Raw genomic sequence first — 55,458 nt, forward strand, 5'->3', positions numbered from 1 at the left:
GATCCCGAGTTCCAGGAGCTGGTCTACGGCCTGGCCCTCAAGGTGTTGAACCAGACGCACCAGGCCATCAGCAACCCGAGCGCCGGCAAGGGCAAGGCGGCACGCGCCAAGAAAGACGCCGACGTGTTCGTGATCAGCAAGGACGGCGCCAGCGTCACCCTGCCACTGCGCACGCCGCGCTCCAGACTGAACGTGGACCGTGAAGCGTTCGAGTTCCTGGGGTTCAGCTTTGTGGGGGAAGGGGACGAGGCCGAGCTGCAAAGCGAGTCGTTCACCGACAACAACGGCGCCGAGTTGCCGGTCACCCGCAAAAACGTGGTGAGCGCCCTGCAGCAGAAGACGGCGTTTGATGGGTACAGCATCGCGCAGCAATAACCCTTAACCTCAGTGAGGGAAGGAGCACCGCCCTTCCCTCGTGGGGCTTGCGCTAGACCCGCGCGGCAAACACCTCGCGAAAGCGCGCCATCTCCTGCTTGCTCCCCACCGTCACCCGCACCCATTGCGGCCAGTTCTGCCACACCCGGCCGATCAGCACGCCCTCGGCGGCGAGCTTTTCGATCACCTGCTGCGCGGGCTGCCTGACGTCGATCATGAAGCAGTTGCTCTGCGAGGCGGTGCAGGTGTAGCCACGGCCCTTGAGCCAAGCCACGGTTTCGTCGCGCAACCGCGCATTGAGCGCCTTGCGCTGGGGCAGCACTTTGACGTCTTCCAGGCTGGCAAGGCCGCCAAGCAGCGAGGGACCCGCCGGCACATTGTCGCCGCCAAACACCGCCAGCCGCTCCAGCAGCGCCGGGTGGCCGATGGCCAGGCCCAGGCGTGCGCCGGCCATGCCGTAGATCTTCGAGAAGGTGCGCAGCACCAGCAGGTCGTCGTGATCCTTGACCCAGCTGACCACGCTGGGGGCGTCGGCGAAGTCGATATAGGCTTCGTCCACTACCAGCACGCTGCCTTTGGGTTTATTCGCCAACGCATCGCGGATGGCCTGGGTCGGGGTGAGGGTGCCGGTAGGGTTGTTGGGGTTGCACAGATAAAGCATGCCGGCCTGAGGGTCGGCGGCGAGCATGGCGGGGATATCGTGGGCATGATGGGCGTCGAGGCTCACCTCCCGCACCGGCGCCTTGTGCGCTTCGGCGGCCTGGCGTGGTACTTCATAGGACGGCGTGGCCATCACCAACCCACGGGTATCGCCGGTGAACGCCAGCACCGCATAACGCAACGCCGCCATGGAACCTGAGAACACCGCCACCTGTTCTTCGGCAATGCCCTGCTGCCGTGCGAACAGCGCCGCCAGGGCGTACATGTGGTTGTAGGGGTAGCGCCCGGTAGTGGCGATGCCACGCTGCATGGCTTCGCGGGCGGCCAGGGCCGGACCGTAGGGGCTTTCGTTGTAGTTGAGCCGGACCTTATCGGCCTTGGCCTGCGGCGTCGCGGCGAGCGCCCAGTCCAGGCGCCCCAGCAATGGCAGGGCGGCGCTCAAGGCGAGAAGGGATCGACGACTCACGCTGACCATGGGGACTACTCCTTGTAGGCGGGTGATGGATTCGCACAGTGCGTACAGAGGGGTATGACGAGATAAGCGTGGGCAGATTTAACCCGGCGCGCGATAACCGCGCATCACTGGGGGGCGCCGGTCGAGGGAGCCGTGGGCGCCCTCTCCCGCAACGGAGCCGGATCGGGCCTATTGGAGCTGTAACTTGTGCTTGAGGCTGTGCATGACCTGCGCCTTGTTCTGCAGGTAGTCATTCAAGCCTCGGGCGCGCAGATTGCAGGCATCGCATTGGCCGCAGCCCGTGCCGATCACGCCGTTGTAGCAGGTCAGCGTCTGTTCGCGCACCAGCTCGAGTTGGTGGTGGTAATCGGCCAGGGCCCAGGTTTCGGCTTTGTTCAGCCACATCAGCGGGGTGTCCAGGCGTACGTCGTACTCCATGCCCAGCTTGAGCGCCTGATTCAGGGCTTTGACGAACTCATCGCGGCAGTCGGGGTAGCCCGAAAAGTCGGTTTCGCACACCCCGGTAATGACGGTCTCGGCCTTGACCTGATACGCGTAAATCGCCGCCAAAGTCAGGAACAGAATATTGCGCCCCGGCACAAAAGTGCTCGGCAGGCCATCGCCGGAGCTGTTCACGCTGGGCACCGGAATGTTGTCGCGGGTCAGGCTGCTGATGGCCAACTCGTTGAGCAAGGACACATCCATCACTTTGTGCACCGTGGCGCCCAATTGCGTGGCGAGCTGGCGGGCCACTTCGATTTCGGCGACATGGCGCTGGCCATAATCGAACGTAATGCAGTGCACTTCGTCATACAGCGCCATTGCCTGGATCAGGCAGGTCGTCGAGTCCTGCCCGCCGCTGAACACCATTACGGCTTTTTTACTCATCGCTGTGCTTCCTGGATGCGTGGAATGGGGGATAGTTTAAAGGCCATGCCATAAAAAACCCCGCGCTTCTTGCGAAGGCGGGGCCTTTTACTGCTCGGACCACTCAGTGGGCGTAGGTCAGCAACAGCTCTTTCGGCACTTGGAAATCCAGGGACATCATCACGCTCAGCGCGGTGATGGTGAAGATCGAGAACACGAACAGCTTGCGCGCCCAGACGGTGTCATCCACCGCCTTGTAGCCGGTCCAGGCCATGTACAACCAGTACATGCCCATGGCGGCGGCGACGGCGAGGTAGCTCATGCCGGCGTAGCCACTGAAGGTCAACATCAAGGTCGCCACAAGGAAGGCCAGGATGTAGAGCAGGATGTGTTTCTTGGCCACCTGGATGCCGCGTTTTACCGGCAGGACCGGAATCGACGCAGCCAGGTAGTCATTGAAGCGGAAAATCGCGATGGCGTAGGAATGCGGCATCTGCCACAGGCTGAACATCACCAGCAGCACCAGCGCGGCCATGTCGAAGCTATTGGTTACAGCCACATAACCAATCACCGGCGGCATCGCCCCCGATAGACTGCCCACCAGCGTGCCGTGAACCGACTTGCGCTTGAGGTACAGGCTGTAGAGGCCGACGTAGATGACAAAGCCGATCACGGCAAACAGCGCCGCCAACGGGTTGGCCACCTTGTACAGCAACACCACGCCCGCAACACCCAGGACGGTCGCGAAAATCAGCGCCAGCTTCAGGGAGATAAGGCCCTGGACCAGCACGCGATTCTTGGTGCGTTCCATCTTGATATCGATGTCACGGTCGATGCAGTTGTTGAACACACAACCGGAAGCTACCACCAGGGACGTGCCGATCATTGCAGCCAGGAAGATGGCCAGATCGACATGTCCCTTGGAGGCCAGGAAGAAACCGCCCGCCACAGAAAGCACGTTACCGAAAATGATCCCCGGTTTGGTGATTTGGATAAAGTGCTTAAGCGACATCGGGTCTTACCTCACTTCGCCATCATGTAGGTGTGGATGCTGAACATGATCCACAGCGACAGGCCAACCAGCAGAACGATCACCAGGCCGGCGAACACGAACGCAATCACGTTCTCGCGCTGGGCTTCGGAGCGGTCCAGGTGCAGGAAGTACACCAGGTGCACCAGCACCTGGATAACCGCGAACGCCAGGACAATCATCAACGTGATCGACTTCGGCAGGGTGGGGTACATCACCAGGCCGAACGGGATCAGGGTCAGGATGACCGACAGGATGAAGCCGATCGCGTAAGACTTTACGCTGCCGTGGCTTGCATCGTGGCTGTCATGGGAGTGTGCATTAGCCATTACAGAGTCCCCATCAAGTAGACGACGGTGAATACGCAGATCCAGACCACATCCAGGAAGTGCCAGAACAGGCTCAGGCAGCTCAGGCGAGTCTTGTTGGTGTTGGTCAGGCCGTGCTTATTGACCTGATACATCATCACCGCCATCCACAGCAGACCGGCCGAGACGTGCAGACCGTGGGTGCCGACCAGCGTGAAGAACGCCGACAGGAAACCGCTGCGGTGCGGACCGTAGCCTTCGGAGATCAGCAGGTGGAACTCGTTGATCTCCATGCCGATAAAGCCCAGGCCGAACAGGAAGGTCAGGGCCAACCAGCTCAGTACGCCTTTCTTGTTGCCCTTGTAGAAGGCCAACATGGCGAAGCCGTAGGTGATCGAACTGAACAACAGCAAGGCGGTTTCGCCGAGCACGTAAGGCAGTTCGAAGATGTCGTGGCCCGACGGGCCACCCGCTACGTTGTTTACCAGTACCGCGTACACCGCGAAGATCGACGCAAACAAGATGCAGTCGGTCATCAGGTAGAGCCAGAAACCGAAGACGGTCATTGGCCCCGAGTCGTGGTGATGGTCATCGTGCCCATGGTCATCGACATGGGCGTGTCCAGCATTGGTCACTAAGTTCGACATGGTTTAAGCCTGTTCCAACGAGGTTTCTACACGGTTGGCCGGGATTTTCTTCTCGGCGACCAGGCGAGCGTGCTGCTCGGCTTCGATGCGTTCGATCGTTTCGACCGGCACCATGTAGCCTTGATCATCACGTGCGGCGTGGACGATGAAGTAACCGATGGTACCCACCAGGCTCACGATCGCCAGCCACCAGATGTGCCAGATCATCGCGAAACCGAATACGGTCAACAGCGCACCCATCACCACGCCAGTGGCGGTGTTGCTTGGCATGTGGATCGGTTCGTAGTGCTTAGGCTTCTGGTACGCAGTACCGTCTTCCTTGGCTTCGGTGAACGCATCGATGGTGTTCGCAGTCGGGATCACGGCGAAGTTGTAGAACGGTGGTGGCGACGAGGTCGACCATTCCAGGGTGTGGCCGTTCCATGGGTCGCCGGATTCGCACATGTTCTGCTTGCGATCACGCACGCTGACATACAGCTGGATCAGCTGGCAGGCGATACCCACCGCAATCATCACCGCACCGAACATGGCGACGTACAGGTACGGCACCCACTCAGGGTTGGTGGTGGCGTTCAGACGACGGGTCATGCCCATGAAGCCCAGTGCATAGAGCGGCATGAACGCGACGAAGAAGCCCGAGATCCAGAACCAGAATGCAGCCTTGCCCCAACCTTCGTGCAGCTTGAAGCCGAACGCTTTCGGGAAGTAGAAGCTGAAACCGGCGATGTAACCGAATACCGCACCACCGATGATCACGTTGTGGAAGTGCGCGATCACGAACAGGCTGTTGTGCAGCACGAAGTCAGCACCCGGGATGGCCAGCAGTACGCCGGTCATGCCGCCGATGGCGAAGGTCACCATAAAGCCCAGGGTCCACAGAACCTGGCTGGTCATGCGCAGACGACCGTGGTAGATGGTGAACAGCCAGTTGAATAGCTTCACCCCCGTCGGGATGGAAATCAGCATCGTCGCCAGGCCGAAGAAGGCGTTGACGCTGGCCCCCGAACCCATGGTGAAGAAGTGGTGCAGCCACACCATGAAGCCCAGTACCGAAATTGCGCCCGATGCGTAGACCATCGAGTGGTGACCGAACAGGCGCTTGCCGGTAAAGGTCGAGATCACTTCGGAGAAGATACCGAACGCCGGCAGGATCAGGATGTACACCTCAGGGTGACCCCATGCCCAGAACAGGTTCACGTACATCATTGGATTGCCACCAAGTTCATTGGTGAAAATGTGGAAATCCAGGTAACGGTCAAGCGACAGCAGCGCCATGGTGGCGGCCAGGATCGGGAACGAAGCCACGATCAGGACGTTGGCCCAGGTGCAGGTCCAGGTGAAGATCGGCATGTCCATCAGTTTCATGCCAGGGGCGCGCATTTTCAGGACGGTGGCCAGGAAGTTGACCCCCGTCAGCGTCGTCCCGAGCCCTGATAACTGTAGCGCCCAGATGTAGTAGTCCACCCCCACGCCAGGGCTGTACTGAATGCCCGACAGCGGCGGATACGCAACCCAACCGGTCTTGGCGAATTCGCCGACGCCCAGGGACACGTTGATCAGCACCACGCCGGAAACCAGCAGCCAGAAGCTCAGGGAGTTCAGGAACGGGTAGGCCACGTCACGCGCGCCGATCTGCAGCGGCACTGCCAGGTTCATCAAGCCGGTGAAGAATGGCATCGCCATGAAGATGATCATGATCACACCGTGGGCGGTGAAGATCTGGTCATAGTGTTCAGGTGGCAGGTAGCCAGGCGAACCCTCGGTGGCCATGGCCAACTGGGTACGCATCATAATGGCGTCGGCAAAACCGCGCAGCAGCATGACCATGGCGACGATGATGTACATCACGCCGATTTTCTTGTGGTCGACCGAGGTCAACCACTCGGTCCACAGGTAGGTCCACTTCTTGAAGTAAGTGATACCCGCGAACAGTGCCAGACCACCCAGCGCGATCATGGCGATGGTCACCATTACGATCGGCTCGTGGAACGGGACCGCATCCCAACTTAATTTACCAAACATCGTTTACTCCTCTGCCCCAGCAGTTGAATGCGCGCCCGTCTCAGAACCTTCAACCACGGCCACTTCTTTCTTCTCGTGCTTGACCGGCTTGCCTGGCTTCATACCTTCGTACTTGTCGACGATTTTCTGAAACAGGTTCGGCTCGTACGAGGAGTACAGCGCGACAGGGTTGTTCTGGCTTGGTTTGGCCAGGGCGTCGTATTCAGCTTGATCAAGCTGTTTAGGTGCGGCCTTGACTTCGGCTACCCAGGCGTTGAAGTCTTCCTGGCTCGTCGAGATCGCTTTGAATTTCATGCCGGTAAAGCCAGCGCCGCTGTAGTTGGCGGAGATGCCTTCCATTTCAGCTTTCTGGTTGGCGATCAGGTGCAGCTTGGTCTGCATGCCTGCCATCGCGTAGATCTGGCCGCCCAGGGCTGGGATGAAGAACGAGTTCATCACGGCGTCGGAGGTGATCTTGAAGTTCAGCGGAGTGTGCTCCGGGAAGCGGATCTGGTTAACCGTGGCGATACCCAGGTCCGGGTAGATGAACAGCCACTTCCAGTCCAGCGCGACCACTTCGATATTGATCGGCTTGGCATCCGATTCCAGCGGACGGTAGGGGTCCAGCGCGTGGGTGGACTTGTAGGTCACATAACCCAGGGCAATGATGATGAGGATCGGAACCAGCCACACCGCGATTTCGATCTTGGTGGAGTGCGACCACTTCGGCGCGTAGGTGGCGCTGGTGTTCGACGCGCGGTATTTCCAGGCGAAGGCGAAGGTCATGATGATCACAGGGACCACGACCAGCAGCATCAGCAGGGTGGCGGTGATGATCAGGTTTCGTTCATCCAGACCGACCTGTCCTTTTGGGTCGAGCAAGGTCCACTTGCAGCCTCCCAGCATTAACATCATGCCAAGCAGCGGCAAAAAGCCTAGTAATCGGGGGTACCTGTTTTTACTCATCTCACGACCTCTAAAGCAGCTTGCGCAATGCAGTTGGGTTTTGATCGCCAACACTTCACCCTGCCAAGGGTTGGCATTTCTCTTCGATTGAATAAGAGCCTGCTCGCACGCCATCACTGGACGATTTGCGAACCTGCGGTGAGTTCTTATTCGATTTCGTGGCTAAAGGCCTTGTTACAGACCAATTCCATTTGGTGCGGATAGTTGAAAGGCTGCCGGAACCTGGGGTCGCACAGAGCCATCCATCTGCCCCTCGACCGCTCCAATGCTCAAATATTGAACAGCACCGGACATTCAGTGCGGGCGATTGTAGTTAGCTAGCGATGTATAAACCATGTCTTATAAAGAAATAATTTTTATCGAAAGCAGCAATAATCCTTCACCAAAATTGCAAAGGTCGGGGATCTTATCGCGTTCAATTCGCCACAAAAACCACAAAAATTGCCGTGTTATAGGGCAAACCGCCATAGCCCTTACCCTGTGCAAGGGCTTGGTAAACGGTTGCAAGTCCCCATAAAACAAGGCATTCGGACATCATCCAATGCTGCGCGCCGCGCGTGATTCGTGGCGTCGGCCAAACGATGAAGTGACAGCACATTTTGGCCGTTTGGTGCAAATTTAAGCGAGGCTGTGGCGGGTCAGAAACGTCCTGCGGCGACTTCCGTGTGACAACATGTCGCACACTGTGCGCACCTAAAATTGTCCGGCGTCACGTCGTCTTCACAAAAGGCCAGCTGTAAAAAAAGCCCCGGCCTTCGGTGAAGAAGAACGGGGCGTTTTCAACCATCGGTTCAGGCGTTGCGTCGTCGATTGCGATAGATGCCCAGCGGCACCAGGATCACGGTCAGCACAAATGCCACCAGCGCCCATTGGGCCAGGGACAGACCCAGGATCGGCGGGTAAGGCGTGCTGCAGAAGCCATCGACCTGGAAGCCCAAGGGGAAAACCTTGGCCAGCGGCAGATCGTCGACAATCGGTTGCAGCACATCGACGCCGCAACTGACCTGCGGGAAGAACTGGGTGTACACATGATGCCCGGCGGCGGCCACCCCACCCAAGGCGCTGAGGACCACCAGGCCTTCGAAAAACGTGATGGCGCCCTTGGTGCGCATGGCGGCGCCGATAAAGGCAAAGATCGCGATCAACAGCAAAGCGTAGCGCTGCAGAATGCACAGTGGGCACGGCGCCTCGCCGAGCACCACCTGCATGTACAGCGCCCCGCCGATCAACGCCAGGCAGATGATGCCCAGCAACACCAGAAAGCGCCGCTCCCTGCCTAAACGCAATTCGTCACTCATCCCGGTTTTCCCTTTGTTTGGTTGTGGCTCTGGCCGCAAGTTTACACACAGGGAGTGGTTTAAACAGAGATGGGTTAACGGCGGATTAATCGCGAGAAATGGAAAACCAAATGTGGGAAGGGGGCTGGCCCCGATGAGGGTGTGTCAGCTGGCTGATGCACCGCTATCGGGCGCAGAGGGATCGGCAGAGATATCTTCACATCTTCGCTGTAAACAGAAAGTGACGTTCTTGTAGTGAGCGGGCTTGCCCCGCGCTGGGGCGCGAAGCGGCCCCACTCCAGGCGATGTAATTTCACCTGACACACCGAGGTGCCTGGGTTTGGGGCCGCTTCGCAGCCCAGCGCGGGGCAAGCCCGCTCACCACGGCAGGCCCCTCCCACACTGTTGACCTTTAGGTCCTATTCCAAGGCAGCGGCCGGGCCGAAGAATTCGTAGCGGCTTTGTTTTTCGGGCACACCCAGGGCCTTGAGGTGACGCTTGATCGCGGCCATGAAGCCTTTCGGGCCGAGGAAGTAGGCGTCGATATCACGTTGCTCGGGCAACCACGCCGCCAGTTGGTCCTGACTGAGCAGACCAACGTTGTCCGCTGCCGGGCTCACGCCGTCGTCTTCGGCATAGCAATAGAAGCGCTTGAGCTGCGGGTGCCTGGCCGCCAGGGCATCCACCCACTCGCGAAACGCGTGCAAGCCGCCGTTGCGCGCGCAGTGAATGAAGTGCACCGGGCGCTCGGTGGCCAGGGCCGCTTCGAGCATCGGCAAGGTCGGCGTGATACCGACGCCGCCGCTGATCAGCACCAACGGCTTGGCGCTGGCGGCCAGGGTGAACTCGCCCGCCGGCGGGAACAGGTCGATGGTGGCACCGACCTGCAATTGATCGTGCAGGTAATTGGACACCCGGCCGCCGGCTTCGCGCTTGACACTGATGCGGTACTGGCCGCCATCGCTCAGTGCCGAGAGGGAATAGTTGCGGCGTACCTCTTCGCCGTTCAGCACCAGCGTCATACCGATGTATTGGCCGGGCGCCGCCGCCAGGATCGGGCCGTTATCCACCGGGGCGAAATAAAAGGACGTAATCTCGGCGCTCTCCTCCGCCCGCTTGACCAGCGTGAACGGCCGCGCACCGCGCCAGCCGCCAGGGGCCTGGGCTTTCTCGTCATAGATGGCCGCTTCGGCGCCGATCAGGATATCCGCCAGTTGGCCGTAGGCCGCGCCCCAGGCATTCATCACCTGTGGCGTGGCGATCTCACTGCCCAGCACTTCGGAAATCGCCCGCAACAGGCAGGCGCCTACGATCGGGTAATGCTCCGGCAGGATCTGCAAGGCCACGTGTTTATTGATGATCCTGGCCACCAGATCGCCCAGTTGATCCAACTGGTCGATATGCCGCGCGTACATCAATACCCCATTGGCCAGGGCACGCGGCTGATCGCCGCTGGCCTGGTGGGCCTGGTTGAACAACGGGCGAACTTCCGGGTATTCGGACAGCATCATGCGGTAGAAATGGGTGATCAGCGCTTCACCGCCACTTTCCAGCAGGGGCACGGTGGATTTGACGATGGCACGGTCTTGGGCGCTAAGCATGAGAGCCTCCAGGGCTTCTTTAAAGTTAGCCTTGGACAGTCAGCATTCATGCCAACTTTAAAATCGTTAATTTTCAATGATTTAAAACTCAAGTAGTCAGTATGACTTCTTACAGGATAAAGTCATAAGGACTACAAGGAGTCATTATGACTGCACACTCGCTGCTCACCACCCTCCTGCCCCTGGTGGCCGATCTGTCCCGCGATCTGCCCGAGGGCGAGCGCTACCGGCGCCTGCTGCAAGCCATGCGCGCCCTGCTGCCCTGCGACGCCGCCGCGTTACTGCGCCTGGACGGTGAAGCGCTGGTGCCGCTGGCGGTGGACGGCCTGAGCACCGACACCCTGGGCCGACGTTTCAAGGTCAGCGAACACCCGCGTTTCGCGGCGCTGCTCGCCAGCCCCGGCCCGACCCGCTTCGACAGTGACAGCGAGTTGCCCGACCCTTACGACGGCCTGGTGGAAGGTCTGCACGGGCACCTGCAGGTGCATGACTGCATGGGCTGCCCCTTGTTTGTCGACGACCGCCCCTGGGGCCTGTTGACCCTTGACGCGCTGGACACCGAGCGCTTCGAACGCGTCGAACTGGACGCTCTGCAAGCCTTCGCCAGCCTGGCCGCCGCCACGGTCAACGTGGCCGAACGTATCGAACGCCTGGCCCTGCGCGCCGAAGACGCACACCAGCGCGCCGAAATCTATCGCCAGGCCAGCGGCCAGCAGCACAAGGAAATGATCGGCCAGAGCAAAAGCCACAAGCGTCTGGTGGAAGAAATCAAGCTGGTGGGCGGCAGCGACCTGACGGTGCTGATCACCGGCGAAACCGGGGTGGGCAAGGAATTGGTGGCCCAGGCGATTCACGCCGCCTCGCCGCGCGCCGACAAACCGCTGATCAGCCTCAACTGCGCCGCCCTGCCGGAAACGCTGGTGGAAAGCGAGCTGTTCGGCCACATACGCGGCGCCTTCACCGGCGCGCTGAACGAGCGACGGGGCAAGTTCGAGCTGGCCGACGGCGGCACCTTGTTTCTCGATGAAGTGGGCGAACTGTCGCTGACGGTGCAGGCCAAACTGCTGCGCGTGCTGCAAAGCGGCCAGTTGCAGCGCCTGGGGTCGGACAAGGAACACCAAGTGGATGTGCGCCTGATCGCCGCTACCAACCGCGACCTCGCCGATGAGGTGCGCAACGGCCGCTACCGCGCCGACTTCTACCATCGCCTGAGCGTTTACCCGCTGCAAGTGCCGGCGTTACGCGAGCGCGGCCGCGATGTACTGCTGCTGGCCGGTTTCTTCCTTGAACAGAACCGGTCACGCATGGGCCTGGGCAGCCTGCGCCTGACCAGCGATGCCCAGGCGGCCCTGCTGGCCTATAACTGGCCAGGCAACGTACGGGAGCTGGAACATTTGATCGGACGCAGCGCACTGAAAGCGCTTGGAAACTGTCGCGAGCGTCCGAAAATTCTCAGCCTGAGTGCCACCGACCTCGACCTGCCCACCGTCAGCGCACCACCGATTGAAACCCCGCCCGCACTGGCGCCCCTGACCGGCGACCTGCGCCACGCCACCGAAAACTATCAACGCCACCTCATCAGCGCCTGCCTGGAACGCCACCAGCACAACTGGGCCAGCACCGCCCGCGAACTGGGCCTCAACCGCGCCAACCTCGCCCGCCTGGCCAAGCGCCTTGGAATAAAATAACTCGGTGAAATGAGGGGGCAAGTCCTGATGCCAGTCAGATCCACCCCAGGCAATGACTATCAAAAGTGGGAGGGGGCAAGCCCCCTCCCACATTTTGGTCCCGTCCAGGGCAGAAATTCACTCACTGATTCCTTCACTGACGGGCATTAGGACTTGCCGCCTGCCACCTGGTCAGACTGTTCTCGCCTTCAAGACCGGGCTCACACCCTTAGGCTTACGAAACACCAACACATTCCCCGCCATCACCAAGCCCAACCCCACCAACGCCGGCGCGGTCCACTGATAGCCCTCGGCAAACGCCGACACATTCAGCGCCACCACCGGAAACAGCACCGTGCAATACGCCGCGCGCTCCGGCCCCATACGCCCCACCAACGTCAAATACGCCGTAAACCCAATCACCGACCCCGGAATCACCAGGTAAACCAAGGCACCGATATATCGCGCACTCCAGTCCATCTCGAACGGAACCCCTCGGACTACGCACCAGGTCGCCAGCATCGCCGCGCCATACGCCATGCCCCAGGCGTTAGTCGTCAGCGGCCTGAGACCGGCCTTCTGCTGCAGGCTCGACAACAGATTGCCAGCCGAGAAACACATCGTCCCCAGCAAGGCCAACCCCAAGCCCAGCAGGGTCTGCGGGCTGGCGGTGTGCCCCACCAGCTCCGGCCAGAACAATAACCCCAAACCCGCCAACCCAAGGCCACCGCCCATCAGCACATTGCGCGCCACGCGCTGGCCGAAAAATACCCGGGCGTTCAACGCGTTCCACAGCGTCGCCGTGGAAAACACCACCGCCACCAGCCCGCTGGGGATCCATTGGCTGGCCGTGAGAAAGCACATAAAGTTGACGCAAAACAGACACAGCCCCTGGGCCAGGCAGATCAAGTGCCCGCGCCGGTTCATCACCTGCAGCTTGCGGCTGAGCAGCAGCAACGCAAACAACACCAACGCCGCCAGGCCGAAGCGATAAACGATGGACACGGGAATCGCTACCACGCCCAGTTGCCATTTGAGGGCGATCCAGGTGGTACCCCAGATCAGCACGGTGAGTAAATACAGAAAAAGGTTCATAACAGGCTCCATCGATTGAGCCCCAGTGTCCTCCCCAAACCACGCTGCGCTCTTGCACATTCTTGCGCTTTTGTCGGGCGAGCCGCGCACAGCACCGGCATCGCGGAGTACGATGCAGGGCGTCGGAGAGTACACGCCATGCCGGATCTGCAATCGCTGCAAGTCTTCCAAGCCCTTCACCGTTCGCCCCACGCGCGCCTGGAGGCCTGCGCCGAGCTGGGTGACGGCCTTGCCGCGGCCTTGTGGAGCAACCACCACGATTCCCAGGATTACCAGGCGCCAGGCCATCACACCCTGTCGTGCTATGTGGGCGGCGGCACCGGCACGTTTCGGCGCGACCGACCCGACACCAAGGGCGGCCCCGACAAGCTGTGCATCCTGCCCGCCGAGCATCAGTCCGGGTGGGTGATCAACGGCGAGATCCGCCTGGCCCATGTGTACTTCAGCCCGGAACAATTCGCCCTCGGCTGCGTGACCCTGCTCGACCGCGAACCGCGCACCTTGCAGTTGCAGGAGGGTACGTTCCTGGAGGACCCCAGCCAGGCGCGCCGCTTCCACCAGTTGATCGCTCTCGATTGGCAGGAGCCCGCCGAGCGTCTGCTGACCAGCAGCCTGGCCCATGAGCTGCTCAGCCACACTTTGCTCAACCAAGTGGGCCTGCGCGACGGTCTGCGCTTGAAAGGTGGGCTGGCGCCGCATCAGCGCCGCTTGTTGGTGGACTACATCGACTACCACCTGGAGGCGCCGCTGAGCCTGGGGCAATTGGCCGGGCTGTGTGCACTGTCGGAATACCACTTCGCGCGAATGTTCCGCCAAAGCTTCGGTCTGCCGCCCCATCAATACCTGCTGGCGCGCCGCCTGGCCCGAGCGCAAAGCCTGTTGCGTGGGGGCACCCTGCCCCTCGGCGAGATTGCACTGATGTGCGGTTTCTGCAGCGCCAGCCATTTTACCCGCCGCTTCGGCCAGGCCATGGGCGCCACGCCTGGAGAGTATCGTCAGGCCTTCTGCACCTAAGTCATCAACCCCAGGGTTTTGGCCTTGGCCACGGCCTGGGTGCGCCGCTCGACCCCGAGCTTGCTGTGGATGCGTCGCGCGTGGGTTTTGACGGTGTGCAGGGAGATAAACAGGCGATCGGCGATTTCCAGGTTGGAATTGCCCAGGGCTATCAACTGCAGCACTTCCAACTCGCGCTGGCTGAGTGGGTTTTGCACCGTGCCCGGCGTCGACGCCTGCGGCTCCAACCCCAACTCGCTCAGCAGCCCCGGCGAACGCAGGCGCAGTTCGCGAATGGCTTGCTGCACCTGGCAGCGCGCGGCCAGTTCCAATCCGGTCTGCAGTGAACGACGCGCTAGCCCGGCGTCGCCCAGTTGCCAGGCGACTTCACCCAGCACCAGGTGCAACTCGGTTTCCAGGCACAGCATGCCGCGCTGATGGGTGGCCTCCAGCAGCGCTTGCAGGCGCGCCAGCGGCTGTTCGGCGCAACCCAGTTTCACCTCGGCCAATACCAACAGGTATTCAAGACGCGGGATCAGCTCCAGAGTGGCCGGCGGCGCTTGTTTGGCCTGGGGCCCGCGGAAGTGACGCAACACGCGGCGCAGCGCTTCGACGGTCAACTCGGCACGCCCCTGCTGCAACCAGAAATGCCCGCTGACCAGCAGCAACACTGCGCGGTACACGGTGTCCGGCACCTGGCGTTGCTGCATCAGACGTTCCGCCTCGCGCAGTTGAATGAACGCCTGGGCGTAATCGCCACGGTTGGCCGCCAGCAGCGCCAGGCCCAGAAACCCATAAAGCACGCGCTTGTCCTGACTGTGCAGGCACATCGGCAAGCCTGTCTCGAAACACTCGGCGGCCAGCGCGTCCTGCCCCTGCCGCAGCGCCAGGTGCCCGCGCCGCAGGGCAATGCGCCCGACCAGCGGGCCGGCCTTGAGCCGCTGCTTGAGCAGCATCGCCTGCATATGTTCGAGCAGGCTCTGGGCCCGGTGCGGCGCGCCGCGCTGTTCGAGCAATTGGGCGTGATCCAGTTCCAGCAGCGCTTCCAGCAGCAATGAGCCATGGGCACGCGCCAGGCACAGTGCTTCGCGGTTCAGGGTTTGCGCCACGTTCAGCTCACCACGCAACAGGGCTTGCTGGGTGAGCCCTGACAAGCACATCAGGCGCGAAGTCCAGGCACTGTCGGGCAAGGCTTGTAACGCTTCGAGGAAATGCGCGCGCGAACGCTCGGCGTCCCCTCCCAAGTGCAGCAACCAGCCCCACTGGGCCTGCCAGCGTGCCAACAAGTGCCGCTGCCGGGCCGCCGTCGGTTGCGGAGCGAAGCGTGCGAGTTGGTCGATGCACACGGCGGCCTGCTCGAAGCGCCCGGCAAACAGCAGGGCCGCCGTCACCAGCCCCACCAACTGGGCCGAACCGAGCATCAGGTCATCGCCATGCTCCGCGTGCAGGCGCAACAGCAGCAACGCGTTCTGCTGGCGGAACAGATCTTCGAAGCTGAAGTGCTGCAACAGGCTGACCGCCACCTCATATTCTTCGGCCAACAGCGCCTGTTCGAAGGCGGCTTGCCAGTCCTGCTCGGCGGTGAACCATTGGCAGGCGCGACGGTGCCACGAGCGCTTGGTCGGCCAGGGTTCGTCGCGCATCAGACGCGCCAGGGGCGGAAAAACCTGCAGCCAGTCGGTGTCTTCCCACGGCTGGATAAAGGCGCCAAGGGCCAGCAGATCGCGCAGGTACTGATCACCGTCGCCGGCCCCGAACAGGTGTTCGCACAGCCCTGTATTGAAGCGCGGCAGATGGGCCAGCACGCGCCAGGCGTCGGCCAATTCGGGCGGCAGCACGCTGAACAGTTCGTGTTGCAGGTAGTCGAGCAGGGTTTTGTCGGGGTGCCCGTCGCCCAGCAGCGCGATGCGTACACCGGCGCACCAGCCGGCGCTGAACTGCAGCACGTCCTCGACGGACTGCCCTGGCGCATGGCAGAGCAGCGCCTGGATTTCCCCGGCGCGCAACGCCAGTTCCGCACCGCATTCGAGCAATTCATCGTCGAGCAGCAACCGCGGCCAGTTGCACGCCGGCCGCCGCCGCGCGCCCAGCCACCAGGTCAGCGCCGGGCTGCCGGCGGTGAGCAGGCGGTCGAGCAAGGCATCGGTCTCGGGCGTGGGCCAGCGGCAGAAATCATCAAGGAACAACCACGCCGGAGCTTGCCAGCGGCTCAAGTCCTGCAGCAGTGTGGCTTCATCGGTAAAGGGCATGCCAAGGGTATGCGCCAGGCGCTGGCACAATTGGAAGGGGCTGAGGGCCACGCCATTGAGGGGCAGCCAGTACACCTGATACCCCACGGGCGCCTGCAACGCACATTCGGCGAGCAACGCGCTCTTGCCGCTGCCGCCGGGCGCACACAACAACCTGACCCGCGCCACAGACGCCAGCAACGGCTCGGCCAGGCGTGGGCGCAGCAGATGATGGGCGGACAGCCGAGGCATGAATCCAGGACGGTCCAGGCAGCGAGTCATGGCGGTCATTGCTGCATCCTGCGTTTTTATTGTTATGCAACCTGACGCTTACCCTAGACCTGTGACGGGCGATAGTTGAAGAAGTATTCAGCAGGGTGATTGAAGGCCATGCACAAAACCCAATGTGGGAGGGGGCTAGCCTCCTCCCACCTTTGATCAGGGATCAGCGCACGCCTTCCGCCCGCAACGCCGCCGGCGTGTAGTCCGCCGCCTTGGCCGCAAACCCGAACACGAAGCTGCTCTTCTCCTCGTTTTTCATCCCCAGCGCGATATAACGCCCGGCGATCAAGTCATACAGGGTCTCCACGGTGTACGCCGGCACCTGATGGTCGTAGTAGAACTGTGAATGGCCTTCGGCGACCCGCCACAGTTGGCCACGACCGTCATAGTGATCCACCAGCGCGACTTGCCAGCTGTCCTCGTCGATGTACATGTGGCGCTTGGCATAGATGTGCCGCTCGCTCGGTTTGACCGTGCCGACCACTTCCCACACGCGGTGCAGCTCGTAGCGGGTCAAATCCTGATTAATGTGGCCGGCCTTGATGATGTCGTCGTACTTGAGCGACGGCGAGTCAAGCTTGTAGCTGTTATAGGGGATGTACATCTCTTTCTTGCCCACCAGCTTCCAGTCATAACGGTCGGGCGCACCGGAGAACATGTCGAAGTTGTCGGTGGTGCGCAGGCCGTCCGACGCGGTGCCCGGCCCGTCATAGGACACCTGCGGGGCACGCCGTACGCGGCGCTGACCGGCGTTGTAGATCCATGCCAGGCGCGGCTCCTTCACCTGGTCGAGGGTTTCGTGCACCAGCAGCACGTTGCCCGCCAGGCGCGCCGGCGCGGTGACCGATTGCTTGAAGTAACTCAACACGTTGGCCGCCTTGGCCGGGTCGATATCCGGGATGGCCTGGGGCACCGCCACTTCTTCCTCGAAGCGGATCGGCGTGTAGCTGCCGTTGGTCTGTGGGGTGGCCTGGGTGATGATGCGGCGCAGGTTGCCGCCGTGGTAGCGGGTGATGTGGTTCCACAGCACTTCCACGCCGTTCTTGGGAATCGGGAATGCGTAGTAGCGATTGCCGGTGAAGTTCTCCAGGCCATTGCCGTCGTTGATCGCCTTGACGTTCAGCGCGCTGCGCTTGATCGACTCGTAGATATCCGGCGGCAGGTTGACCGTGCGGTGGCTGGGGTAGACCGGGATCTTGTAGGTCTCGGGGTAGCGCTTGAACATCGCCACCTGGCCGTCGGAGAGTTTGTCCTTGTACTTGTCCACCGTGGCGGCGGTGATCACGAACAGCGGTTTTTCACTGGCGAATGGGTCGGCGAGAAAGCCTTTGCTGTCCACCGCGCCGGCGTTTTTAGGGATGCCGCCGGTCCAGGCGGGGATAGAGCCATCGGCGTTACCGGCCTTCTCGGCACCCACCGGGGTGAGGGTGGTACCAAGCTTGGCGGCCTCTTCCGGGGAAACCGCTGCCCATACGTTGGCGGCCAACAGGCTGAGGGCCAACACTGCAATTGTCTTACGCATACGTTCTTGTCCTTCTTTAAGCCAAATCAGAAGTTCACGCCGAAGCTGAGGGCGAGGAAGTCACGGTCGGTCAGGGTGTTGTAGTCGCCGCCGAAGAAGTCGGTGTAACTGAGGCTGGCGGTGTAGGTGCTGCGGTAGTCGGCATCGACGCCCACGCTGATGGCCTTGGCGCCTTTGTTGAACAGCCCGTTGGGGCCGTAGCCGGCAACGTCATGGGACCAGGACAGGTTGGGCTTGAGGTTCACCCCGGCGATCGCGTTGTTGTAGTCCAGGATTGCCCGCGCGCGATAACCCCAGGACGTGGATGTAACGAAACCGTCGGTATCGCCCTGGAATCCGTAAGCGCCGTACACCGAGTCGCGGCCGTAACGCAGCTTGGATTTATCTTCCAGGCCAGCCACGTGGACGACAGCGGCTTCGCCCACTACGGTCAACCGTTCGGCGCCCAGCACCTGGTCGAAGAACTGGGTCATGGAGCTCTGGATCTGGGTGATTTCCTTGCGACGGTAGCCGGTATTGTCATCCCCGAAGTTGCTGCGTATCGGCGAGGCCGCTTGCCCGGCGACCGGATTGATCAAGGCCAGGGTCAGATCGGTGGTGTTCAGTTGCACCGGCGCATTCGGTCGGTAGCTGATTTCCCCGGTCCAGGCCGTGCCGGTGGGCAAGGTCGTGGAGAAACTGGCACCGAACAGGCGGATGTCTTCCGGGTAGTCGAGGTAGTACTGGCCACGACCGAGCATCACGCTCTGCACCAGGCCTGCGCCTGAGCCGGGGGCCAGGCGATTGGCGGCGCCGGCGATGGCGCCGAGGGTGGCCAGGCTGGTGTTGTTGGTGATAGTGCCCACGGTCGGCGTACGACTGTGGTAGTTCATGAAGTACAGGCCGTACTCGGTGTCGTCGCCCAGCCAGCGCAACGCGGCGCCGAACTGTCCGGAATCCCGCGCATCGCGGTCGCCGGCACGCCGCACGATCACGCCTTCGTTGACCACGCCAAAGCCTTGCCCGAACGCCGCCGCAACAGGTTGCAACGGGCGAATGGCCGGGTTGCCGACGGTGTAATTATTGGTGCAACCGTCCGCCGCCACGTCGCCGCCGAAGAAAGTGCCGCAGTTATCCAGCACGGTCTGGTCCCATTCCAGCTGATAGAAGCCTTCCACCGTGAGTTGATTGGTCAGGCTCTGGGAAGCGAACAGCATATTCACCGGGATCAGGCCTTCCTTGATCTCGGCGCCCGGCCGACGGAATGCCGAGACGTCGATCGGGTTGATGCTGTTGATGGAGTTGCCGATGAAAGTGCTTTCGCCCCAGCTGACCACCTGCTTGCCGGCGCGCACGGTGCCCGGCAGGTCGCCCAGGGAATAGTTGTGGTAGACGAACGCGTCGAGGATCTCTGCGCCGCTGGATTTGGCGCCTTCCTTACGGTTGTGGTCGCTGATTGGCTTGAATTCGCGGTCTTCGTCCTTGAGCTCGAAGTCATACCAGTACTTGCCGCGCACGAACACGCCGGTATCGCCGTACTTCAGTTCGAGGTCGTGCAACCCTTTGAAGATTTTGGAGAAGGTCTCGCCCTTCTTGAAATTGAGGCGTCCGTCATCCCCCGTGGAAGCCTGGCCCGTACCGCCGTTGACGGTGCCGACCAGTTTCTTGTCGGCGTCGCGCATACCCCAGCTCGACCCCACCGACAACGACGAATCGAATTGCCCTTCGATCTCGCCAATGTTGAACGAAACAGCCTGCGCGTGGGCACAGCAACCCAACGCAACCGCAGCGGCCAGCGCCTGTGGCGTGAAGATGGCGCGCATTGTTGTTTTTGTCATGCGTCTTCCCCGGTGAGTGACAGAAGGCCCCACCCTACTGCCGCGCGTCAGGAGCGATAAGCGCACCAAGGAGGGATTCGTGCTGTCGCTCGAAAGGATGACAGGCCGCTCTGGCTGGGGTGCGGGCGGGGGCATGCGCAGGGTGGATGGAGGGTTATCAGGAACATGGATGGCGCCAGGGACTGTTGCCGGATCGGTAACAGTCCTTGTCCTGAAGCGCTATTACTCATCTTGTTACAACCAGCTATTCTTGTCGGGCTTTCAGGGCAATCCGCCCGCTTCCAAGTTTGGAAGACAAGCTGAGCTTCAATGGATTGATGTGTTTTTTCAATCCGTTACCGGTGTTCACTGACGTTGATTTGTTGCTCCTTGATCAAACGTCTTACTTCGGCCGCTGCCTTTGCAGCGGCCTTTTTTATGCCTGAAATAAAACGGGGCGCCATCAGCGCCCCGTAGGATTGACCCGCGTTCAGACAACGATCACAGGCTGTATTTCTGCAAGTTAGCCATCATCTCCTTCAACGCCTCGATAGTGTCCTTGGGGTGGGCGGCGCCTTCGAAGTCGCAGATCTGCGCCCAATGCGCCGCCACGTCGTCCGGCGAAAACCCGGCCTCGGGGTCGAAGCCCACGCCCAGGCTGCGCTCCCAGCGGGTCTTGCCGATCCAGCCGCCGCCGACTTCGAACAGTCCCGAGGTTTCCTGGCAGGCTTCACTGCCCAGGTACACCACCAGCGGGCTGACCAGCTCCGGCTTGAGGCGCTCGAACACTTGCGGCGGAATCAGGCCTTCGGTCATGCGTGTGGCGCCGGTGGGGGCGATGGCGTTGACCAGGATGTTGTTCTTGCGGCCTTCCAGCGCCAGGGTGCGGGTCAGGCCGTAGAGGCCAAGCTTGGCCATGCCGTAGTTGGACTGGCCGAAATTGCCGTAGATGCCCGAGGTGGACGCGGTGAAGATCACCCGGCCATAACTTTGCTCACGCAGATGAGGCCAGGCGGCGCGGGTGACTTTGTAGGCACCTTCGACATGCACCCGGTAAACCATGTCCCAGTCGCTGTCGTCCATTTTATGAAAGGTCTTGTCCCGCAGGATGCCGGCGTTGTTGACCACCACGTCGATACGGCCGAACGCATCGAGAGCGTTGTGCACGATCTTGTCACCGTCGGTGACAGAATCATGGTTGGCCTCGGCGATTCCGCCGGCCGCCCGGATCTCGGCCACTACGCGGTCAGCGGCCGACGCGCTGGCGCCCTCGCCCTGGGTGGAGCCGCCGAGATCGTTGACCAGCACCTTGGCGCCATGCCGGGCGAATAACAGCGCATGGGCACGGCCCAAGCCGCCGCCGGCACCGGTGACGATCACGACCTTATCCTGGAACTGCACTGACTCACTCATACCGAACTCCTAGGGCGACAATGGGGATGGCTGGAGTGTCAGGCACAGCGCCTTTGGTCACAATAACTACGGTCGCGGCTGAATGGTGCGCGATAAGGCACGGGGATAATCGCCGCGCGCCTGCGGCAACAAGCGATGCCGCTCAGGAATAAGCCACCTGCGACGCCGGCCGCCCGATTCGATCGCGAAACGCCAGGTAGTGCTTGAGCACCTGCACCGGCGCTTCGATCTGCGGGTAATGGCCGATATTGGCCAGCAGCACCGTGTCGGCATTCGGCACCAACTGCTGGTAGCGCGCCACCATATGGGCCCCGGAAATCGGGTCGATCTCGCCATCGATCACCCGCAGCGGCACGTCACCGCCCTGCATGGCCTGCACCCAGCGCTCGCGCAGGCGTCGGCGCTGGGGGATGTAGGAAATCAACTTGTGCAGGATGCGCGGGCCGTCGTTGCAACTGATCAGGCTCCAGAAGTCATCCAAGGCGCTTTCGCTGGGGCGGGTAGCGGGCCCGAAAATCTGGCTGAAGCTTTTGGACAAGGCATTGCGCCCGAAGGCCCGCCCGATCATCCAGCCCAGGGGGCTGAGCAACAGTTTTTGCACCAGCGCCGGGCGATGGGTTTCCGGGAACAGGCCGCCGTTGAGAAACACACAGCTGGCCATCTGGAACCGGCCTTCATAGTGCCGCGCCAACAATTCCTGAGCGACGCTGTCGCCATAGTCGTGGGCCAACACATGCACCGGCGGCTGCACACGCAGGTGTTCAAGCAGGGCCTGCTGCAAGTCCGCCTGTTCCAGCAGGCAGTAGCCATGGTCCAGGGGCTTGGCCGAATCGCCGAAACCGAGCATGTCGCAGGCGATCACCAGATAGCGCTGGGTCAGGGCTTGCCACAAGTAATGCCAGTCCCAGCTGGCCGTGGGGAAACCGTGGAGCAGCAACAGCGGTTCACCCTGGCCCGCTACCCAGTAACGGATGGTGTGGCCATGAAAGTCGAAATCCTGGCCACGCTTGCGCCAGGCTCGAAGCGGGATCTCGGCGATTGGCATCAGGTTTCATACCCAGGGTTTTGGTGGTCCAACTTACGCAGCAACGCCGGCCAGGCCAGCGCGCCGCCCATGCCTTGGGCACTTTTGGTAACAGCCGCGCCCATGGCCTTGGCTCCGGCGAGAATCTGCGGCTCGATGCTGATCAACTCGGCACCGCCGGTTTGCGCCAGCACCTGGATTTCACAGGCGCGCTGGAAGATAAACATCATCAGAAAAGTGTCGGCGATGCTGGCACCGCAGGTGAGCAGGCCATGGTTGTGCAGCAGGAGGAACTGGTTGTCGCCCAGGTCGGCCTGCAGGCGGGCCTTTTCCTCGTGGTTCAGCGCGACGCCCTCGTAAGCGTGGCAGGCCAGGCTGGAGAGCACAAAGATCGATTGCTGGCTGATGGGCAGCACGCCCTGCTTCTGCGCGGCCACCGCGACCCCGGCGGCAGTGTGAGTGTGCAGCACGCAGGTCACATCATGGCGCACTTCATGGATGGCGCTGTGGATGGTGTAGCCGGCCGGGTTGATCTCATGGGGGCTGTCCATCAGTTTGTTGCCGGCCTGGTCGACCTTGACCAGGCTCGACGCGGTGATCTCATGGAACATCAGGCCGTAGGGGTTGATCAGGAAATCGTCGGTGCCGGGCACTTTGGCTGAGATATGGGTGAAGATCAGATCGTCCCATCCATGCATCGCCACCAGGCGATAGCACGCGGCGAGGTCGACGCGTGCCTGCCACTCGGCAGTGCTGACCTGGGCCTGGACATTCTGTGGGGATACAACCGGGGCTAGGCTCAAGGTGATGACCTCCTGGACGCACGTTCTTATTGTTCTAAGGGTTGGGCCAGTCTAGTCAGACGCCCTGGCCGGCGGAGTCGCCTTGGCAGCCAGCTTGATGACTGTACGAGTCACGTACTGAGAATAGTAGAAATCCATACAAGCGCCCCCGGAACGATGGGCGCTTGGGTGTCGACCCGATCAACCGCGCAGGGCAGCGACCAACTCGGCCAGCCAGGGTTCGGCGTCGCTTTCGGGCGTCACGCTTTCGCTGGCGTCCAGGCGCAGCATCGGCAGCACTTCGCGCACGCCCAGCTCGACGAACAACTCACGCATCTGCTCGCCACCGGCGCAGAAGGTATCGCCGTAGCTGGCGTCGCCCAGGGCGATGACCGCGCCGGGCAAACCGCGCAAGGCGCCGGGCAGTTGCTCGCGCAGCGCGCAATACAGGGGCTGGAGGTTGTCGGGCAGTTCCCCCATGCCGGTGGTGGACGTGACCGCCACCAGTGCGTCAGGTGCATAAGCCTGCACGTCCGCCAGGGTGGCGCGAGGGTTGTGCCAGGCTTGTAAACCTGCGGCTTCGAGGATGACGACAGCGTGGCGAGCCACTTCTTCTGCGGTGCCGTACACCGAGCCGGAAAGGATGGCGACTTTCATCAATCTGATCCTGTAGTTGAGCGAAAGCGTGGGATATTAACAGCTGACGCAACTATTTCGCGGCGCCTGGTGCAAGATTCAACGGGTGCCATACACTCCTCTTTCCCACCACAAGCCATGGACCGCTCAATGATTAATGCCAAGCTGATGCAACTGGTGATCAACGCTTCCAACGACGGCATCGTCGTCGCCGAACGCGAAGGCAAGGACAAGCCGCTGATCTACGTCAACCCGGCGTTCGAACGGCTGACCGGCTACACGCTGGATGAAATCCTCTATCAGGACTGCCGTTTCCTGCAATCCGGCGACCGCGACCAGCCGGCGCTGATGGCCATTCGCGACGCTCTGGAAAGCGGCGGGGTGTGCCGTGAGATCCTGCGCAATTACCGCAAGGACGGCAGCCATTTCTGGAATGAATTATCGCTGTCGACGGTGTACAACGAGGCTGACCGGCAGACCTACTTTGTCGGCGTGCAAAAAGACGTGACCCTGCAGGTCAAGGCCCAGCAGCGCGTGGCCCAACTGGAGGCCGAACTGGCTGAGGTCAAGGCCGAACTTGCGACGCTTCGCGCGACAAGTGGCTCAAACAAAATTTAGAAACATCGGTCACTAAGGGGGATAATGGCCTTTTAGCACTTCTACTGAGCAAACGGCGATGCCACGCAACGCGCTTCTGACCCAGGATGAACTGGACTTCATTCAGAACATGCAGCACAACCCGCAGTTGAACCTGCGGGACGCTTCGTCGAGCCTGACGGTCAACGGCGGTGCGCAGATCCGCGACTTGCTCACCCGACTCGCCGCTCACGACCATGTCACCATCCAGGCCCAATTCGACAACCAGCAACTGACGTTTCCCCTGCACTTGGTGGAGGACGAGTTCAACGCGGTGCATCTGCGCCTGGGGGTGCCGAGCATTTTCGAAGACGGCCCCATGATCCGCCCGTGGCGCCTGGTGCTGGAGACGCCGGTGGCCTTGGAAAATATCCGAGGCAACCCCGGCGCGCTGTGGGTGCATGAAGTGTCGTTCAAGGGTGTGCTGGTCGAGGGTCGTGGCCGCTTCAAGCCGCCGAAAACCTTCGCGCTGTGGTTCAGCCCTTCGGGCTACGAACGCATCGCCTTGCGTGGCACGTTGCAGCGGGTAACGGCGCGTGGCCTGTTTGCGTATCGCTTGAGCCAGAGCGATGCGGACGAAACCGAGCGACTGCGCCATTTCATCCTGCATCAGCACCGCCTGGCGCATCCGCACGTTCACGCTTGAGGTCAGGTATCGAGCGTGCCGCTCAGATACTGCTGCAAGCGGCGTAGCATCACGGGCCCGTCATTGCCCAGGCAACCGATGGAGGAGCCTGCCAGGTCGTGCTCGGCCAGGTCCGACGCAGCGCCGGCGATGAACAACGGGCAATCCAGGGTCTGTGCGAGACGATTCAAGCGCACCGCCAGGTCTTGGTTATGTGAGTGGTTGGAGAACAGCACCAGCGCCTGGGGACGGGTCTTCTGGCACACCAGCGTCAACTCATCGAACGGCTGGCCCATGCCCAGCACCTTTACGACCAGGTCATCGCGCGCCAACAGGGCGGCCGCCACCAGCAGCTCCAACTTACGGCACTCGCCCGGCAACGCCGCCATCAAGACACGGGGAGCCGCGCCAAGGCTTGCCAACTGCAGGCGCTGCAGCACATGGCTCCTAAGGAATACATCGAAGAACAGCCATTCGCTGGCCTGGCCGAAGCGGCCCTGATGGCGCAACAGTTCGTTCCACAGCGGCATGAAGATGTCCTGGAACGCCACACTGATCGGATAGGTGGCTAGCACCTGGCCGTACAGGCTTTCCAGTTGCCGATCATCGAAGGCACTGACCGCTTGCCTCAGGCGCGCCTGCAATTGTGACCACTCAAAGGCCTGCAGCACATCGCCCTCGGCACGCACTGCATCGGCCTGCTGCTGTTCGCGGGCGAGGATCCTGCCCACTTTGCTGACGGCCACCCCGCGCTCGATCCACTCGAGGATGCGACTGACCGTCTGGATATCGTCGCGGGTGTACAGCCGATGCCCACTTTCGGTGCGCTTGGGCTCGATCAAGCCGTAGCGTCGCTCCCAGGCACGCAGGGTGACCGGGTTGATACCTGTCATTCTGGACACTTCACGGATCGGAAACAGCTCGTTGAAATCTATCGAGTCTGGTTGCGAAACACTATCAACGGGAGCATGGATCACGGGCATTGACGACCATAAAACCAACGGTAATTGAACGCGCATTTAACGCCTTTAAAGCTGTCCTTTTCAAGGTCCGCGATTTTCGGACCAATGCCGCTGGTGTATTCGGTGGATTCGGGAATAATCCTTGCCTGTTTTTTCTACGTCGCTGCCTCACCCCGCAGCCTCGTCCGCGCGCCGCCTACCCGGCCAACCGCGCCCGTTCATTTGGAGATACACAATGTCTACCTCCCCCGTTACCCTGATGGTTGCGCGCCGCGTGGCCAAGGGACGCTATGAAGAACTGATGGCCTGGCTGCGCGAAGGCGAGCAATTGGCCACCGATTTTCCCGGTTACCTGGGCTCCGGCGTACTGGCGCCGCCGCCCAATGACGATGAGTTCCAGATCATTTTCCGCTTTGCCGATGAGCAAACCCTGCACGCCTGGGAGTTTTCCGCCTCGCGCAGTGCCTGGCTGGGCCGCGGCAGCGAGCTGTTTGCCGACCCGTCGGAGCATCGCGTGCGCGGCATCGACGGCTGGTTCGGCGCAGCAGGTGCGCGCCCACCGCGCTGGAAGCAGGCAGTGGCTATCTGGCTGGCGTTTTTTCCGGTGTCGCTGTTGTTCAACTTTGGCCTGGGGCCGCTGCTCAACGAGCTGGCCCTGGTGCCGCGCGTGCTGGTCAGTACCCTGGCACTCACGCCCTTGATGGTTTACCTGTTCATTCCCTTGTCGACCCACCTGCTGGCGAACTGGCTGCACCCCAGCCCACCGCCGGGCAAGCCTACCGAAGCGGCGGCGTAGGTACAGGGGCGCCGCGTCGCTGGTATGATTCGAGCCTGCCAGCGACGCGAGCCTCCCATGTCTGCAACGAACGCCCCGATCCTGATCACCGGTGCCGGCCAGCGTGTCGGCCTGCATTGTGCCCATCGCCTGCTGGACGAGGGCCAGCCAGTGATATTCAGTTACCGCAGCGAACGCCCCGGCGTTCAAGCCCTTCGTGACCGCGGTGCGGTCGGCCTGTTCGCTGATTTCTCCAGCGAGGCCGGGGTGCTGGCGTTTATCGCTCAGGTGAACACCCACACCCAAAGCCTGCGCGCGATCATTCACAACGCCTCGGCCTGGGTCGCCGAGACGCCGGGTGACGAGAGCCGCGCGTTTATCGACATGTTCAACGTGCACATGCTTGCGCCGTACTTGATCAACCTGCATTGTTCACCTTTGCTGCAACGTTCTTCACCGGCCGATATCGTGCATATCAGCGATGATGTGGTGCGCAAGGGCAGCCGCCAGCATATCGCCTATTGCGCCACCAAGGCCGGGCTCGACAGCCTCACGCTGTCGTTCGCCGCGCAGTTCGCGCCGCTGATCAAGGTCAACGGCATTGCGCCGGCGATGGTCATGTTCAACGAAGGTGACGATGCGGCCTACCGTGCCAGGGTGCTCGCCAAGTCGGCGCTGGGCATCGAACCCGGCCCCGACGTGATCTACCAGAGCGTGCGTTACCTGCTGGATAACCCTTATGTCACCGGTACCACCCTGACCGTCAACGGCGGGCGGCATATCAAGTAAGCCGTTTTGAGGATGTTGTATGACCTTTTCCCTGCCCCACCATTACCGCGAGATCCTCAAGGGCCTGGGCGAAGACCCGGAGCGCGAAGGCTTGCTCGACACCCCCAAGCGCGCCGCCAAAGCCATGCAATACCTGTGTCATGGCTACGAGCAGAACCTGGAAGAAATCGTCAACGGCGCGCTCTTCGCCTCCGACAACGACGAAATGGTGATCCTCAAGGACATCGAATTGTATTCACTGTGCGAGCATCACCTGCTGCCCTTTATCGGTAAGGCCCATGTGGCGTATATCCCGACCGGCCGGGTGCTGGGCCTGTCAAAGCTGGCGCGCATCGTCGACATGTTCGCCCGGCGCCTGCAGATCCAGGAAAACCTCACGCGGCAAATCGCCGATGCGATCCAGGAGGTAACCCAGGCCGCCGGCGTGGCCGTGGTGATCGAGGCCAAGCATATGTGCATGATGATGCGCGGCGTGGAAAAACAGAATTCAACCATGAACACCTCGGTGATGCTCGGCGCGTTCCGCGAGTCGAACACCACGCGCACGGAGTTCCTGCAACTGATTGGACGGAGCAAGTAGCAATGCCACAACTTCAACCAGGCATGGCGCGCATCCGGGTCAAGGACCTGTGCCTGCGCACCTATATCGGCATCAATGAGGACGAAATCCTCAACAAGCAGGACGTGCTGATCAACCTGACCATCCTGTATGCGGCCCAGGAAGCGGTGCGCGACAATGACATCGACCATGCCTTGAACTACCGCACCATCACCAAGGCAATCATTGCCCACGTCGAGGGCAACCGCTTTGCCCTGCTCGAGCGCCTGACCCAGGAACTGCTGGACCTGGTGATGAGCAATGAATCGGTGTTGTACGCCGAGGTCGAAGTGGACAAGCCCCATGCGCTGCGCTTTGCCGAATCGGTGTCGATAACGTTAGCTGCAAGCCGCTAGCTACAAGCTGCAGGCTAAAGGCCAACCCCATTCCAACTTGCAGCTTGAAGCTTACCCGCTTGAAGCTGCCTCGAAGAGCCCCGCTATGAACGATCAACAACGCCTCGAACTCGAAGCCGCCGCCTTCCGTCGCTTGGTAGCGCACCTGGACAGCCGCAAGGATGTGCAGAATATCGACCTGATGAACCTCGCCGGCTTCTGCCGCAACTGCCTGTCCAAGTGGTACAAGGCCGAGGCCGATGAGCGCCAGATCGAGCTGAGCCTCGATGACGCCCGTGAAGTGGTGTACGGCATGCCGTACGCCGAGTGGAAAGCTCAATACCAGAAAGAAGCCAGCGCCGAACAACAGGCGGCGTTCGCCAAAGGAAACTCCCATGACTGATCTCAATACCCTGCGCGCCAGCTTGAACAGCGGCGAGCACGTTTTTGCCGATACCCTGGCGTTCGTCGCGGCCGGTTACAATTACCAGCCGCAGGCCTTCACCAATGGCGAGGTAGAAAATGCTGCCGGGCAGAACGAAGGCTCGTGCAAAACCTTGGGTTTGGCCTTGCTGGAAGGCTTGAGCGACCAGCAAGCGCTGCTGGCGTTTGGGGAGCACTACCGCTCGGTGCTGGCGACGCCTGAGGGCAGTGACCATGCCAATATTCGCGCGTTGATTACCCATGGGTTGGCAGGCGTGAAATTTGCCGCACAACCCCTGGCCCGCAAATCCTGAGTCAGTTGCAGGTGAAAATGAGTTAGCTTGCCCCCGATAGCGGTATGTCAGTCACCGATGCATTGACCGAACCACTGCCATTGGGGCAAGTCTCTCCCACCTCTAAATGGCACCCATAAAAAAACCGGCCTCGCAGCCGGTTTTCTTATTTCAACGGTTTAGAACGCAGCATCCTTCAAACCGTCGAGGTAACGCTCGGCATCCAGAGCCGCCATGCAACCGGCGCCGGCCGAGGTGATGGCCTGGCGGTACACGTGGTCGGCCACATCGCCGGCAGCAAAGATGCCTTCGATGTTGGTGGCGGTGGCATTGCCTTCACGACCGCCCTTCACCACCAGGTAACCGTCCTTGGCTTCCAGCACGCCTTCGAACAGCGAGGTGTTCGGGGTGTGGCCGATAGCGATGAACACACCGTCGACTTTCAGCTCATCGAAGCTGCCGTCGTTGTTTTTCAAGCGAGCACCGGTCACGCCCATGTTGTCGCCCAGGACTTCGTCCAGGGTGGCGTTGAGCTTGAGGATGATCTTGCCTTCGGCGACACGGGCGTGCAGCTTGTCGATCAGGATCTTCTCGGCGCGGAACGTCTCACGGCGGTGGACCAGGGTCACAGTGCTGGCGATGTTGGCCAGGTACAGCGCCTCCTCCACGGCAGTGTTGCCGCCACCGACCACGGCGACCGGCTTGTTGCGGTAGAAGAAACCGTCGCAGGTGGCGCAGGCGGACACGCCTTTGCCCATGAACGCTTCTTCCGACGGCAGGCCCAGGTAGCGGGCGCTGGCACCGGTGGCAATGATCAGCGCGTCACAGGTGTACACGCCGCTGTCGCCGGTCAGGCTGTAAGGTTTCTTGGAGAAGTCGACCTTGTTGATGTGATCAAACACGATCTCGGTTTCAAAGCGCTCGGCGTGCTCTTTCATACGTTCCATCAACGCCGGGCCGGTCAGACCGTGGACATCGCCAGGCCAGTTGTCGACTTCGGTGGTGGTGGTCAGCTGACCGCCCGCCTGCATGCCGGTGATCAGCAACGGCTTGAGGTTGGCACGGGCGGCATAGACGGCAGCGCTGTAACCGGCAGGGCCGGAACCGAGAATAATCACTCGCGAATGACGGGTATCAGACATGACTCGCTCCTATCGACCGCCCGGACAACAAGACGGCTGGAATAAAAAAGGACCGCGAAGCACTTGGGGAAGGCTTGAACTCGCGGATCCTGAAAAATAATGGGTGCAGCGTATAGAGGGGGGCAAGATTAAGGAAATACGCAATAACAATCCAGCTCATAGGCGGTCTCTATGCAGTCGACATCCTTGATCGACGCCTTTGTTACCTTTGATGTCGTCACACTGACCGTGCTTTCGCCATGCCGGCAAAGCCGGTAAGGTCGGCGCGTTCGTCATTCTGCTCGGAGTACCTCATGCCCGCCCCTGCTCTTTCCGGCCCGCAATACCTGCGAGAAGGCCTCAAACTGGTGCTGAGCCCCGGCCTGCGGCTGTTTGTGCTGCTGCCGCTGGCGATCAACCTCGTGCTGTTCGTCGGGCTGATTTATTTTGCCGGCCATCAGTTCAGCCTGTGGGTCGACCAGTTGATGCCGACCCTGCCCGGCTGGCTGAGTTTTCTCAATTACCTGCTGTGGCCGCTGTTTGTGGTGCTGGTTGTGCTGATGGTGTTTTTCACCTTCACCCTGCTCGCCAACATCATCGCAGCGCCGTTCAATGGTTTCCTGGCGGAAAAGGTCGAAGTGGTGGTGCGTGGCACCGATGACTTCCCGCCGTTCAGCTGGAGCGAGCTGGTCGCCATGATCCCCCGCACCCTGGCCCGGGAAATGCGCAAGCTGGGCTACTTCCTGCCACGCGCCATCGGCCTGTTTATTCTGTCGTTTATCCCGGTGGTCAACTTGATTGCCGCGCCGCTGTGGCTGTTGTTCGGCGTGTGGATGATGGCGATCCAGTACATCGACTACCCGGCGGACAACCACAAACTGGGCTGGAACGAAATGCTCGCCTGGCTGCGTCAGAAGCGCTGGCAGAGCTTGAGCTTCGGCGGCGTCGTCTACCTGGTGCTGCTGGTGCCGGTGGTCAATTTGCTGATGATGCCGGCGGCGGTGGCCGGCGCCACGTTATTCTGGGTGCGTGAACAAGGCGCCGAAACGATGGTGCGCCAAGCAAAAGTGACCCGGTCATAAATCCATCATACCGATGACACATTGACGACATGGCCCACAGCGAGACTGGGGGTCATGACGACAGCTTCGCTTCACATCACCCTGATTACCGAAACCTTCCCGCCAGAGATCAACGGGGTGGCCAATACCCTTGGCCGCCTGTGTGATGGCTTGCGCGCCCGCGGCCATCTAATCGAACTGGTGCGTCCGCGACAGGGCGTTGATCAGAGCCGTCCCAGCGACGACCAATTGCTGCTGTGCCGCGGCTGGCCTCTGCCCGGCTATCCGGGTTTGCAGTGGGGTCAGTCGTCGATGCACAAGTTGCTGCGACGCTGGACGCGCCAACGCCCTGATGTGCTGTACATCGCCACGGAAGGCCCGCTGGGGCTGTCGGCGCTGCGGGCCGCGCGGCGCCTGGGGATCAGTGTGGTGAGCGGCTTCCACACCAATTTCCAGCAGTACTCGAACCAGTACGGTCTGAGCCTGTTGAGCCGGATGGTCACGCACTACCTGCGCTGGTTTCATAACCGCTCCGACTTGACGTTGGTGCCCAGTGCCAGCCAGCGCCTGGAGCTGGAGCGCCGGCATTTCGAACGCCTGGGCATGTTGTCGCGCGGGGTCGACAGCCAGCTGTTCCACCCGGCCAAGCGCGACAATGCCCTGCGGGAAAGCTGGGGGCTGGCCAATGATGACGTGGCGGTGCTGCACGTCGGTCGGTTGGCCCAGGAAAAAAACCTGGGCCTGCTCAAGCGCTGTTTTGAGTCATTGCGCGCAACTTATCCACAGCGCCGACTGAAATTGATCATCGTCGGCGATGGCCCGCAACGGGCCCAGTTGGAGCGCGATCTTCCCGACGCGATCTTCTGCGGCAGCCAGCGCGGAGAAAGCCTGGCACAGCATTACGCGTGCGGCGACCTGTTCCTGTTTCCCAGCCTGACCGAAACCTTCGGCAATGTGGTGCTGGAGGCCATGGCCTCTGGCTTGGGCGTAGTGGCATACGACCAGGCGGCCGCAACCCAGCACATTCGCCACGGTTACAGCGGCGCATTGGCGATGCCAGGGGATGAAGATGCCTTTTGCGACGCGGCCAACTGGCTGCTTGAAGAAAGCGAACACTTGCGCAGGGCGCGTCTGAATGCACGCCAGCATGCCAGCCGCCAAGGCTGGCCAGCGATCATCGAGCAATTCGAGAACCAGTTACGCGATGTGTGCGGGGAGCATTTGACGGTGCCAACGCTGCCCTACGTTCGTTGAACGCTCCGCAAATGACGTAAGCCCGTTCGCCCTCCTGCCTCTGCTGCGCCTGGGTTCTGGCCTCTGCACGGGGAATCTCGCCTTGAGGCCGCACGAATCGGCGCACCACAACAGGATATTTCTGGAACGGTGTGCGAATCAGCGCCACCTAGATGACACCTGCCATCCGATGGTGTTTCCCAGCGAAACACGCTCGAACCAGGCAGGCCATCGATACTGGACATTGATAGAGAGCGCTATGTCGACACTGATAAATGGGTCATTCACGCTGCATCCTCAGCCCTCCCACACTCAAGGGGAGTTGCAGATACGCCCGTCCCCGAACGGCTCGTCGAACCCTTCCCACGGCGCAAGCCATGGCTGGAACCGCCCGCAACCGCAACGCCCCGCCAATGCTTGGCAAACTGCGCATGACGACAGGCAACGCCCGCCCCACAACGGTGGCTATCGCCCCTACACCGTGCGCCCTGAAAACACCTGGCAACCAGAGCACAACGGCGGGCAACGCCCACCTCATAACGGCGGCTATCGCCCCTACGCCGTGCGCCCTGAAAACACCTGGCAGCCCGAGCACAACGGCGGGCAACGCCCACCTCACAACGGTGGCTATCGCCCCTATGCCGTGCGCCCTGAAAACACCTGGCAACCAGAGCACAACGGCGGGCAACGCCCACCTCACAACGGCGGCTATCGCCCCTACGCCGTGCGCCCTGAAAACACCTGGCAGCCCGAGCACAACGGCGGGCAACGTCCACCCTACGACGGTGGCTATCACTTGCGGCAAGCTGACAGACCTTCACTGCCTGACCACACGCCTTACTATCAAAGGGCGTATTCCAACCAACCCGACGACACTTATTGGGCTTAACCAATAAAGGCTTAACACAAGACCTCAGGCCGCAAGGCCAGTCGGCCTGACGAGAAGCGGGGGGCGGATATTCAATACCCGCCCCCCGTTTAAGACTGCCACTGACGTGATCCTCAAGCGCGGCTCTGTTGAGTTCTACACCAGTGTCGTCAACGCCTCACGACTGAACGGCAGGATGTCGCCTTCGCGCCCTTCACGCACTTTCGACGCCCAGTCCGGATCCACCAACAGTGCGCGACCCACGGCGACCAAGTCGAATTCATCGTTATTCAGACGCTCCAGCAATTTTTCCAGGCTTGCAGGTTGAGCGACCTTATCGGTATTGACCATAAACTGCAGGAACTCGCCATCCAGGCCGACGCTGCCTACGGTGATAGTCGGTTTACCGGTGAGCTGACGGGTCCAGCCGGCCAGGTTGAGATCTGAACCTTCAAACTCCGGCTCCCAGAAACGCCGCGTGGAGCAGTGGAAAATATCCACACCCGCGTCCGACAAAGGCTTGAGAAATTCACCCAATGCTTCAGGGGTGTGCACCAGCCGCGCGGTGTAGTCCTGCTGCTTCCATTGCGAAAACCGGAAGATGATCGGAAAGTCCGGGCCGACGGCTGCGCGGGTGGCCTGGATCAGTTCGATGGCAAAACGCGAGCGGTTGGCCAGGCTACCGCCATATTCGTCGGTGCGCTGGTTGCTGCCGTCCCAGAAGAACTGGTCCACTAAATAGCCGTGGGCACCGTGGATTTCCACGCCGTCCATGCCGATGCGCTGGGCATCTTTGGCCGCTTGGGCGAAGGCACCGATCACCTCCTTGATGTCCTGGACGGTCATGCCGTGGACAACCACATTGCCATCCTTAAGTTTTTCCATCGGCCCGTAGGCCGGCACGCTGGCGTCAGGTTCGGTGCCAAGGCGACGCACGCTGCCCACATGCCATAACTGCGGAACGATCTTGCCGCCCTCGGCGTGCACTGCATCGACCACGGTCTTCCAGCCGGCCAGGGCGGCTTCGCCGTAGAAGTGTGGGACGTTGGGGTAGCCATTGGACGCTTGATGCCCGACCACTGTGCCCTCGGTGATGATCAGGCCCACACCGGCGGCCGCGCGTCGACGGTAGTACTCGACGACCTTGGCATTGGGCACGCCACCGGGCGAGAACGAACGGGTCATTGGCGCCATGACCACGCGGGTCGACAGTTGCAGTGCACCGAGCTGGAAAGGTTTGAACAAGGCTTGGGCAGGCATGGGAGCACTCCACGAAGGTCTGAATTATGACGTGGATAATATGGGCGGCGTTGCGCGCTGAGTAGCACTATTGATCTGGGTGATTAAAGCTTAGAAATGACGGACACCTGCAGGAGCGCATTGGCGCCTGCAGGTCAGGGAATCAGGCCAAGGCTTTTTCGATGGCCTGAACGACGGTGGGATCATCCGGTGCCGTGCGCGGCGAGAAGCGCGCAAGCACGCGACCATCCTTGCCCAACAGGAATTTCTCGAAGTTCCAGGTGATATCGCCCGGAAACTCAGCGCCCTCCCCCGCGAGGATACGGTACAGCTGGTGACGCTCCGGGCCATTGGCTTCAATCTTGCTGGCCAGTGGGAAAGTCACCCCATAGTTCAGGCTGCAGAAGTCCTGGATTTCCCGTTCGGTGCCCGGCTCCTGGCCCGCAAACTGGTTGCAAGGCAGGCCGAGCACGGTGAACCCCTTGGCCTTGTATTGCTGATAAAGGTTTTCCAACGCCGCGTATTGCGGGGTTAAACCGCACTTGGATGCGACGTTGACCACCAGCACAACTTGCCCCTTGAAACGCGCCAGCGGCAGCTCTTGCCCGTCCAGAGCTTTGAGTTTCAGGTCGTGGAAAACACTCATGACGAACTCCAGATATCCCATATTCTTTGCATTGCGGCGTTTCGAGATTACAGACCGCAAGCTTGGAATCATAGACGCCGATGACAAAACTCGCCCGCCGGTTACTGAGCGGTCGGCCACGGCAAAATCGGAATGGCCGTCACCGCGTTCTGCGGGCTGCCTTCGATCAGGCGGTCGCTGTAGACCAGGTACACCAGGGTATTGCGCTTCTTGTCGAGGAAGCGCACCACCTGCATGGTTTTGAACACCAGCGAGGTGCGTTCCTTGAAGACTTCGTCGCCGTCCTTGAGTTCGCCCTTGAAGCGAATCGGCCCTACCTGGCGGCAGGCGATAGAGGCTTCGGCGCGGTCTTCGGCCAGGCCCAGCCCGCCCTTCACGCCGCCGGTCTTGGCGCGCGAGAGGTAGCAGGTCACACCGTCGACCTTGGGGTCATCGAACGCTTCGACCACGATTCGATCGTTGGGGCCGACAAACTTGAACACTGTCGACACTTGGCCGATTTCTTCGGCCGAGGCCAGCAGGGGCATGGCCACCAGCAGGCCGAGCAATCCTTTCAGTACGCGCATTGTGTATTCCTTTGGTTAAACCAGGATCAGGTTATCGCGGTGCACCAGTTCCGGTTCCGCCATGTAACCCAATAGACCGACAATCGCGTCGGACGGCTGCCCGATGATCTTCTGCGCTTCCAGGGCACTGTAATTGGCCAGACCACGGGCGATCTCGCGACCATCCGGCGCCACGCACACCACCATCTCGCCACGGCGGAAACTGCCCTGCACCAACTTGACGCCGACCGGCAGCAGGCTTTTGTTGCCTTGGGACAACGCCGAAACCGCGCCGTCGTCCAGCACCAGGGTGCCACGGGTTTGCAGATGCCCCGCCAGCCACTGCTTGCGTGCCGCCAGCATGCCGCGCTCCGGCGACAGCAGCGTGCCGATGCGTTCGCCGGCCTTGAGACGGTCCAGCACGCGCTCCAGGCGCCCACCGACAATGATCGTGTGCGCGCCGGAACGGGCGGCCAGGCGCGCGGCACGCAGCTTGGTCTGCATGCCACCGCGGCCCAGGGCGCCGCCGACGCTGCCGGCCACGGCATCGAGCGCCGGGTCGTCGGCACGCGCTTCATAAATGAGCTGCGCATCGGGGTTGTTGCGCGGGTCGGCGTCGAACATGCCGTCGCGGTCGGTGAGGATCACCAGCAGGTCGGCTTCCACCAGGTTGGCCACCAGCGCGGCCAGGGTGTCGTTGTCGCCGAAGCGGATTTCGTCGGTGACCACCGTGTCGTTCTCGTTGATCACCGGGATCACCTTAAGCTCCACCAGCGCGCGCAAGGTGCTGCGGGCATTGAGGTAGCGCTTGCGGTCGGACAGGTCGTCGTGGGTCAGCAGGATCTGCGCGGTGTGGCGACCATGCTCGGCAAAGCTCGATTCCCAGGCCTGCACCAGGCCCATCTGACCGATGGCGGCCGCGGCCTGCAGCTCGTGCATCGCGCTGGGTCGCGCGGTCCAGCCGAGGCGGCTCATCCCGGCGGCAACCGCTCCGGACGACACCAGCACCAACTCCACGCCCGCTTCATGCAAGGCCACCATTTGCTCGACCCAGACGCTCATGGCTGCGCGATCCAGACCCTTGCCATCGGCCGTCAGCAACGCACTGCCGATCTTTACGACCCAGCGCTGCGCACCTGTCACTTTGCTCCGCATCATCTTCAACCTTAGAGTGAGGGCCGCGCGACCCAGCGCCGCCCATAACGTTATTCGTGACTGCTTTAAAGACTACAGATACCAAAACGCCGCTCGAGTGAGCGGCGCTTAAGTTTACTGCAACGAATCAGTCGCGCACGTAAATGATTTCCGGACCGTCTTCGTCATCCACGTCTTCTTCGTCCCAATCATCGTCACCGATGTCATGAACCGACTTCACGCCGCTGCGACGCAGGGCACGCTGGTCGTCCAGGGCCTGCAGCTGGGCGCGGGCCTCGTCTTCGATGCGCTGGTCGAGTTCGGCCAGTTCGGCTTTGAACACCGGATCGGCGGCCAGGCGGTCGGCACGGTCTTCCAGGTAGCGCATGATGTCGCGCGTCAGGCGCTCGGTGCCTTCTTTGGCAATGGCCGAGATCACGTAGACGGGACCTTCCCACTCCAGGCGGTCGACGATTTCCTTGACGCGCTCTTCATGCTCTTCTTCGAGAATCTGGTCGCACTTGTTCAGTACCAGCCAACGATCACGCTCGGCCAGCGACGGGCTGAATTTGGTCAGCTCGCTGACGATCACTTCGGCGGCGTCCGGTGCGCTGGTGTCATCCAGCGGCGCCATGTCGACGAGGTGCAGCAGCAAACGGGTGCGGGACAAGTGCTTGAGGAAGCGGATACCCAGGCCCGCACCGTCGGAAGCGCCTTCGATCAAGCCGGGAATGTCGGCGATTACGAAGCTTTTCCAGCGATCGACGCTGACCACGCCCAGGTTGGGTACCAGGGTGGTGAACGGATAGTCGGCAACTTTCGGCTTGGCGGCCGATACCGAACGGATAAAGGTGCTCTTGCCGGCGTTCGGCAGGCCCAGCAGGCCCACATCCGCCAGCACTTTCATTTCCAGCTTGAGGTCGCGCTGCTCGCCCGGCTTGCCCGGCGTGGTCTGGCGCGGCGCACGGTTGGTACTGGACTTGAATCGGGTGTTCCCCAGACCGTGCCAGCCGCCCTGCACGACCATCAGCTTCTGGCCGGCCTTGGTCAGGTCGCCGATCACTTCCTGGGTCGCGGAATCGATGATCGTGGTGCCGACCGGTACGCGCAGGACCAGATCTTCACCTTTCTTACCGGTGCAGTCAGTGCTGCCACCGTTGGAGCCGCGCTCGGCATCGAAGTGCCGTGTGTAGCGGTAGTCGACCAGGGTGTTGAGGTTTTCGTCGGCCATCATGTAGATGGAACCGCCGTCACCGCCGTCGCCACCGTTGGGGCCACCGTTTTCGATGAATTTTTCGCGACGGAAACTCATGCAACCGTTACCGCCGTCGCCTGCTTTTACTCGGATGGAAACTTCATCAACGAACTTCATAACAAAACGCCTCTCGTCGCATGGACGAGCTTAAGAAACCAAGACATAAGACTCTTGCAAAAATGAGCGCAGCGACCTCAAGCAACATCCGCAAAATCCGCTGCTTTTGCCCATCACAAACAGCTTTGCAAGAGACTCATTCCACAAACGAAAAAGCCCCGTCGCAAGACAGGGCTTTTCCAGCGATCGCGCAATTAAGCGGCGACAACGCTCACGTAACGGCGGTTGAACGCGCCTTTTACTTCAAACTTGATCACGCCTTCGATTTTCGCGAAGAGGGTGTGATCTTTACCCATGCCAACACCGTAACCGGCGTGGAATTGGGTGCCGCGCTGACGCACGATGATGTTGCCCGGAATGATTTTCTGGCCGCCATACATCTTCACGCCAAGGCGTTTGGCTTCTGAGTCGCGACCGTTACGGGTACTACCACCAGCTTTTTTGTGTGCCATGAGTCAATTCTCCTAGTGAGGAATTAGGCTGAAATTAAGCCTGAATACCGGTGATTTTGATCTCGGTGTACCACTGGCGGTGGCCCATACGCTTCATGTGGTGCTTACGACGACGGAACTTGATGATGCGGACTTTATCGTGACGACCTTGGGAGATCACTTCAGCCACAACGGTAGCGCCAGCAACAACTGGAGCGCCAATGTTCACGTCATCGCCATTGGCGACCAACAGAACGCGATCAAAGGTAACGGATTCGCCGGTAGCGATTTCCAGTTTTTCGATCTTCAGGTATTCACCTGGGGCGACCTTGTATTGCTTGCCACCAGTAACAATTACTGCGTACGACATGGTATTTCTCCGATAATCCTGCTCACCCAGCGCTTTATAAGAAGAGGTATTGGCTGGCATGGCTGCATGGGATGGACGTCCCTAATGCAATTGCGTAAGGCAGGTGCTGCCCAGGAAGTTCAGGGTGCGCGATTGTACGCAAGGTAAATAGGTGTTGCAAGTGGCCGTCCATCGCGCCTTGACACTCGGGGGCCTGGGTCCTAGCATGCCGCGCAACCCTTCTGGAGCGACTGTCGCTGATGCAACCCCAAGCTTTCTACCGCGCGGTCGCGGACGATTTTAGCGCCGTCGACGGCATCATCAAGCAGCAGCTCACATCTAAAGTGCCGCTGGTCTCCAAAATTGGCGACTACATTACGTCGGCGGGTGGCAAACGCCTGCGTCCTTTATTAGTGTTGCTGTGCGGCAAGGCCCTGGGCCGCGAAGGCGACGATCTGCGCCTGCTGGCTGCCACGATTGAATTCCTGCATACCGCCACCCTGCTGCATGACGACGTGGTCGACATGTCCGGCATGCGCCGTGGCCGCGAAACCGCCAATGCCATGTGGGGCAACGCGCCCAGTGTGCTGGTGGGTGATTTCCTGTATTCGCGCTCGTTCGAAATGATGGTCGAGCTGGGCTCGATGCCGGTCATGAAGATCCTGTCGCAAGCCACGCGCATCATCGCCGAAGGCGAAGTGCTGCAGTTGTCCAAGGTACGTGACGCCAGCACCACCGAAGAAACCTATATGGAAGTGATTCGCGGCAAAACCGCGATGCTCTTCGAAGCCTCCACCCATAGTGCCGCCGCGCTGTGTGGCGCGACCGCCGAACAGGCCGAAGCCCTGCGCACCTTCGGTGATCACCTGGGCGTGGCATTCCAATTGGTGGACGACCTGCTCGACTACCGTGGCGACGCCGAAACCCTGGGCAAGAACGTCGGCGACGACCTGGCCGAAGGCAAGCCGACCCTGCCGCTGATCTACACCATGCGCGAAGGCACGCCGGAACAGGCTGCGCTGGTGCGCAAGGCGATTCAGAAAGGTGGGATCGAAGACCTGGAAAGCATCCGTGCGGCCGTCGAGGCCTCGGGCTCGCTGGACTACACCGCGCAACTGGCCCGTGACTACGTGGCCCGTGCAATCAAATGCCTGGAAGCCCTCCCGGCCAGCGAATACAGGGACGCCCTGGTTGAGCTGAGTGAGTTTGCGGTGGCACGCACTCAATAAATCACATTGATGCGGGAGGAGCGTACCTCCTCCCACATTTAGATTTCATTCAACCTGCAAGACCGTAAATCCCTATACAATGTGCGACTTTAGCCATCCTGACCTTTAAGGAGCGCAAGTGAGCACTTTGCCACCCTGCCCGAAATGCAATTCCGAATACACCTATGAAGACGGCACCCAACTGGTCTGCCCGGAATGCGCCCATGAATGGTCCGCTAACGGTGAGACCGAAGCGGCCGGCGATGAAACCGTGAAGAAAGACTCCGTGGGTAACGTGCTGCAGGACGGCGACACCATCACCGTGATCAAAGACCTCAAGGTCAAGGGCACCTCCCTGGTGGTGAAAGTCGGTACCAAGGTGAAAAACATCCGCCTGTGCGACGGCGACCACGATATCGATTGCAAGATCGACGGTATCGGCCCGATGAAACTCAAATCAGAGTTCGTGCGCAAAGTCTGAATATGCTGCTTCCATCCCGCGCCCGTCGCGGGATGGCGTTTCGCCCTCTGCGTTGATCGAACGCAACACCCCTTCAGAAAAAACCAAAAACCGCCAATAGGCACTTGCTATTCAGCGAATAAGAATTATTCTCATTGAAACCCATCAAGGAGAATTGACCATGACTTATTTGATAGACGCCTGGCTGGATCGCCCACACCCTTACCTGCGAATCCTGCATCGGGAAACCGGCGAAGTCTGTGCAGTGCTTGAAGAAGAAGCATTGAGTGAACTGCAGGACCAGGGCGACCTGGACGTCAATGGCCTGAGTTCGAGCGAACCCGGTGTGCTGAAGGAGGTGGTGCGTAATTTGTTTCTGTTCTGCTATGCCCGAGCGTTGCGCCCGGCCACGGAAATCAATGGCAAGTTTCATCCATGAGCCATGCTGAAGAACCCTGTAGGAGCGGGCTGGCTCGCCCCTACAGGTAATCAGCAGCAGGTCTTACAGAACGTCGAGCAGCTCGACGTCGAACACCAGAACGCTGTGTGGCGGGATGCTGCCAACGCCTTGAGCGCCGTAAGCCAACTCGCTCGGCACGTACAGGCGCCATTTGCTGCCGGCATTCATCAGTTGCAGGGCTTCGGTCCAACCGGCGATCACACCACCTACCGGGAATTCGGCTGGCTGGCCACGCTCGTAGGAGCTGTCGAACACAGTGCCGTCGATCAGGGTGCCGTGGTAGTGGGTACGCACCTGGTCTTCACGGGTCGGCTTGGCGCCGTCGCCCTGAGTCAGCACTTCAAACTGCAGACCGGAAGCCAGGGTGGTGATGCCCTCGCGCTTGGCGTTTTCAGCCAGGAAAGCCAGGCCGGCACCGGCTGCGGCTTCAGCCTTGGCAGCGGCTTCGGCCTGCATGACTTCGCGGATCACCTTGAAGCTGGCGGCCATTTGTTCCTGGTCAACACGGCTTGGCTTGCCCGCAAAAGCGTCGGTCAGGCCGGCCAGGATCGCGTCCAGGCTCACGCCCGGCGGCGGGTTGTCGCGCAGTTGGTCGCCCAACTGACGGCCGATACCGTAGCTGACGCGGGTTTCGTCGGTGGACAGATTAACTTCGGACATGAATAGGCTCCGCTGTAGGACGGTACTGAAAACACTGTCTCCCGCACCGCCCAAAACTAAAAGGGCCCGCAGACTAGCACAGAATATGTGCCCCCGATGAGCCTTCGCGGAGTACCGATATGGCGCCGCAGGTCGCTGTACAAGAGTGTGCGCCGGGGTTTTACGAATAAACGTTTCAGATTCTCGTCCGCCTGCCGATACAGGTCTACTCACCTTGGCTGGCTCAAACAACAACACCGTCCAGCAGACAAATCACTTTTGCGGAGCATTCGATGAACAGCTGGTTCGGTAACATCAGCGTCAACCTCAAACTCGGCCTGGGCTTCGGCCTGGTGCTGGTCCTCACCTCGATCCTGGCCCTCACCGGCTGGACCAGCCTCGGCAGCCTGATCGATCGCAGTAACTGGATGAGCGATATCACCCAGCTCAACGCGTCGCTGACCAAACTGCGCATCGTGCGTTTGCAGTACATGCTGGCCAACGGCGACGAAGCCGTGGCGCAGAACGTACAGACCAGCCTGGATGCGTTCGCCGCACAACAGCAGAAGCTGCTGGACAGTTTCAAGAGCCCGGAAAACGTCAAGCTGCTGACCGACCAGAAGGCCGTGATCACCGCCTATCAGCAGTCCCTGAACAAAATGCGTGAGGCTTACCGTAACGGCAACGCGTCGCGCCAGGTCATGGGCGACAAGGCTGACATCGCCAACGCTCAGATCGAGGCCCTGGACACCAGTGTGCAGCAGATGCCGGACAGCCCGGAACGCTTCACACAGTTCCAGGCATTGACCAATGCCAAGCAGGAATTCCAGTTGGCCCGCTACGAAGTGCGTGGCTACACCAACAACGTCAACCCTGACACCGAAGCCCGCGCCGCGGCACAAATCGAGAAAGCCATCAACGGCTTGAAAGGTTTGAGCGCCGTGTTCGGCAGCAGCCAGCAAAGCGCACTGACCGCGCTTGAAACCGCCCTGAATGCCTATCGCAACGCCGTGCAGAACTATAAGGCTGCCAACGCCAACATCGTCGCCGCCCGGGCCGAGATGACCACCCAGGGAGCCGATATCGTCACCATCAGCGACAAGCTCTACGATATTCAGCTTGACCGCCGCGACGCCGAAAGCGCCCAGGCCCGTAGCCTGCAGTTGATCAGCACCTTGCTGGCACTGCTGGTCGGCATCATCGCCGCGCTGGTGATTACCCGCCAGATCACCCGTCCGATCCAGGACACCCTGGCCGTGGTGGAGCGCATTGCCTCCGGCGATCTGAGCCACAACATTCAGGTCACCCGCCGCGACGAGTTGGGCGTGCTGCAACAAGGCATCCAGCGCATGGGCACCACTTTGCGCGAACTGATCAGCGGGATTCGTGATGGCGTGACTCAAATCGCCAGCGCCGCCGAAGAGTTGTCGGCCGTGACCGAGCAGACCAGCGCCGGCGTGAACAGCCAGAAAATAGAAACCGACCAGGTCGCCACCGCGATGCATGAAATGACCGCCACCGTGCAGGAAGTGGCGCGCAATGCCGAGCAGGCTTCCCAGGCTGCGTCCGACGCCGATGGCCAGGCCCGTGAAGGCGACAAGGTGGTGGCCGAGGCCATCGCTCAGATCGAGCGGCTCGCCGCTGAAGTGGCGCGCTCCACCGACGCCATGACGCATCTGCAGCAAGAGAGCAACAAGATCGGCAGCGTGATGGATGTGATCAAGGCCGTGGCCGAACAGACCAACCTGCTGGCTCTCAACGCAGCGATCGAAGCGGCACGTGCAGGTGAAGCCGGCCGTGGCTTTGCCGTCGTGGCGGACGAAGTGCGCGGCCTGGCCCAGCGCACGCAGAAATCCACCGAAGAAATCGAAGGCCTGGTCGCCGGCTTGCAGAACGGCACCCAGCAAGTGGCCAACGTGATGAACAACAGCCGCAGCCTCACCGACAGCAGCGTGGAACTGACCCGCAAGGCCGGCGTGTCGCTGGAGAACATCACCCGGACGGTGTCCAACATCCAGTCGATGAACCAGCAGATCGCCGCTGCCGCCGAAGAGCAGAGCGCCGTGGCCGAAGAGATCAGCCGCAGCATCGTCAACGTGCGCGATGTGTCGGAACAGACCGCCAGCGCCAGTGAAGAGACCGCCAAATCCAGCGTGGAACTGGCCCGACTGGGCAGCCAGTTGCAGCAGATGGTAAGCCACTTCCGGGTGTAGGAAAGCAAAAAGCCGCCTCGGCATACACCGAGGCGGCTCCGCTTTTCAGACCTTAGCGGTCATCGAAGCTGTCTCGCAGGAACTTCCATACGTGATAAGCACGCAGGCAGTTCACTACGAGGTTCCACATACGTCGTGCAAACTTAGACATACTCGGCCCTCCATGAGTTGGGCCTTACCTCCAGCGCACTTACCGGAACATGTGAGCCTTCGGACGCGGGTCAGCGCTTCGAGTGAGGCGGCCGGGCTTTGGTTCCTCCCGCATGAATCCGGCACGGATTACTAGCCCGTGGCGTTCGGTCCATAATTCCGCGCGCATACCCAGCCACCTACAAAACGACATATTTGGAACGGGGGTGATACTAACCAACATCCTGACCGAAGGTGTGACAGGTGACGATAAATCAGCAGTCAAAACCAACCGATTCATTGCAAAATTTTGCCGCCGTTTTTGTACATAAACAAACCAGGCCGAGCGTGGTCAGGCCTTGCACGAAAGGATAGTCGCCATTAATATCGGCAGGGTGGGTCAGCGCTTTCAGTGAGCTCGCAATCCCAGCCACTAACTGGGATCGCAAAAAAACCGTCTTAACCAAGACGGTTTTTTATTGCCCGCGATTTACCGCTCAGCCCTCGCCCTCCTCCACAAACACCAGCCGATTCCCGAACGGATCCTTGATGCTCATCTCCCGCGAGCCCCACGGAGTTTCCTCAACGTCCGGCTTGGCGTAACGATAATCCTTGGCCAGCAATTGCCGTTGGTACCCGTCCACGCCTTGCGCCTGAATGCGCACGGCGGCGCCCGGCGACGCATCGCCATGGTGCTCGGACAAATGCAGCACGCACTCGCCCAAAGACACCTGCAGGTACACCGGATAATTGGCCTCGAAACGGTGCTGCCAATCCACCTTGAAACCCAGGAAGTCGACGTAGAATTCCAAGGTTTTGGCTTCGTCGAAAATTCGCAGGATGGGGGTGACTTTTCCTAAGTGCATGGCGATCGCTCCGTGTGTGAAGGCGCCCACTATAAAGACCAAAACCCACCGCGCAAATCCCCGCTGCGCGCCAGGAAGCGGCCCGGCCGTTCACCGTTGGCGTGCCCATTGTGGTAGCTCAACACTCCGTTGACCCATACCCCCTCGATGCCTTCCGCCGCCCGCTGCGGTGCCTTGAAGTCCGCGACGTCACGCACCCGCAAGGGGTCGAACAACACCAGATCGGCCCAGTGCCCTTCACGGATTTCACCGCGCTCCGACAAGCCAAACCGCGCCGCCGACAAGCCGGTCATTTTGTGCACCGCCGTGTGCAGCGGGAACAACCCCACATCCCGGCTGAAATGTCCTAGCACCCGTGGGAACGCGCCCCACAGGCGCGGGTGCGGGAACGGGTCTTCCGGCAACCCGTCGGAGCCCACCATCGATAACGGATGCGCAAGGATGCGCCGCACATCCGCCTCGTCCATGCCGTAGTACACCGCCCCCGCCGGTTGCAGGCGACGGGCCGCGTCGAGCAGGGAAACGTCCCACTCGGCCGCAATGTCCTGCAAGTCGCGCCCGCCCATGGAGGGGTACGGCGTCGACCAGGTGATGGTGATGGGGAAGGCATCGGTGACTTGCTTGAGGTCCAGCGTCGAGGAACTGGCCGCATAGGGGTAGCAATCACAACCCACCGGGTGGGTTTTCGCGGCCAGTTCCAAGGACGCCAGCAACTGCGGACTACGCCCCCAGTTACCCGCGCCGGCACATTTGAGGTGGGAAATGATCACCGGCGCCTGGGCATGCCGGCCGATCAGGAACGCTTCGTCCATGGCCTCCAGCACCGGCTCGAATTCGCTGCGCAAATGGGTGGTGTACACCGCGCCGAAAGCGGTCAGCTCTTCGCTCAGTTGCAGCACTTCATCGGTCTCGGCGTTGAACGCACTGGCGTAGGCCAAACCGGTGGACAAACCCAGGGCGCCCGCCTCAAGGCTTTCCTTCAACTGTGCGCGCATGGCCGTTATTTCTGCCTGGGTGGCCGTGCGGTAGAGGTCGTCCAAGTGGTTGCTGCGCAGCGCCGTATGGCCGATCAACGCAGCAACGTTGACCGCCGGGTGGGCGTTTTCCACCGCTTGGCGGTAGTCGGCAAAGCGCGGGTAGGCAAAGGCATCACGCCGCCCCAGCAGGTTCATCGGGTCCGGCGGATCGCCACGCAGGCTGACCGGCGCCGCGCTGATACCGCAGTTGCCGACGATCACCGTGGTCACGCCCTGACTGAGTTTGGGCAGCATCTGCGGCTGGCGGATCACCACTGTGTCGTCGTGGGTGTGCACGTCGATAAAGCCTGGCGCCAGCACCCGGCCACTGGCCTCGATTGTTTGCGCGGCCGAGCCGCTCGACAGCTCGCCGATGGCCTCGATACGCCCCGCGCGCACGCCTACATCGGCGACATATCCCGGGGTGTTGCTGCCATCGATAATCAGCGCCTGGCGGATCAACGTGTCGTACTTCATTTCAATCTCCGAGCGGCAAGGCATCGGGGCCGCCGCGGTAGTCGTCCAGGGCCAGCTTGATGCGGCGTAGGCGTTCCTGATTATCGTCCGGCATGGCCAGCGCCAGCTCGGTGGCGAGCAGGTCGATGGCCAGCAGCATGCCGTAGCGCGCCGCCGTGGGTTTGTAGATAAAACTGGTTTCGGCCGGTTGCAGCGGTAGCACCACGTCGGCCAGGCGCGCCAACGGTGAGTCGGCGAGCGTGAGGGCGATAACGCGTGCGTCGTAGTTGCGCGCCAGTTCCACCACGTCGAGCAACTCGGGCGTCAGGCCGGTCAGCGAGCAGACGATCAGCACGTGCTGCGGGCCCAGCGTGGCGGCGGTGACGCGCATCATCAGTGGGTCATGGCAAGCGGCAATCGGATAGCCCAGGCGCACCAGGCGCACTTGCAACTCATCGCTGCACAGACTGGACGGGCCGCCCATGCCGAACGCATGCACCATGCGCGCCTTGCTCAACAGGCCGACCGCGTCGGCGAAACTTGCCTGATCGAAGCCCGCCAGGTGCTGGCGCAGCGTGGCTTCGATATCCCCCAGGATCTGCCGGTGAAACGCCGACTGCTCGGGTGTGCCCACCGGGTCCAGGAAGCGGCTGCCGACGCCGCTGGCCTGGGCCAGCTGCAGGCGTAGATCACGCAAGTCGCGGCAACCGACACTGCGGGCAAAACGTGACAAGGTCGCAGTGCTGACCTCGGCGCGCTGGGACAGTGCTTCCAGACTGGCCGACGCGGCAAAGCCTACGTCGTCCAGCATCAGCCGGGCGATGCGCCCTTCGCCGGCGCTGAAGGACGCCTGGCGGGCGCGGATCTGGTAGAGGATGTCCATAAGGGCTCCGGGTCAAAGCAGGCAGGACAGACCATAGGTCAGACCGAAGGCAACCACGGAAATCAGGGTTTCCAGCACGGTCCAGGTCTTGAAGGTCTGGATCACCGTCATATTGAAGTATTCCTTGATCAGCCAGAAGCCGCCGTCGTTGACGTGGGAAAAGATCACCGAGCCCGCACCGGTGGCCAGCACCAGCAATTCCGGATGTGGATAGCCCAGGCCCAGGGCCACCGGCGCCACCACACCGGAGGCAGTGGTCATGGCCACCGTGGCCGAGCCGGTAGCGATGCGCATCAGTGCGGCGAACAACCAGCCCATCACCAGCGGCGACAGGTGGAAGGCATGGGCCAGCCCCAGAATCTCGTTGGTCACGCCGGCATCCACCAGGATGCGATTCAAACCGCCACCCGCCCCCACCAGCAGCGTGATGCTGGCAGTCGGCGCCAGGCATTCGTTGGTAAATCTGAGGATCGATTCGCGGTTGAAGCCTTGAGCCAGGCCCAGGGTCCAGAAACTGACCAGCGTCGCCACCAGCAGCGCAATCACCGAGTTGCCGATAAACAACAGGAACTGGTTGAACCCCGTGCCCGGCGTGGACAACACATTGGCCCAGCCGCCGATCATCATCAGCACCACTGGCAACAGAATGGTGGCCATGGTCAGGGCAAAACTCGGGAGACGGCTACGCGGCTCGCGCTCGATAAACTGGCGCTCCAGCGGGTTTTCCGCCGGCAGGTGAATACGCGGCACGATGTATTTGGCGTAGACGGGGCCGGCGATGATTGCCGTCGGAATGCCGATCAGAATCGCATACAGCACGGTCTGCCCCACCGACGCGTTGTACGCCAGCACCGCCATCATCGCCGCCGGGTGCGGCGGCACCAGCGCATGCACCACCGACAAGCCGGCGACCATCGGTAAACCAACCATCAGGATCGACACCCCCACGCGCCGCGCCACGGTAAACGCGATGGGCACCAGCAACACAAAGCCCACCTCGAAAAACAGCGGCAGCCCCACCAGAAAGGCAATGCACACCATGGCCCAGTGCGCATTGCGCTCGCCGAAGCGATGGATCAAGGTGCGCGCCACCTGCTCGGCACCGCCGGACTCGGCCATCATTTTGCCGAGCATGGTGCCCAGCGCCACCACCAGGGCGATGTGTCCCAGGGTCTTGCCGACGCCCGCCTCGTAGGAGCCCATGATGGTGTCGGCCGGCATCCCGGCCATCAGCGCCAGGCCGATAGACACCAGGGTGATGACGATAAACGGGTTGAGTCGGTAACGTGCAATCAGCACGATCAATGCAATGATGGCGATGGCAGCGTATGCCAACAGCCCAAAGCCCGGTGATGCGGCCATGCGGTACTCCTCGGAAAGGGTCACGTCGAATTGGTTGTGAAATTCATAAATCATTTCCCCACGGGATTTTCAAACTGCATGAAAGTAACTTTCGTCCACGGATAAGCGCTGTCGCCGTCGGACATGTTCGGCGCCATCGGATGAAAATCAGGAAGGTGTTCTTACATGAGGATCGGACGCTGGCGGAAACTCAGACCGCGCCGCTGGGTCTTAGAATGCGCACCCACTCACGCTCAGGAAAATCGATGATGACTCGTAGCTCTTTCGCCGCCGCCGCCGTGCTTCTGGCCTTGTGCGGCCACGCAACGGCCGCCGATAACGCCGCGCTGACAAAGTGCATGGACAGCGCCAACACCACGCTCGACATGGTCACCTGCAACACCAAAGAGGCCAAGGTTCAGGACGATCGCCTGAACCGCGCCTACAAAACCGCCCTCGCCGCCCAGGAAGGCCCACGTAAACATCAACTGCAGGACGTGCAGCGCCTGTGGATAAAGTATCGCGACGCCAATTGCGCCTTTGCCGGCTCGGCGACCGGTGGTTCCATCGATCGGGTCAACGGCTCCGGCTGCGTGCTGGACATGACCCAGACCCGCGCCCAGGAACTCGAAGACCTGATGGGGCCATAACTCCTCTCAGGGCGGGAGTCAGTCGTGATGCACCCGCGCGCGTTTGAGCAGTTTTTTGCAGCGCTCAGACAAATGCAGCACCCGCAAATGCTTGCCGGCCTTGTTGTAGCGCTCGCGCAGGGTCATCAGCGCGGCAATCGCCGAATAATCGACGAAGCTGAGATGGCGACAGTCCAGCGTCACCTGGGCCGGGTCGTTGGCCGGATCGAACTGGTTCAGGAACGGCGTGGTTGAGGCGAAGAACAAAGTGCCATGCAGGCGATAGAGCTTGCTGCCGTCGGCTTCCACGTGTTCATCGGCGTACAGCTCGCGGGCCTGCTGCCAGGCAAAATTCAGTGCCGCAATCACGATCCCGCATAGCACCGCGGTGGCCAGGTCGGTGAACACGGTGATGGCTGTCACTGCGATAATCACCAGCACATCATTGAGCGGCACCTTGTTGATCACCCGCAACGACGCCCACGCGAAGGTCTGTTGAGACACCACGAACATCACCCCCACCAGCGCCGCCAGTGGAATCCGCTCGATCAGCGGCGACAAAAACAGAATGAACAACAGGATCATCACCCCGGCAAACACCCCGGAGAAACGCCCGCGTCCGCCGGAGCTGAGGTTGATCACGGTTTGCCCGATCATCGCGCAACCGCCCATGCCACCGAACAGGCCCGAGACCATGTTCGCGGCGCCCAGGGCCACGCTCTCACGGTCGGGGTAGCCACGGGTCTCGGTGATTTCGTCGGTGAGGTTGAGGGTCAGCAGGGTCTCCAGCAGGCCGACCATCGCCATCAGGAACGCGTAGGGCGCAATGATGCCGAGGGTTTCCAAGGTCCATGGAACCTGCGGCAGCGCAAAGCCGGGCAGGCCACCGGCGATGTGAGCCATGTCGCCCAGGGTGCGCGTCGGCAAGCCCAGCAGGTACACCGCCAGACCCACGCCGAGGATCGCCACCAGCGCAGGCGGCACTGCGCGCGTGATGCGCGGCAGCCCATAGACAATCGCCATGGTCACCAGCACCAGGCCGCTCATTACGTAGAGCGGCGTGCCACTGAGCCAGGCCTCGCCGTTCTTGAAATGCTCCAACTGCGCCAGGGCAATGATGATCGCCAGGCCGTTGACGAACCCCAGCATCACCGGGTGCGGCACCATGCGCACCAGCTTGCCCAGGCGCAGCAGGCCGAACGCAACCATGATCAACCCGCCCAGCAGCACGGTGGCGAGCAGATACTCCACCCCGTGCTGCACCACCAGCGCGACGATCACCACCGCCATCGAACCGGCCGCCCCGGACACCATCCCCGGCCGCCCGCCGAACAGCGCGGTGAGGGTACAGATGATAAAGGCGCCGTACAGGCCCATCAGTGGGTTGAGGTGAGCGACCAGGGCGAAGGCGATGCATTCGGGCAGCAACGCAAAGGACGTGGTGAGGCCGGCCAGGGCATCGGCGCGCAGACGGGTGAGGTTCATGAGGTACCAGGGTATTGCGGGGAATAAGGCCAGGAATGGTACGGAATTGAGCGGGGCGGGGCTAGTCTTGAAGGCCGAGTGGGCGCCATCGGGGTGCAAGCCCGCTCTCACATGACCGTCGAATCAGCAGGCATACCGCGCCAGCTTGGCCTGGATAAAGTCCAGGAAGCACTGGATGCGCAGCGCCAACTGCGAGTTGCGATAGAACACCGCGTGGATCGGTTGGCGGTAGCCGCTGTAAAACGTTTCCAGCAGCGGCACCAGGCGCCCGGCGTCGATGTCGTCGAAGGTCATGAAGTTCGACAGGCAAGCAATGCCCTGTCCTTCCAATGCCAGGTGACGCAGGGTTTCGCCGCTGGAAGCGCCGATGCTCGGCTGGATCAGCCAGCGGTCGCCTGCCGCATGGCGCAGCGGCCAATGGTTGAGGGTTTCGGTCTGGGTGAAACCCAGCAAGGTGTGATCCGCCAGGTCAGCGACCGTGCGTGGCGTGCCGTGGCGCTCAAGATAGTCGGGGCTGGCAAGGATATGCAGCGGGGTGCAGCCCAGGGACCGCGCATGCAGGCTCGAATCGGCCAACGCACCGATGCGAATCGCAATGTCGGTGCTCTGTTCCAGCAGGTCGATGATCAGGTCATCGCTGTTGAGCTCCAGTTGGATCTGCGGATACAGGCGGCGAAATTCGGCGATGTACGGAATGATCCCGTGCAGCATGAACGGCACCGCCGCATTGATGCGCAGGCGCCCGGCCGGTGTTTGCTGGCGCGAGCTGAGGCGTTCTTCCAGCTCATCCATCTGCGCCAGAATCGCCTTGGCCTGCTCGAAGAAGTATTTGCCTTCCTCGGTCAGGTCCATGCGCCGCGTGGTGCGGTTGATCAGCGTGGTGTCGAGCTTGGCTTCCAGGCGCGACAAGGTCCGGCTGACCGCCGACGGCGTCTGCCCGGCCTGCTCCGCCGCTGCGGAAATCGAGCCGCACTCGATCACGCTGACAAAAATCTGTAGCTCATCGGATCGGGCTTTCACGGGCGCTCCTCTCTCATCGTGAGGCGCAGCTTACACCGAGAGGTTGAACACCTGCGCCAGATGCTGCTCATAGCGCGCCACATCCGCGTCGATGGCCGGGCGTTTCATCACATCCACGCAAAGGAAAGTCGGCAGGCCGGTCATGCCGAGGAATTGATTGGCCTTGTGAAACGGGAAGTACACCGCGTCCACGCCCTTGGCTTCGAAGAAATCGCTGGGGTCGTCGAAGGCTTGCTGCGGTGCGTTCCAGGTCAGCGACAACATGTACTGCTTGCCCTGGATCAGGCCGCCGCTGCCGTATTTCTGCGATGCATCGGACCGGGTGCGACCATCGCTGGCATACAGGCTGCCGTGGCCTTCGGTGAAGACTTCGTCGATGTACTTCTTGACGATCCACGGCGCGCCCATCCACCAGCCGGGCATCTGGTAGATGATCACGTCGGCCCACAGGAACTTGGCGACCTCTTCGGCCACGTCGTAGCCGGCGTCGATATGGGTGACCTTGACGTCGATACCGGCACGGTCCAGCACCGCCGCTGCGGTGTCATGCAGGGTAACGTTGTAGCGGCCATCGGAGTGGGCGAATTGTTTACCGCCGTTGAGCAACAGGACTTTTTTCATGGGAGATTCCAGAAGGTTGAAAGGTCTGGACGCAGACTATCCGCCCAGACCCCTTCGAATAAGCCATGAACCGGCAAAATACATTTGATCTGCAAGCACGAATAGGCGGCCATTATTAACCACTGATCAGCAGATGCCCGCCCAACAGCGCCATGCCGACAAAAAATACCCGTTTGAACACCACGGCACTGATGCGCTGGCGTACCCACTGGCCCAGCCACATGCCCAACAGCGCCGGCACCAGCGCCAGCAATGAAGCATTCAGTTCAGCGCCGCCCAGCCCACCGCGCCAGGCCAGCCCGCCAGCCAAGGCCAGGGTGGACACGCTGAACGACAGCCCCAGCGCCTGCACCAGTTGATCGCGCTGCAAGCCCAGCGCCTGCAGATATGGCACGGAGGGAATCACAAACACCCCGGTGGCTGCGGTGACGACGCCGGTGAGCAATCCGCATAGCGGGCCCAGCCAGCGCTCCGCCGCCGAGCCGACCTTGAACGTGGGCAAAAACAACCCGCTCAAGGCGTACGCCAGCAACGCTGCGCCCAAGGCGTGCGCCACCCAGCCGCCGCCGTCGATGCCCAGCCACGCCGTACCCAGCCCGGTGCCGAGAAAAATCAGCAACAGCATCGGCCACAGACGTCTGACCAGCGCACTCAGATGGCCGCCGAATGCCAGTTGCCAGAGGTTGGTGACGGTCGACGGAATGATCAGCAACGCCGCAGCCTGCGCCGGCAACATAGCCAGACCGAGCAGCCCCATGGCCACGGTGGGCAAGCCCAAACCGATCACCCCTTTGACGGTGCCCGCCAGCATAAAGGTGGCGATCACCAGCAAGGACAAGGCCAAGCCGATATTTTGATAGAACGTGAGGAAGGTCGTCATGGGCCGATTGTGACGATTTTCGATGAGCGCGAAAATTCGCCATATACTTAGGCAGCCTCTTGTTTTACTTGAGGCTTGAAGCTTCATCCGGAGCAAGGCCCGATAAGGCCCGTCCAGCCACCCGAGAAACCGGCCATGCACTTTGACCTGATCGACCTGCGCCTCTACCTGCACACGCTGGACGCCGGCAATATCACCGCTGGCGCAGCCCGCAGCCATTTGTCTCTGGCCGCCGCCAGCGCGCGCATCCGGGCCATGGAAGCGTCGCTGGGGATCGAGTTGCTGCAACGCGGTCGCCGTGGTGTCAGCCCGACGCCCGCGGGCAAGGCCCTGGCCCGCCACGCGCGCCTGCTGTTGCAACAGGCCGACCACCTGCAACAAGACCTGGCGGCGTATGCCAATGGCGTCAAAGGCCAGGTGCGCCTGCTGTGCAACACCACGGCGCTGAGCGAATACCTGCCGGAACTGCTGGCGGATGTGCTGCGTGACAATCCCTACCTGGATATCGACCTGCAGGAGCTGCCCAGCCTGCGCATCACCCAGGCGCTGCGCCAAGGCACGGCCGACCTGGGGATCATCTCCGACGCGGTGGATACCCACGGTTTGCAGACCCTGCCCTTTCGCGACGACCCGCTGGTGCTGATCATGCCGGCGACGCATGCACTGGCGGCAGGACCGGCCAGTTTTATCGATAGCCTGCAACACGACTTCGTCGGCCTGGCGGCCCACAGTGCGCTGGCGGTGTACCTGGAAGAACAGGCGCTGCACGCCGGCTTTCGTTTGCACACGCGAATTCGCGCCGAGAGCTTTGATGGGCTGATGCGCATGGTCGCGCGCGGCGCCGGCCTGGGGATCGTGCCCCAGGCCGCGTTGGAACGCTGGTCAGGAAAACACCGCTTCAAAGCCCAGCCGCTGCGCGAAGAATGGGCCTCTCGGCGATTGCTGCTATGTGCGCGCTCGTTCGAACAACTGCCGGGTTACGCCAAGGCCTTGTTCGAAGCGCTGGCCCTGCCCTTGCGGAAAAACCCGTAGTACACCGCCGACAGTATCAGCAGAAACGGCACGCCAAACACCAGAGTCAGCTTGAACGCCTCGGTGAAGTAGGTGGTGATCATCACCGCGCCCATCAGCACCAACCCCAGCAGGGTGCTGCAGGGAAACAGGCGTAACTGGAACGACAGGTTCGGCCCACCGTGGCGCTTGCGATAGCGACGGAAAAACAGGTGGGTGAGGAAGATCATGAACCAGGTGAAAATCGCACCGAACATCGAGATCGCCATCATCAAGGTGAACGAGCTTTGCGGGTACACCACGTTGAGCAAGGTCGCCAGGGCGATGCCCGAGCTGGACAGCACCAGCGCGTTCAGCGGTATCCCGCTCTTGCTCAACGTGCCCATGGCCTTGGGCGCAAAGCCGGCGCGCGAGAGGCTGAACATCATGCGCGTGGTGATGTAGAGCTGGCTGTTCATCGCCGACAGCGCCGCGATCAGGATGACGAAATTCATCACCCCGGTGGCGCCGGGGATACCGAGGGTCTGCATCACCGTGACGAACGGGCTCTGGGCCTGGCCGGCCTGGTTCCACGGCACGATGGCGAGCATCAGCGCCAGGGTCAGCAGGTAGAACACCACCAGGCGCACGATGGTCGCGCGAAAGGCTTGCTTGACCGCACGCTCCGGGTCGGCCGCTTCACCGGCGGCCACGGCGATCATCTCCACACTCAGGTAACTGAAGATCGACACGATCACCGCGATCCACATACCGCTCACACCGTGGGGAAAGAAACCGCCATGAGCCGTGTAGTTCTGCACACCGTAGTCCGGGTTGGCGGAACCGAACACCACGTACACCGCGAGGAGAATGAAGCCGACGATGGCGCTGATCTTGATCGTTGAAAACCAGTACTCGAAGTTGCCGAAGGTTTTCACGCTGATGGCATTGAGCACAATCAGCACGCTGGAAAACGACACGATCCACACCCACTCCGGCACGTTGGCGAACCAGTACTTCATGTAAATCGCCACCGCCGTAACCTCGGCGCCCACCGCCAGCACAATCGCGGCCCAATAGGCATAGCGCACCAGGAACCCGGC

At 61.4% G+C, this 55,458-nt stretch carries 56 protein-coding genes and 3 pseudogenes (2 of these 59 cut by a window edge); 23 read left to right on the plus strand and 36 right to left on the minus strand.

Annotated features, from left to right (window positions below):
* Nucleotides 1–375, plus strand: the 3' portion of a protein-coding gene (locus PSH94_RS21025) for a hypothetical protein (protein WP_181078730.1). 330 nt of this gene lie to the left of the window's left edge; only the last 375 of its 705 coding nucleotides appear in the window; its start codon lies beyond the left edge, outside the window; its stop codon occupies nt 373–375.
* A 52-nt stretch (nt 376–427) separates the two neighbouring features.
* On the opposite strand, the gene PSH94_RS21030 is transcribed toward PSH94_RS21025, so the two are convergent.
* The 7 genes from PSH94_RS21030 to cyoA form a co-directional block, all read right to left on the minus strand.
* A complete protein-coding gene (locus PSH94_RS21030; protein WP_305435683.1) occupies nt 428–1,510 on the minus strand; it encodes a pyridoxal phosphate-dependent aminotransferase in 1,083 nt (360 codons plus the stop codon).
* 168 nt (nt 1,511–1,678) lie between these two features.
* Nucleotides 1,679–2,377 (minus strand): 7-cyano-7-deazaguanine synthase QueC, encoded by a 699-nt coding sequence (gene queC / locus PSH94_RS21035; RefSeq protein ID WP_181078734.1) that lies wholly within the window; start codon nt 2,375–2,377, stop codon nt 1,679–1,681.
* Between the two features lie 103 nt (nt 2,378–2,480).
* Nucleotides 2,481–3,368 carry a heme o synthase gene (gene cyoE, locus PSH94_RS21040; RefSeq protein ID WP_003176002.1) on the minus strand — a complete coding sequence of 296 codons (888 nt, stop codon included), beginning with the start codon at nt 3,366–3,368 and terminating at the stop codon, nt 2,481–2,483.
* Between the two features lie 11 nt (nt 3,369–3,379).
* A complete protein-coding gene (gene cyoD, locus PSH94_RS21045; protein ID WP_003176003.1) occupies nt 3,380–3,715 on the minus strand; it encodes a cytochrome o ubiquinol oxidase subunit IV in 336 nt (111 codons plus the stop codon).
* Entirely contained in the window at nt 3,715–4,341 is a 627-nt protein-coding gene (locus PSH94_RS21050; protein WP_024077337.1) for a cytochrome o ubiquinol oxidase subunit III, read from the minus strand. The genes cyoD and PSH94_RS21050 overlap by 1 nt, the downstream gene beginning before the upstream one ends.
* A gap of 3 nt (nt 4,342–4,344) precedes the next feature.
* A complete protein-coding gene (gene cyoB / locus PSH94_RS21055) occupies nt 4,345–6,363 on the minus strand; it encodes a cytochrome o ubiquinol oxidase subunit I (RefSeq protein WP_040269407.1) in 2,019 nt (672 codons plus the stop codon).
* A 3-nt stretch (nt 6,364–6,366) separates the two neighbouring features.
* The gene (gene cyoA / locus PSH94_RS21060) at nt 6,367–7,308 is read right to left on the minus strand and encodes a ubiquinol oxidase subunit II (RefSeq protein WP_181078737.1); all 942 of its coding nucleotides are present in this window, start codon (nt 7,306–7,308) and stop codon (nt 6,367–6,369) included.
* Between the two features lie 27 nt (nt 7,309–7,335).
* Here cyoA and PSH94_RS26215 point away from each other — a divergent pair.
* Nucleotides 7,336–7,625: pseudogene (locus tag PSH94_RS26215) on the plus strand (hypothetical protein).
* A gap of 474 nt (nt 7,626–8,099) precedes the next feature.
* Here PSH94_RS26215 and PSH94_RS21065 read toward each other — a convergent pair.
* Nucleotides 8,100–8,606 carry a disulfide bond formation protein B gene (locus tag PSH94_RS21065; protein ID WP_181078739.1) on the minus strand — a complete coding sequence of 169 codons (507 nt, stop codon included), beginning with the start codon at nt 8,604–8,606 and terminating at the stop codon, nt 8,100–8,102.
* A 398-nt stretch (nt 8,607–9,004) separates the two neighbouring features.
* The gene (gene hmpA / locus PSH94_RS21070; protein ID WP_305435686.1) at nt 9,005–10,186 is read right to left on the minus strand and encodes an NO-inducible flavohemoprotein; all 1,182 of its coding nucleotides are present in this window, start codon (nt 10,184–10,186) and stop codon (nt 9,005–9,007) included.
* Nucleotides 10,187–10,332: 146 nt separating this feature from the next.
* On the opposite strand from hmpA, the gene norR reads away from it, so the two are divergent.
* Nucleotides 10,333–11,874 carry a nitric oxide reductase transcriptional regulator NorR gene (gene norR, locus PSH94_RS21075; protein ID WP_305435688.1) on the plus strand — a complete coding sequence of 514 codons (1,542 nt, stop codon included), beginning with the start codon at nt 10,333–10,335 and terminating at the stop codon, nt 11,872–11,874.
* Nucleotides 11,875–12,045: 171 nt separating this feature from the next.
* Here the strand turns inward: norR and PSH94_RS21080 are convergent, their stop codons facing one another.
* Nucleotides 12,046–12,948, minus strand: a complete 903-nt coding sequence (locus tag PSH94_RS21080; RefSeq protein ID WP_181078745.1) for a DMT family transporter — start codon at nt 12,946–12,948, stop codon at nt 12,046–12,048.
* 138 nt (nt 12,949–13,086) lie between these two features.
* Between PSH94_RS21080 and PSH94_RS21085 the strand changes: the two genes are divergently transcribed.
* The gene (locus tag PSH94_RS21085; RefSeq protein ID WP_181078747.1) at nt 13,087–13,962 is read left to right on the plus strand and encodes an AraC family transcriptional regulator; all 876 of its coding nucleotides are present in this window, start codon (nt 13,087–13,089) and stop codon (nt 13,960–13,962) included.
* Here PSH94_RS21085 and PSH94_RS21090 read toward each other — a convergent pair.
* From PSH94_RS21090 to PSH94_RS21100, 3 genes are all read right to left on the minus strand, one after another.
* Nucleotides 13,959–16,460 (minus strand): LuxR C-terminal-related transcriptional regulator, encoded by a 2,502-nt coding sequence (locus PSH94_RS21090; protein WP_305435691.1) that lies wholly within the window; start codon nt 16,458–16,460, stop codon nt 13,959–13,961. The two genes, PSH94_RS21085 and PSH94_RS21090, sit on opposite strands and share 4 nt — an antisense overlap.
* Nucleotides 16,461–16,614: 154 nt before the next feature.
* Entirely contained in the window at nt 16,615–17,973 is a 1,359-nt protein-coding gene (locus PSH94_RS21095) for a DUF1329 domain-containing protein (RefSeq protein ID WP_181078751.1), read from the minus strand.
* 26 nt (nt 17,974–17,999) lie between these two features.
* Nucleotides 18,000–19,790: a DUF1302 domain-containing protein gene (locus PSH94_RS21100; protein ID WP_181078754.1), complete on the minus strand. Its 1,791-nt coding sequence runs from the start codon at nt 19,788–19,790 to the stop codon at nt 18,000–18,002.
* A gap of 79 nt (nt 19,791–19,869) precedes the next feature.
* On the opposite strand from PSH94_RS21100, the gene PSH94_RS21105 reads away from it, so the two are divergent.
* Complete coding sequence (locus tag PSH94_RS21105; RefSeq protein WP_305435693.1) at nt 19,870–20,142, plus strand: hypothetical protein; 273 nt, start codon at nt 19,870–19,872, stop codon at nt 20,140–20,142.
* Between the two features lie 128 nt (nt 20,143–20,270).
* Here PSH94_RS21105 and PSH94_RS21110 read toward each other — a convergent pair whose 3' ends face one another.
* The 4 genes from PSH94_RS21110 to PSH94_RS21125 all read right to left on the minus strand — a co-directional run bounded on the left by PSH94_RS21110 (nt 20,271) and on the right by PSH94_RS21125 (nt 23,645).
* Nucleotides 20,271–21,182: an SDR family oxidoreductase gene (locus tag PSH94_RS21110; RefSeq protein ID WP_305435695.1), complete on the minus strand. Its 912-nt coding sequence runs from the start codon at nt 21,180–21,182 to the stop codon at nt 20,271–20,273.
* 142 nt (nt 21,183–21,324) lie between these two features.
* Nucleotides 21,325–22,227, minus strand: a complete 903-nt coding sequence (locus PSH94_RS21115) for an alpha/beta fold hydrolase (RefSeq protein ID WP_181078759.1) — start codon at nt 22,225–22,227, stop codon at nt 21,325–21,327.
* Complete coding sequence (locus PSH94_RS21120) at nt 22,227–23,009, minus strand: class II aldolase/adducin family protein (protein ID WP_266246680.1); 783 nt, start codon at nt 23,007–23,009, stop codon at nt 22,227–22,229. Before PSH94_RS21120 ends, PSH94_RS21115 begins: the two co-directional genes overlap by 1 nt.
* Nucleotides 23,010–23,189: 180 nt before the next feature.
* Nucleotides 23,190–23,645, minus strand: a complete 456-nt coding sequence (locus PSH94_RS21125) for a flavodoxin (RefSeq protein WP_181078763.1) — start codon at nt 23,643–23,645, stop codon at nt 23,190–23,192.
* 129 nt (nt 23,646–23,774) lie between these two features.
* Here PSH94_RS21125 and PSH94_RS21130 point away from each other — a divergent pair, with 129 nt between their 5' ends.
* Together PSH94_RS21130 and PSH94_RS21135 are read left to right on the plus strand one after the other, a co-directional pair.
* Nucleotides 23,775–24,242: a PAS domain-containing protein gene (locus tag PSH94_RS21130; protein WP_266246685.1), complete on the plus strand. Its 468-nt coding sequence runs from the start codon at nt 23,775–23,777 to the stop codon at nt 24,240–24,242.
* A gap of 58 nt (nt 24,243–24,300) precedes the next feature.
* Nucleotides 24,301–24,906, plus strand: a complete 606-nt coding sequence (locus PSH94_RS21135; protein ID WP_181078767.1) for a hypothetical protein — start codon at nt 24,301–24,303, stop codon at nt 24,904–24,906.
* A gap of 2 nt (nt 24,907–24,908) precedes the next feature.
* On the opposite strand, the gene PSH94_RS21140 is transcribed toward PSH94_RS21135, so the two are convergent.
* Nucleotides 24,909–25,868: a MerR family transcriptional regulator gene (locus PSH94_RS21140; RefSeq protein ID WP_305437746.1), complete on the minus strand. Its 960-nt coding sequence runs from the start codon at nt 25,866–25,868 to the stop codon at nt 24,909–24,911.
* A 214-nt stretch (nt 25,869–26,082) separates the two neighbouring features.
* On the opposite strand from PSH94_RS21140, the gene PSH94_RS21145 reads away from it, so the two are divergent.
* From PSH94_RS21145 to PSH94_RS21170, 6 genes are all read left to right on the plus strand, one after another.
* A complete protein-coding gene (locus PSH94_RS21145; protein ID WP_181078771.1) occupies nt 26,083–26,643 on the plus strand; it encodes an antibiotic biosynthesis monooxygenase in 561 nt (186 codons plus the stop codon).
* A gap of 57 nt (nt 26,644–26,700) precedes the next feature.
* Nucleotides 26,701–27,411: a dihydromonapterin reductase gene (gene folM, locus PSH94_RS21150; protein ID WP_305435698.1), complete on the plus strand. Its 711-nt coding sequence runs from the start codon at nt 26,701–26,703 to the stop codon at nt 27,409–27,411.
* Between the two features lie 19 nt (nt 27,412–27,430).
* On the plus strand, nt 27,431–27,991 hold the full coding sequence (gene folE / locus PSH94_RS21155) for a GTP cyclohydrolase I FolE (RefSeq protein WP_181078775.1): 561 nt from the start codon (nt 27,431–27,433) through the stop codon (nt 27,989–27,991).
* A gap of 2 nt (nt 27,992–27,993) precedes the next feature.
* Entirely contained in the window at nt 27,994–28,365 is a 372-nt protein-coding gene (folX, locus tag PSH94_RS21160) for a dihydroneopterin triphosphate 2'-epimerase (RefSeq protein WP_003176029.1), read from the plus strand.
* Between the two features lie 85 nt (nt 28,366–28,450).
* Nucleotides 28,451–28,747, plus strand: a complete 297-nt coding sequence (locus PSH94_RS21165; protein WP_181078777.1) for a DUF1244 domain-containing protein — start codon at nt 28,451–28,453, stop codon at nt 28,745–28,747.
* Complete coding sequence (locus tag PSH94_RS21170; protein WP_305435700.1) at nt 28,740–29,081, plus strand: HopJ type III effector protein; 342 nt, start codon at nt 28,740–28,742, stop codon at nt 29,079–29,081. Before PSH94_RS21165 ends, PSH94_RS21170 begins: the two co-directional genes overlap by 8 nt.
* 158 nt (nt 29,082–29,239) lie before the next feature.
* Here PSH94_RS21170 and trxB read toward each other — a convergent pair whose 3' ends face one another.
* Entirely contained in the window at nt 29,240–30,202 is a 963-nt protein-coding gene (gene trxB, locus PSH94_RS21175; RefSeq protein WP_181078780.1) for a thioredoxin-disulfide reductase, read from the minus strand.
* A gap of 293 nt (nt 30,203–30,495) precedes the next feature.
* Here trxB and cysZ point away from each other — a divergent pair, with 293 nt between their 5' ends.
* The 3 genes from cysZ to PSH94_RS21190 all read left to right on the plus strand — a co-directional run bounded on the left by cysZ (nt 30,496) and on the right by PSH94_RS21190 (nt 33,364).
* Entirely contained in the window at nt 30,496–31,263 is a 768-nt protein-coding gene (gene cysZ, locus PSH94_RS21180) for a sulfate transporter CysZ (RefSeq protein WP_181078782.1), read from the plus strand.
* Nucleotides 31,264–31,317: 54 nt separating this feature from the next.
* Nucleotides 31,318–32,496, plus strand: coding sequence for a glycosyltransferase family 1 protein (locus PSH94_RS21185; RefSeq protein ID WP_181078784.1), 1,179 nt, complete (start codon nt 31,318–31,320; stop codon nt 32,494–32,496).
* Between the two features lie 238 nt (nt 32,497–32,734).
* On the plus strand, nt 32,735–33,364 hold the full coding sequence (locus PSH94_RS21190; RefSeq protein WP_305435702.1) for a hypothetical protein: 630 nt from the start codon (nt 32,735–32,737) through the stop codon (nt 33,362–33,364).
* Nucleotides 33,365–33,499: 135 nt separating this feature from the next.
* Here the strand turns inward: PSH94_RS21190 and PSH94_RS21195 are convergent, their stop codons facing one another.
* The 7 genes from PSH94_RS21195 to rplU form a co-directional block, all read right to left on the minus strand.
* The gene (locus PSH94_RS21195) at nt 33,500–34,603 is read right to left on the minus strand and encodes an NADH:flavin oxidoreductase (RefSeq protein ID WP_305435704.1); all 1,104 of its coding nucleotides are present in this window, start codon (nt 34,601–34,603) and stop codon (nt 33,500–33,502) included.
* A 142-nt stretch (nt 34,604–34,745) separates the two neighbouring features.
* Entirely contained in the window at nt 34,746–35,228 is a 483-nt protein-coding gene (locus tag PSH94_RS21200; RefSeq protein ID WP_253509332.1) for a glutathione peroxidase, read from the minus strand.
* Between the two features lie 101 nt (nt 35,229–35,329).
* Nucleotides 35,330–35,794 (minus strand): CreA family protein, encoded by a 465-nt coding sequence (locus tag PSH94_RS21205; protein ID WP_181078792.1) that lies wholly within the window; start codon nt 35,792–35,794, stop codon nt 35,330–35,332.
* 15 nt (nt 35,795–35,809) lie between these two features.
* Nucleotides 35,810–36,928, minus strand: a complete 1,119-nt coding sequence (proB, locus tag PSH94_RS21210) for a glutamate 5-kinase (protein WP_181078868.1) — start codon at nt 36,926–36,928, stop codon at nt 35,810–35,812.
* A 127-nt stretch (nt 36,929–37,055) separates the two neighbouring features.
* Nucleotides 37,056–38,279 (minus strand): Obg family GTPase CgtA, encoded by a 1,224-nt coding sequence (gene cgtA, locus PSH94_RS21215; protein WP_010206489.1) that lies wholly within the window; start codon nt 38,277–38,279, stop codon nt 37,056–37,058.
* Nucleotides 38,280–38,473: 194 nt separating this feature from the next.
* Nucleotides 38,474–38,731: a 50S ribosomal protein L27 gene (gene rpmA / locus PSH94_RS21220; protein WP_003176049.1), complete on the minus strand. Its 258-nt coding sequence runs from the start codon at nt 38,729–38,731 to the stop codon at nt 38,474–38,476.
* A gap of 34 nt (nt 38,732–38,765) precedes the next feature.
* Nucleotides 38,766–39,080 carry a 50S ribosomal protein L21 gene (rplU, locus tag PSH94_RS21225; RefSeq protein WP_003176051.1) on the minus strand — a complete coding sequence of 105 codons (315 nt, stop codon included), beginning with the start codon at nt 39,078–39,080 and terminating at the stop codon, nt 38,766–38,768.
* 239 nt (nt 39,081–39,319) lie between these two features.
* Here rplU and PSH94_RS21230 point away from each other — a divergent pair, with 239 nt between their 5' ends.
* From PSH94_RS21230 to PSH94_RS21240, 3 genes are all read left to right on the plus strand, one after another.
* Nucleotides 39,320–40,288, plus strand: a complete 969-nt coding sequence (locus PSH94_RS21230) for a polyprenyl synthetase family protein (protein ID WP_305435707.1) — start codon at nt 39,320–39,322, stop codon at nt 40,286–40,288.
* Between the two features lie 118 nt (nt 40,289–40,406).
* Complete coding sequence (locus PSH94_RS21235) at nt 40,407–40,748, plus strand: zinc ribbon domain-containing protein YjdM (protein ID WP_181078794.1); 342 nt, start codon at nt 40,407–40,409, stop codon at nt 40,746–40,748.
* 160 nt (nt 40,749–40,908) lie between these two features.
* Entirely contained in the window at nt 40,909–41,166 is a 258-nt protein-coding gene (locus PSH94_RS21240) for a hypothetical protein (protein ID WP_181078796.1), read from the plus strand.
* A 63-nt stretch (nt 41,167–41,229) separates the two neighbouring features.
* On the opposite strand, the gene PSH94_RS21245 is transcribed toward PSH94_RS21240, so the two are convergent.
* Nucleotides 41,230–41,847, minus strand: a complete 618-nt coding sequence (locus PSH94_RS21245; RefSeq protein WP_034100560.1) for an FKBP-type peptidyl-prolyl cis-trans isomerase — start codon at nt 41,845–41,847, stop codon at nt 41,230–41,232.
* 272 nt (nt 41,848–42,119) lie between these two features.
* Between PSH94_RS21245 and PSH94_RS26220 the strand changes: the two are divergent.
* Nucleotides 42,120–43,136 (plus strand): annotated as a pseudogene (locus PSH94_RS26220) (methyl-accepting chemotaxis protein); the annotation flags it as partial.
* Between the two features lie 306 nt (nt 43,137–43,442).
* A pseudogene (locus tag PSH94_RS26225) lies at nt 43,443–44,039 on the plus strand (methyl-accepting chemotaxis protein); the annotation flags it as partial.
* A gap of 626 nt (nt 44,040–44,665) precedes the next feature.
* On the opposite strand, the gene PSH94_RS21255 reads toward PSH94_RS26225, so the two are convergent.
* From PSH94_RS21255 to PSH94_RS21270, 4 genes are read right to left on the minus strand one after another with little or no spacing between them, the layout of a single operon-like run.
* Entirely contained in the window at nt 44,666–45,034 is a 369-nt protein-coding gene (locus PSH94_RS21255) for a glyoxalase superfamily protein (RefSeq protein WP_266246742.1), read from the minus strand.
* A 29-nt stretch (nt 45,035–45,063) separates the two neighbouring features.
* A complete protein-coding gene (locus PSH94_RS21260; protein ID WP_181078802.1) occupies nt 45,064–46,527 on the minus strand; it encodes an amidohydrolase family protein in 1,464 nt (487 codons plus the stop codon).
* A gap of 1 nt (nt 46,528) precedes the next feature.
* Entirely contained in the window at nt 46,529–47,389 is an 861-nt protein-coding gene (locus tag PSH94_RS21265; protein ID WP_181078803.1) for a MurR/RpiR family transcriptional regulator, read from the minus strand.
* Between the two features lie 12 nt (nt 47,390–47,401).
* Complete coding sequence (locus PSH94_RS21270) at nt 47,402–48,751, minus strand: gluconate:H+ symporter (RefSeq protein WP_305435710.1); 1,350 nt, start codon at nt 48,749–48,751, stop codon at nt 47,402–47,404.
* 248 nt (nt 48,752–48,999) lie between these two features.
* On the opposite strand from PSH94_RS21270, the gene PSH94_RS21275 reads away from it, so the two are divergent.
* Complete coding sequence (locus PSH94_RS21275; protein ID WP_305437747.1) at nt 49,000–49,380, plus strand: lysozyme inhibitor LprI family protein; 381 nt, start codon at nt 49,000–49,002, stop codon at nt 49,378–49,380.
* 18 nt (nt 49,381–49,398) lie between these two features.
* Here the strand turns inward: PSH94_RS21275 and PSH94_RS21280 are convergent, their stop codons facing one another.
* The 4 genes from PSH94_RS21280 to PSH94_RS21295 all read right to left on the minus strand — a co-directional run bounded on the left by PSH94_RS21280 (nt 49,399) and on the right by PSH94_RS21295 (nt 53,365).
* A complete protein-coding gene (locus PSH94_RS21280; protein WP_266246748.1) occupies nt 49,399–50,844 on the minus strand; it encodes a SulP family inorganic anion transporter in 1,446 nt (481 codons plus the stop codon).
* A gap of 123 nt (nt 50,845–50,967) precedes the next feature.
* On the minus strand, nt 50,968–51,864 hold the full coding sequence (locus PSH94_RS21285) for a LysR family transcriptional regulator (protein ID WP_181078811.1): 897 nt from the start codon (nt 51,862–51,864) through the stop codon (nt 50,968–50,970).
* A gap of 30 nt (nt 51,865–51,894) precedes the next feature.
* Nucleotides 51,895–52,485, minus strand: a complete 591-nt coding sequence (locus PSH94_RS21290; protein ID WP_266246750.1) for an NAD(P)H-dependent oxidoreductase — start codon at nt 52,483–52,485, stop codon at nt 51,895–51,897.
* 115 nt (nt 52,486–52,600) lie between these two features.
* Nucleotides 52,601–53,365, minus strand: a complete 765-nt coding sequence (locus PSH94_RS21295) for a sulfite exporter TauE/SafE family protein (protein WP_266246752.1) — start codon at nt 53,363–53,365, stop codon at nt 52,601–52,603.
* A 135-nt stretch (nt 53,366–53,500) separates the two neighbouring features.
* Between PSH94_RS21295 and PSH94_RS21300 the strand changes: the two genes are divergently transcribed.
* Nucleotides 53,501–54,397 carry a LysR family transcriptional regulator gene (locus PSH94_RS21300; RefSeq protein WP_266246754.1) on the plus strand — a complete coding sequence of 299 codons (897 nt, stop codon included), beginning with the start codon at nt 53,501–53,503 and terminating at the stop codon, nt 54,395–54,397.
* On the opposite strand, the gene PSH94_RS21305 is transcribed toward PSH94_RS21300, so the two are convergent.
* Nucleotides 54,343–55,458 carry the 3' portion of an amino acid permease gene (locus PSH94_RS21305; RefSeq protein WP_266246756.1) on the minus strand. The gene runs 291 nt beyond the window's last position, so the window shows 1,116 of its 1,407 coding nt (coding positions 292–1,407); its start codon lies beyond the right edge, outside the window — the gene reads right to left on this strand; it ends in the stop codon at nt 54,343–54,345. The two genes, PSH94_RS21300 and PSH94_RS21305, sit on opposite strands and share 55 nt — an antisense overlap.

This window comes from Pseudomonas sp. FP2254, from assembly GCF_030687695.1.
In the GTDB taxonomy this organism is placed as follows: domain Bacteria; phylum Pseudomonadota; class Gammaproteobacteria; order Pseudomonadales; family Pseudomonadaceae; genus Aquipseudomonas; species Aquipseudomonas quebecensis.

Bases quoted from the DNA above. Each gene is read 5' to 3' on its own strand.
- PSH94_RS21260 (WP_181078802.1), bottom strand. From the start codon at position 46,527: ATGAAGTACGACACGTTGATCCGCCAGGCGCTGATTATCGATGGCAGC.
- PSH94_RS21195 (WP_305435704.1), bottom strand. From the start codon at position 34,603: ATGCCTGCCCAAGCCTTGTTCAAACCTTTCCAGCTCGGTGCACTGCAA.
- PSH94_RS21205 (WP_181078792.1), bottom strand. From the start codon at position 35,794: ATGCGCGTACTGAAAGGATTGCTCGGCCTGCTGGTGGCCATGCCCCTG.
- PSH94_RS21090 (WP_305435691.1), bottom strand. From the start codon at position 16,460: ATGACCGCCATGACTCGCTGCCTGGACCGTCCTGGATTCATGCCTCGG.
- PSH94_RS21085 (WP_181078747.1), top strand. From the start codon at position 13,087: ATGCCGGATCTGCAATCGCTGCAAGTCTTCCAAGCCCTTCACCGTTCG.
- PSH94_RS21275 (WP_305437747.1), top strand. From the start codon at position 49,000: ATGACTCGTAGCTCTTTCGCCGCCGCCGCCGTGCTTCTGGCCTTGTGC.
- cgtA (WP_010206489.1), bottom strand. From the start codon at position 38,279: ATGAAGTTCGTTGATGAAGTTTCCATCCGAGTAAAAGCAGGCGACGGC.
- PSH94_RS21135 (WP_181078767.1), top strand. From the start codon at position 24,301: ATGCCACGCAACGCGCTTCTGACCCAGGATGAACTGGACTTCATTCAG.
- PSH94_RS21290 (WP_266246750.1), bottom strand. From the start codon at position 52,485: ATGAAAAAAGTCCTGTTGCTCAACGGCGGTAAACAATTCGCCCACTCC.
- PSH94_RS21115 (WP_181078759.1), bottom strand. From the start codon at position 22,227: ATGCCAATCGCCGAGATCCCGCTTCGAGCCTGGCGCAAGCGTGGCCAG.
- PSH94_RS21030 (WP_305435683.1), bottom strand. From the start codon at position 1,510: ATGGTCAGCGTGAGTCGTCGATCCCTTCTCGCCTTGAGCGCCGCCCTG.
- cyoD (WP_003176003.1), bottom strand. From the start codon at position 3,715: ATGGCTAATGCACACTCCCATGACAGCCACGATGCAAGCCACGGCAGC.
- PSH94_RS21280 (WP_266246748.1), bottom strand. From the start codon at position 50,844: ATGAACCTCACCCGTCTGCGCGCCGATGCCCTGGCCGGCCTCACCACG.
- PSH94_RS21050 (WP_024077337.1), bottom strand. From the start codon at position 4,341: ATGTCGAACTTAGTGACCAATGCTGGACACGCCCATGTCGATGACCAT.
- PSH94_RS21295 (WP_266246752.1), bottom strand. From the start codon at position 53,365: ATGACGACCTTCCTCACGTTCTATCAAAATATCGGCTTGGCCTTGTCC.
- PSH94_RS21270 (WP_305435710.1), bottom strand. From the start codon at position 48,751: ATGGCCGCATCACCGGGCTTTGGGCTGTTGGCATACGCTGCCATCGCC.
- hmpA (WP_305435686.1), bottom strand. From the start codon at position 10,186: ATGCTTAGCGCCCAAGACCGTGCCATCGTCAAATCCACCGTGCCCCTG.
- PSH94_RS21095 (WP_181078751.1), bottom strand. From the start codon at position 17,973: ATGCGTAAGACAATTGCAGTGTTGGCCCTCAGCCTGTTGGCCGCCAAC.
- PSH94_RS21170 (WP_305435700.1), top strand. From the start codon at position 28,740: ATGACTGATCTCAATACCCTGCGCGCCAGCTTGAACAGCGGCGAGCAC.
- PSH94_RS21240 (WP_181078796.1), top strand. From the start codon at position 40,909: ATGACTTATTTGATAGACGCCTGGCTGGATCGCCCACACCCTTACCTG.
- cyoA (WP_181078737.1), bottom strand. From the start codon at position 7,308: ATGAGTAAAAACAGGTACCCCCGATTACTAGGCTTTTTGCCGCTGCTT.
- PSH94_RS21125 (WP_181078763.1), bottom strand. From the start codon at position 23,645: ATGAAAGTCGCCATCCTTTCCGGCTCGGTGTACGGCACCGCAGAAGAA.
- queC (WP_181078734.1), bottom strand. From the start codon at position 2,377: ATGAGTAAAAAAGCCGTAATGGTGTTCAGCGGCGGGCAGGACTCGACG.
- cyoE (WP_003176002.1), bottom strand. From the start codon at position 3,368: ATGTCGCTTAAGCACTTTATCCAAATCACCAAACCGGGGATCATTTTC.
- norR (WP_305435688.1), top strand. From the start codon at position 10,333: ATGACTGCACACTCGCTGCTCACCACCCTCCTGCCCCTGGTGGCCGAT.
- trxB (WP_181078780.1), bottom strand. From the start codon at position 30,202: ATGTCTGATACCCGTCATTCGCGAGTGATTATTCTCGGTTCCGGCCCT.
- rpmA (WP_003176049.1), bottom strand. From the start codon at position 38,731: ATGGCACACAAAAAAGCTGGTGGTAGTACCCGTAACGGTCGCGACTCA.
- PSH94_RS21100 (WP_181078754.1), bottom strand. From the start codon at position 19,790: ATGACAAAAACAACAATGCGCGCCATCTTCACGCCACAGGCGCTGGCC.
- PSH94_RS21300 (WP_266246754.1), top strand. From the start codon at position 53,501: ATGCACTTTGACCTGATCGACCTGCGCCTCTACCTGCACACGCTGGAC.
- PSH94_RS21185 (WP_181078784.1), top strand. From the start codon at position 31,318: ATGACGACAGCTTCGCTTCACATCACCCTGATTACCGAAACCTTCCCG.
- proB (WP_181078868.1), bottom strand. From the start codon at position 36,928: ATGCGGAGCAAAGTGACAGGTGCGCAGCGCTGGGTCGTAAAGATCGGC.
- rplU (WP_003176051.1), bottom strand. From the start codon at position 39,080: ATGTCGTACGCAGTAATTGTTACTGGTGGCAAGCAATACAAGGTCGCC.
- PSH94_RS21065 (WP_181078739.1), bottom strand. From the start codon at position 8,606: ATGAGTGACGAATTGCGTTTAGGCAGGGAGCGGCGCTTTCTGGTGTTG.
- PSH94_RS21255 (WP_266246742.1), bottom strand. From the start codon at position 45,034: ATGCACTTAGGAAAAGTCACCCCCATCCTGCGAATTTTCGACGAAGCC.
- PSH94_RS21230 (WP_305435707.1), top strand. From the start codon at position 39,320: ATGCAACCCCAAGCTTTCTACCGCGCGGTCGCGGACGATTTTAGCGCC.
- cysZ (WP_181078782.1), top strand. From the start codon at position 30,496: ATGCCCGCCCCTGCTCTTTCCGGCCCGCAATACCTGCGAGAAGGCCTC.
- PSH94_RS21080 (WP_181078745.1), bottom strand. From the start codon at position 12,948: ATGAACCTTTTTCTGTATTTACTCACCGTGCTGATCTGGGGTACCACC.
- PSH94_RS21165 (WP_181078777.1), top strand. From the start codon at position 28,451: ATGAACGATCAACAACGCCTCGAACTCGAAGCCGCCGCCTTCCGTCGC.
- PSH94_RS21145 (WP_181078771.1), top strand. From the start codon at position 26,083: ATGTCTACCTCCCCCGTTACCCTGATGGTTGCGCGCCGCGTGGCCAAG.
- folE (WP_181078775.1), top strand. From the start codon at position 27,431: ATGACCTTTTCCCTGCCCCACCATTACCGCGAGATCCTCAAGGGCCTG.
- PSH94_RS21265 (WP_181078803.1), bottom strand. From the start codon at position 47,389: ATGGACATCCTCTACCAGATCCGCGCCCGCCAGGCGTCCTTCAGCGCC.
- folM (WP_305435698.1), top strand. From the start codon at position 26,701: ATGTCTGCAACGAACGCCCCGATCCTGATCACCGGTGCCGGCCAGCGT.
- PSH94_RS21140 (WP_305437746.1), bottom strand. From the start codon at position 25,868: ATGCCCGTGATCCATGCTCCCGTTGATAGTGTTTCGCAACCAGACTCG.
- cyoB (WP_040269407.1), bottom strand. From the start codon at position 6,363: ATGTTTGGTAAATTAAGTTGGGATGCGGTCCCGTTCCACGAGCCGATC.
- PSH94_RS21190 (WP_305435702.1), top strand. From the start codon at position 32,735: ATGTCGACACTGATAAATGGGTCATTCACGCTGCATCCTCAGCCCTCC.
- folX (WP_003176029.1), top strand. From the start codon at position 27,994: ATGCCACAACTTCAACCAGGCATGGCGCGCATCCGGGTCAAGGACCTG.
- PSH94_RS21130 (WP_266246685.1), top strand. From the start codon at position 23,775: ATGATTAATGCCAAGCTGATGCAACTGGTGATCAACGCTTCCAACGAC.
- PSH94_RS21245 (WP_034100560.1), bottom strand. From the start codon at position 41,847: ATGTCCGAAGTTAATCTGTCCACCGACGAAACCCGCGTCAGCTACGGT.
- PSH94_RS21110 (WP_305435695.1), bottom strand. From the start codon at position 21,182: ATGAGTGAGTCAGTGCAGTTCCAGGATAAGGTCGTGATCGTCACCGGT.
- PSH94_RS21200 (WP_253509332.1), bottom strand. From the start codon at position 35,228: ATGAGTGTTTTCCACGACCTGAAACTCAAAGCTCTGGACGGGCAAGAG.